The organism is Micromonospora sp. CPCC 205546, assembly GCF_036902715.1.
GTDB lineage: Bacteria > Actinomycetota > Actinomycetes > Mycobacteriales > Micromonosporaceae > Micromonospora.
The window spans coordinates 115,344-173,014 of the sequence record NZ_JBAKHL010000007.1 but is presented as its reverse complement, the minus strand read 5'-3'; the positions used below and the strand labels follow the sequence as shown (position 1 = coordinate 173,014).

Genomic DNA, 57,671 nt, shown 5'->3' with positions numbered 1-57,671 from the left:
CGCCAGCACGGGCCGATGATGCTGCGCCGGGTCCGCTGGGACCGGCTGTTCTCCCCCGAGGCGTACGAGGGGTGGGGTTGGAACGGCAGCAACTGGGGTTGGGGCCGCCCGTGCACACCGATCCTGACCGGCCGCTTCGGCGAGCCCTCGGTGCGACGGCTGGCCGACGGCACGTGGGTGATGTCGTACCTCAACTGCGCCACCGGGTGCATCGTCACGCGCACGGCGGACGGGCCGGACCGGGTCTGGACGGCCGAGCGGATCCAGGTCACCTCCTGGCAGGAGCCGGGCCTCTACGGCGGCTTCATCCACCCGTGGTCCAGCCGGCGGGCCAACGACCTGCACCTCATGGTCTCGAAGTGGACCAGGACGCCCGACAACCGCAGCACCGCCTACCACGTCAGCCAGTTCGTCGGGTCGGCGTAGGGAGCAGCCCACCCCACCCCCGCCGCACGGGCGGGCGGGCCCCCGGGCTCGTCCGGAATGATGCCGACAGCGTGTTGATACGATCCTGACATGCAGTCGACAAAATCGCGCCCGCGGTGGTGGGCATGTTCCTAGCGGTACGCGAGCTCCGGTTCGCCAAGGCCCGGTTCGGCCTGATGGGAGCGGTCGTCGCGCTCATCGCGGTGCTGGTGGTGCTGCTGTCCGGGCTCTCCACGGGCCTCGTGAACGACGGCGTCTCAGGGCTCCAGCGCATCCCGGCGACCTCCTTCGCCTTCGCCGACGGGGTGCAGCACGATTCGGCGTTCTCCCGCAGCGTCGTCGACGCCTCGGCGGTCGACTCGTGGAAGGCGCAGCCCGGGGTCGCCGACGCGGCACCCTTCGGCAACGCGCTGATCAACGCCCGCAGCGACTCGGGCGTGGAGATCGACCTGGCCCTGTTCGGCGTGCCCACCGACTCGTTCCTCTCCCCGCCCGTGGCCGAGGGCGCCCGGCTGGACGCCGCCGACGGCATCGTGGTGAGCCGGACCGCTGTCGAGGCCGGGCTACGGGTGGGCGACACGGTCACCGTCGACCGGATCGGCACCCGGCTCACGGTGGTGGGCGCCATGGCCGAGCAGCACACGTTCGGTCACGTCGACGTGGCCTACCTGCCGCTGCGGGTCTGGCAGGAGATCAAGGCCGGCGTCCGCCCCGGCGAACCCGTACCGGGCGGCACCTACGACGAGATCACCGCCGTGGCGGTGCGGGCCGCCGACGGCGCCGAGGTCGACCTGGCGGCCGGTGACCGTGCCGCCGGCACCGAGAGCCTGTCCCGCACCCAGTCGTACGGCGCCTCGCCCGGATACACCGCCGAGACGTCGACCCTGCAACTGATCGAGTGGTTCCTCTACGCCATCTCGGCGCTGGTGGTCGGCGCCTTCTTCACCGTGTGGACCATCCAACGCCGCGCGGAGATCGCCGTGCTGCGGGCCATGGGCGCTCCGACGGGATACCTGCTGCGCGACGGGCTGGCCCAGGCCTTCGCGTTGCTGCTGCTCGCCGTCGGCGCGGGCGTCGCGGTGGGCACCGCGGCCGGCAGCCTGGTCGGCAGCAACATCCCGTTCGCGCTCAGCGCGCCGGCGATCGCGGTGGCCGCCCTCCTCCTGCTCGTCCTCGGCCTGGTCGGAGCGGCCGTGGCCATCGTCCGGATCGCCGCGGTGGATCCGCTGACCGCACTGGGAGCGAACCGATGACCGACACCGGACTGGTCATGCGCGGCGTGAGCCTGCGCTTCGGCGACGGCGACGACACCGTACCGGCCCTGGACGGCGTCGACCTGACCGTCGCCCCCGGGCAGTTCGTCGCGGTCGTCGGCCCCTCGGGGGCCGGCAAGTCCAGCCTGCTCGCGGTGGCCGGCGGGCTGACCGTCCCGACCTCGGGTCAGGTCACCCTCGCCGGGCGGGACATGACCGTGCCGAGCGCGCGGGCGCGGGCGGCCCTGCGCCGGGAGTTCGTCGGCTTCGTGTTCCAGTCCAGCAACCTCATCCCCGCGCTGACCGCCGTGGACCAACTGCGGTTGCCGGCCCGCTTCGGCGGTCACGGCTCCCGGGCCCGCGAGGCGACGGCCCTGCTCGACGAGGTCGGGATGGCCCACAAGGCGAACCGCCGACCGCACCAGCTCTCGGGTGGCGAACGGCAACGTGTCGGCATCGCCCGTGCCCTGGTCAACCGGCCGCGACTACTCTTGGTGGACGAGCCGACCGCCGCCCTCGACCGTGCCCGCAGTCACGAGGTGGTGGAGCTGCTGGCCCGCGAGACCAAGGAGAACGACGTCGCCACCGTCATGGTCACCCACGACCACGACGTGCTGCGCCACTGCACAAAGGTGTACGAGATGATCGACGGGCGACTGATGCCCGTGCCGTGACGATGGGGGGTTCCGTGCCGAAGATCCAGGCGCCCACGGTGGCCGAGCACCGTGCCCGGCAGCGGCGGGCGATTCTGGCGGCGGCGCGGGAGATCCTCGCGGAGAGCGGGGCGCAGGCGCCGAGCCTGGCCGAGGTGGGCAAGCGGACGGGCCTGGCGCGCCCCAGCGTCTACCAGTACTTCAAGTCGCGGGAGGACCTGCTCAACGCCGTCATCGCCGACATGTTCCCGCAATGGTCTGCGTACGTCACCCAGCAGATGGACCGGGCCACCGGCCCGGGCGGGCGGGTGCTGGCCTACGTCGAGGCCAACCTGCACCTCGTCGCCCAGGGCGAGCACGCGGTCATGCGCGGCCTCGCCGGCAGCGTGTCGGGTGCCGTCCTCGCCGAGGAGAGCCGCGTTCTGCACGACCGGTTGCGTACGCCACTGGTGGCGGCCCTGGCCGAGCACGGCGCGAGTGACCCGGCCGCCGCGGCGGAACTGGTCCAGGCGGTGGTCTACGCGTCCTCACAGATGATCGAGAACGGCACCCCGGAAGCCGCCGTGCTCGCCCTCACCCGGGAGCTTCTGGGCCCCTACCTACGACAGCAGGGCTGAGCGTCACCGCTGTCCGGCGGCGGCCCGGCGGACCAGCCGGCGTGCCTCGTCGCGGGGGACGCCCGTGGCGCGCAGCAGGTCGTTGGCGATGGTCCGCAGCTGGGAGACGACGATGGTGCCGGAGAACCCCATGTCCTGCCGGCACGCCTCGCCGGCCTCCCGCACCGCCGCCAGCACCCGCTCCCGCGCGCCGACGGGCTCCCGGGCGGCCAGGAACTCGCGGTGCAGCATCCGGACCGCCTCGCCGTAGCGCTCGACGGCGGCGGGCAGGCCGGGCGGCACCGGCTCGTCGTCGCGCAGGGTGGTACCGATCCGGCGGACCAGGGTGCGGCTGTTGCGAAAGGCCCGTTCCATGTGCTCCACGCCGTGCCGGTAGGCCCCCAGCGCCCGGCGGCGGCGCCAGCGCAACGGCGAGAACCGGGCCACCTCGTTGGCGGCCTCGACGGCCTCGCTGAGCCGGTCGAGTTCCGGCTCGGCGGCGCGCATCCGGTCGAGCACCCGCTCGGCCGCGTGGGCGTCGCCGCGGGTCAACGCCTCCGCCGACGCGGTCATGTGGCGGGCGAAGAGGTCCAGCGCGGAGTCGGCCACGCGACGCACGGTCCGCAGCGGGTGCAGCGGGACGATGACGAGCACGACCAGCAGGCCGATCACTCCGCCGACCAGCGCGTTCATGGTCCGGGGCAGCTCCAGGTCGGGGTTGTTCGGGGTGAGGGTGGCCACCAGCACGCCCGTACCGCCGGCCTGGGTCATCAGGGCGCCGCCGCCGCGGACCAGCACCGCCACGGCGATCGCCAGGAAGACGATGACGCCGGTCTGCCACGGCCCGGTGCCCAGCAGGCCGATCAGCACGTCACCCACGGCGATGCCGAGCACCACCCCGGCGATCAGCTCGACGGTGCGGCGGGTGCGGTTGCCGATGGCCGCGGCGATCACACCGACCGCGGCGGCCGGGGCGAAGGTCGGATCCTGGTTGCCCAGCAGCTCGCGGGCCGTCACCCAGGCCAGGGCCGCGGCGAGGCCGGCCTGCACCGCGAGCAGGAGGTACGACTGCAACCGCCGGTAGGTCTCCCGGCCGGTGCGGCGCAGCCGGGAGTCCGACTCCGCCGCCTCTGCGTCCCCCGCGATCCGCATGGCCGGGGGTACCCGGCCCGCCGGGCGCCGAACGTCAGACGGGATGCGCCATGACGCCGGTCAGCGCGACGACACCGGGCAGCCGGGTGTCCTGGCGCAGGAACTGCACCACCACCGGCACCGGTGAGCGCAGCAGGCAGCCGTAGGGACGGTCGAGGCGGACCGCCTCCGGGTCGATGAGGTCGTTGATTCGCACGTGCCGGATCCGTCGCGCGCCGACCAGGATCCGGTACGGCCCGACGGGCTCGGCGTCGTCGTAGTAGACGTCCAGGCTCAGCTCGGTCTCCTCGTCCGTGGCGTTGAGCACGCAGAGCTGGTCGAAGCTCGTGAACTCCGGTTCGGGGCCGTGACCGGGGAACGGCACGTGCCCGCCCGGGACCACCCACGTGCGCGCACCGATCTGTGGCATCACGCCTCCTCGAGCAACCGCGCCAGGTCCGGGGTGAGGAACACCCCGTCCGGGTCCAGCCGGCGACGCAACGCCTGGAAGTCGTCCCAGCGGGGATAGAGCGGACGCAGCTCCCGGGCGGTCAACCAGTGCTTCTTGCCCCAGTGCGGCCGGCCGCCGTACTGCCGGAAGACCGCCTCCATGTCCCGGAAGTATTCCTCGTACGGCAGCGAGGTGTTCTGCAGGCAGGCGATGGTGGCGGTCGGGCGGCCGTAGGCGTTGCTGAGCCAGATGTCGTCGCCGGCGATGCTGCGCACCAGCACCCGCCAGCCGGCCACCCGGCGGTGCCGTTGCCTGATCCGCCGTCGCACCTCCGCGAAGCAGGCCGGGAAGGCCTCCACCGGCAGCATGTACTCGATCTCCTCGAAGCGCAGCTCCCGGTGGCGGGGGATGGCCCGGTGGGTGGGGGCGACGTGGACCTCGCGGGGGTCGTCCGCGGCGGCGGAGCCGGGCACCCGCGGCGCCTGCCACACCCGTTCGTCCGGTGTCTCGTCGACGCGGTTCATCACCCGGATCTGGGTCTGGTCGCTGCGGGGATACCAGTAGAAGTCCATGTTCCGGTTGGTGTGCTGCAACTCGGCCAGGTGGTCCAGGGTCCAGGCGACGGGCGCGCACCAGGAGCGGCGGTGCAGCTGGTAGCGCGGTTGCACGGCGAGCGTGACCCGGGTGAGGACGCCGAGGGCGCCCAGTGAGAGCCGGGCCGCCGGCAGGAGCTCCGGGTTGTGCTCCGCGCTGACGTCCAGCGTCTCGCCGGTCCCGGTGACCAGCCGGACGCCGGCCACCTGGGTGCAGAGGTTGCCGAAGCCGAGGCCGGTGCCGTGGGTGCCGGTGGCGGTCGCGCCGGCGATCGACTGGTAGTCCACGTCCCCGAGGTTGTCCATCGCCAGCCCCGCGTCGTACAGGCCCTCGCCCAGCGCCCTGAGCCTGGTGCCGGCGTGGACCGTGGCGAGCCCACCGTCGTCGGCGATCACCCCGGCGAGCCGGTCGAGGCTGGCGAGGATCCCGTCGGTACGCACCAGCGGGCTCGACGAGTGCCCGGAGCCCACCGGCCGCAGCGTCGTGCCGGTCGCGCGGGCCCGCCGCACCAGCGCCCGCACCTCGTCCTCGTCGGCGGGCTCGGCGTACTCGGCCGGGGTGAAGGACAGGCTGCCGGACCAGTTCACGAACCCTCGTCCCACGTCCCCTCCCCGCGACCGGTCAGGCGGCTTACCCGCCGGCGGCCGGGGTAGTCGTCAACGGGGCGCCGGCCCGGGCGCCGGGGCCGGCGACGGTGACGTCGAGGGTGTCGAGCAGGCCCAGCAGTCCGGCGAGGACGACGGCCTCGTCACGCTCCAGGACGATGCTGCGGGTGGCGTCGGGGTCGTCGCCGTCGGGGTAGACCAGCTCACGTCGGCCGCCGACGTGGTGGGTCACCACCCCGATGCGCAGTCCCGCTTCGGTGGTGAACGTGCGGCGGTACCCGATTCCGGGCAGGGGGGTCAGTTCGACGTCCATCACGGACTCCAGGTGGTGTGTCGGGGCCGGGACGATTCGGCCCCGGCACGTGGGGCGGCGCGGTGGCCGGCCGCACGGCCCGCGGTGCCGTGCGGCCGGGAACCGGTCAGGCGGTGAGCAGCAGGCGCAGGCCGGCGAGCGTGGCCAGGTGCGGATCGGCGGGCATCGTGACGATCCGACCGGTCAGCGCGGCCAGCCTGGCCCCGAGTTCCGGATGCACCGCGCCGCCGCCGGTGATCAGCAGCCGGCGTCGCCCCGGCCACACCGGCCGGGCGCCCAGGCGTCGTACCGCGGCGGCGATCAGCGGCACCTGGTCGAGGGCGTCGGACCCGTCGACGCGTTCGGCCGCCTCGACCGCGCGGTCGGAGATGTGGGCGATCTCGGTGCGGCCCCGTCCGATGTCGACGGCGACCACGTCGTCGCCGTCGAGGTCGGCCCGGCAGGCCAGGGCGGCGGCCAGTGGCTCCTCGACCGTGGCGACCCGCCCGCCGAACGCGTGGCGTACCGCCGTGACGAGGAGGTCCTTCTGCCGCAGCGTGGCGGTGGCCGGCACGCCGACCACGACCGGGGAGACGTCGTCGGCCGGCCGTCCGCTCGCCGCGGCCACCACCCGCAGGAGGTGTACGCAGGCGCAGAAGTCGGCCACCACGCCGTGACGTACCGGCCAGAGCAGCTTCGTGTCACCGCTGTCGCGCAGGTCGATGGCGGCCCGTCCGACGGCCTGGGCGCCGGCCGGCGTCCACGCGACGACGGCGGGCTCGGCGACGACCGTGCCGGACGTCGGCGTCCAGATGCGCACCGTGGAGGTGCCCAGGTCCAGGGCGACGGGATGCCGCAGGCCGAGGCGGGCGTACGCGCCGGGGGCCAGCACGGTCACCACCCCCTCGACGGGGTGCCGGTTGCGGCGTACGCCTCGGGTCGGGGTCCGTCGCCGGCGGACCGGGACAGGATGGATCGATCGTGATGCGGGGTCGGCATGGTGCTCCAAGCCACAGGCCCGCGTCGTGGGACGCGGGAAGGCGGACGGGCTTCAGACGGCGAACGTCAGCCCGGGCGGAGCACGGTCGGCCGACCACGCGGGCACGCAGCCGGGGACGGCCCGCCGCGCGCACCGGAACACGATGCACAGCCCGACGGACCGGGCCGCGGCGAGCACCATGAGCAGCACGGTCAGCATCAGCAGCGCCGGCAGCGACACCCGCCTGCCGGCGCGGCGGAGGCCGTGCCGATCCTGCATGCCACCACCATAGCCGGGCGCCCTGTCGATCGACCACGGCGTCGCGCGGCGGGCGGCCGCCGAGACGTGCGCGGCGGGTGGGAGCGCTGGGGGCGTGCGCGGCAGCCGCGCCGGCAGGCGGGTCCGTCGCCCCCGGCGGGCAGGGTCGATCGGCCCTGCCCGCCGGGCCGGGGCCGCGCCGAGGATGGATCGGACGCCACCGTGACCTGGAGATGATCAGCATGTGCAACTACTGCGGCTGCCGGGAGTTCCCCCTGATCGGCCGGCTCTCCGCCGAGCACGAGGCGATCGCGAACGCCGCCGGCCGGCTCCGGGACGCGGTGCGGGCCGGCGGCGCGGACGCGCCGGCGGCCCTCGACGCGCTGCTGGCCCTGCTGGGTCCGCACACCGCCACCGAGGAGGAGGGTCTCTTCGTCGAGCTGCGCGAGGAGGGCAGCCTGGCCGACGCCGTGGAGAAGCTCTGCGCCGAGCACGAGGACATCCACGGCGTGCTCGGTGCCGTCGACCGCACGACGCCCGACTGGCCGGCGGTGCTGGCCGCCCTGGAACGGCTCCACCGGCACATCGACAACGAGGAGCACGGGCTCTTCCCCGCCGCGGTGATCGCACTGCCCATCCCGGCCTGGGACCGGATCACCCCGGCTGCCGGTGCCGCCCGGTAGGGCACGCGGCTCGACGTCGATACGTCGCCCGTCGCCGGTCAGGCGGCGGACGATGCCGCCCGGCCTGGGCCGGGACCGGCCGCCGGAAGACCTGATGATCTCGGGACCTTCGGCCCGGTTGCCCGGCGTGGCGGTTGGTGACGATAGGCGCGGGGTTCCCGCCTCCGGTTGTGCTTCGGCACATTTACCGCAAATGTGGGACTCACGGTGATCTACCGGAGGGATGAGGTTATGTCACGAGCGACCGAGGGGGCCGGGCGGGCGCTGCTGGCCGTGGGCGGCCTGGTACGCCGGGCGGAGGTGTCCGCCGACGGCCGGACGCTGCACCAGATCGGCGGACGCGAGGCGGACGCCTTCTACCGGGACCGCTGGTCCTACGACAAGGTGGTGCGCTCCACGCACGGGGTCAACTGCACCGGCTCCTGCTCCTGGAAGGTGTACGTCAAGGACGGCATCATCACCTGGGAGCAGCAGCAGACCGACTACCCGAGCGTCGGACCCGACCGGCCGGAGTACGAGCCGCGCGGCTGTCCCCGCGGTGCCGCCTTCTCCTGGTACACCTACTCCCCCACCCGGGTGCGGTACCCGTACGCCCGGGGTGTGCTGGTCCAGATGTACCGCGAGGCCAAGGCCCGCCTGGGTGACCCGGTCGCCGCGTGGGCGGACATCCAGGCCGATCCGGAGCGCCGCCGCCGCTACCAGAAGGCGCGCGGCAAGGGCGGCCTGGTGCGGATCAGCTGGGACGAGGCGCAGGAGATCGTCGCCGCCGCCCACGTGCACACGATCGCCGAGCACGGCCCCGACCGGGTCGCCGGCTTCTCCCCGATCCCGGCGATGTCGATGGTATCGCACGCGGTCGGCGCCCGGTTCGTGTCGCTGATCGGCGGGTCGATGCTGTCCTTCTACGACTGGTACGCCGACCTGCCGGTGGCCTCGCCGCAGGTGTTCGGCGACCAGACCGACGTGCCCGAGTCCGGTGACTGGTGGGACGCCTCCTACTTCGTCATGTGGGGCTCCAACGTCCCGGTGACCCGCACGCCCGACGCGCACTGGATGGCCGAGGCGCGCTACCGGGGCCAGAAGGTCGTGGTGGTCAGCCCCGACTTCGCCGACAACGTCAAGTTCGCCGACGAGTGGATGCCCGCCCAGCCGGGCACCGACGGCGCCCTGGCGATGGCGATGGGGCACGTCGTGCTCAAGGAGTTCTTCGTCGACCGGCGCACCCCGCGCTTCGTCGACTACGTCCGCCGCTTCACCGACCTGCCGTTCCTGGTGACGCTGGAGCCGGGGGCCGACGGCGCGTACCGGCCGGGCAAGTTCCTCACCGCCGAGGACCTGGGCGAGAGCGGGAAGGAGGCGGCCTTCAAGACCGTGCTGTGGGACTCGGTCACCGACGCGCCCGCCGTGCCGCGCGGCAGCCTCGGGCACCGCTGGGGCGAGCAGGACGGCCAGTGGAACCTCGACCTGGGCGACCTCGAGCCGGCGCTGACCTGCCTCGGCGCCGGCGAGGCGGTCGAGGTGGAGCTGCCCCGCTTCGACACCGACACCCCGCAGGTGCTGCGCCGCGGCGTACCGACCCGGACGGTGGACGGCCAGCTGGTGACCAGCGTGTTCGACCTGCTGCTGGCCCAGTACGGGGTGGGCCGCGACGGGCTGCCCGGGCAGTGGCCGGCGGGCTACGACGACGTCGCCACGCCGTACACCCCGGCGTGGCAGGAGCCGATCACGGGGGTGCCGGCGGCGCAGGTGGCCCGGGTCGCGCGGGAGTTCGCCGACAACGCGGAGCGCTCCGGCGGCCGGTCGATGATCCTGCTGGGCGCCGGTACCAACCACTGGTTCCACTCCGACGCCACCTACCGGGCGATCCTGGCGCTGGTGACCCTCACCGGCTGTCAGGGGGTCAACGGCGGCGGCTGGGCGCACTACGTGGGGCAGGAGAAGTGCCGCCCGGCGACCGGCTGGGCTCAGCTGGCGTTCGGCCTGGACTGGGTCCGCCCGCCGCGGCAGATGATCGGCACGGCCTTCTGGTACGTGCACACCGACCAGTGGCGCTACGACACGTACTCCGCCGACGTGGTCTCCTCGCCGGTCGGCACGGGCGCCTTCGCCGGCAAGCACACCATGGACCTCCTGGCCCAGTCGGCGCGCTCGGGCTGGATGCCGTCGATGCCGACGTTCGACCGCAGCCCGCTCGACCTGGCCGACGAGGCCCTGTCCGCCCGCCCCGACGACCCGGGCGGCTGGGTGGCCGAGCAGCTCGGCGAGGGACGGTTGCGCTTCGCCTGCACCGACCCGGACGCGCCGGAGAACTGGCCGCGGGTGCTGACCGTCTGGCGGGCCAACCTGCTCGGCTCGTCGGCGAAGGGCAACGAGTACTTCCTGCGGCACCTGCTGGGCACCGACGCCAACCTGCGCGCCGACGAGGCCCCGCCGGAGCTGCGGCCGAAGGACGTGACGTGGCGGGAGGAGGCGCCGGAGGGCAAGCTCGACCTGCTGCTGTCGCTGGACTTCCGGATGACCTCCACGACGCTCTTCTCCGACGTCGTGCTGCCGGCCGCGACCTGGTACGAGAAGCACGACCTGAGCAGCACCGACATGCATCCGTTCGTGCACGCGTTCACCCCGGCGATCAACCCGCCGTGGCAGACCCGCACCGACTTCGACGCCTTCCACGGCATCGCCCGCGCCTTCTCGACGCTGGCGGAGCGGCACCTCGGCGTACGCAAGGATCTCGTCGCGGCGCCGCTGCTGCACGACACCCCCGACGCGATGGCGACCCCGCACGGCCGGGTGCGCGACTGGGCGGCCGAAGGCGAGACCCCGGTGCCCGGCCGGACGATGCCGAAGCTGCTGGTGGTGGAGCGCGACTACGGGGCGGTCGCCGACAAGCTGGCCGCGCTGGGCCCGCTGATGGACACCCTCGGCACCTCCGGCAAGGGCGTGGCGGTCGACGTCACGCCGGAGGTGGCGTACCTGCGGCGCAAGAACGGCGAGATACGCGGCGGGGTGGCCGACGGGCGGCCGTCGCTGGCGACGGACGTGCACGCCTGCGAGGCGATCCTCGCCCTCTCCGGCACCACCAACGGCCGCGTCGCCACCGCCGGCTTCCGGGACGTGGAGAAGCGCACGGGCGTACGCCTGGCGGACCTGGCCGCCGAGCACGAGGGCAAGCAGATCACCTTCGCCGACACCCAGTCCCGCCCGGTGCCGGTGATCACGAGCCCGGAGTGGTCGGGCAGCGAGCACGGCGGTCGCCGCTACTCGCCGTTCACCATCAACACCGAGCGGCTCAAGCCGTGGCACACGCTCACCGGCCGGCAGCACTTCTTCCTCGACCACGACTGGATGCACGAGGCCGGCGAGGCGCTGCCGATCTTCCGCCCGCCGCTGGACATGCACCGGCTCTTCGGCGAGCCGAGGCTCGGCCGCAACGGCGAGCTGGAGATCACGGTCCGGTACCTCACGCCGCACTCGAAGTGGTCGATCCACTCGGAGTACCAGGACAACCTGCTGATGCTGACGCTGTCGCGGGGCGGGCCGACGATGTGGATGAGCGAGGTCGACGCCGCGAAGATCGGCGTACGGGACAACGAGTGGATCGAGGCGGTCAACCGCAACGGCGTCGTGGTCTGCCGGGCGGTGGTCACCCACAAGATGCCCGAGGGGACGGTCTACATGTACCACGCCCAGGAGCGGGTGATCGACGTGCCGAAGGCCGAGGTCAACGGCCGGCGCGGCGGCATCCACAACTCGCTGACCCGGTTGCTGGTCAAACCGACCCACCTCATCGGCGGGTACGCCCAGTTGTCGTTCGCGTTCAACTATCTCGGGCCCACCGGCAACCAACGCGACGAGGTCACCGTGATCCGCCGCCGTTCGCAGGAGGTGCAGTACTGATGCGCGTGATGGCCCAGATGGCGATGGTGATGAACCTCGACAAGTGCATCGGCTGCCACACCTGCTCGGTGACGTGCAAGCAGGCGTGGACCAACCGGTCCGGGGTCGAGTACGTCTGGTTCAACAACGTGGAGACGCGGCCCGGTCAGGGTTATCCGCGCACCTACGAGGACCAGCAGCGGTGGCAGGGCGGCTGGGTGCGGACCCGCTCGGGGAAGCTGAAGCCCCGCTCCGGCGGCCGGTTGAAGAAGATGTTCGGCATCTTCGCCAACCCGAAGTTGCCGTCGATGCAGGACTACTACGAGCCGTGGACGTACGACTACGAGCACCTGCTGACCGCGCCGGCGGGCGACGACACGCCCGTCGCCCGGCCGAAGTCCCTGCTCACCGGCAAGGACACGAAGATCACCTGGAGCGCCAACTGGGACGACTCGCTCGCCGGCGGCAACGAGATCGCCGCCGGCGACCCGGTGCTGGCGAAGATCTCCGACCAGGTCAAGCAGGAGTTCGAGAAGACGTTCATGTTCTTCCTGCCGCGCATCTGCGAGCACTGCCTCAACCCGTCCTGCGCGGCGTCCTGCCCGTCGGGGGCGATCTACAAGCGGGCCGAGGACGGCATCGTGCTGGTCGACCAGGACCGGTGCCGTGGGTGGCGGATGTGCGTGACGGGCTGCCCGTACAAGAAGATCTACTTCAACCACCGCACCGGCAAGGCCGAGAAGTGCACGTTCTGCTTCCCGCGCATCGAGATCGGCCAGCCGACGATCTGCTCGGAGACCTGCGTGGGCCGGCTGCGCTACCTGGGGCTGATGCTCTACGACGCCGACCGGGTCACCGAGGCGGCGGCCGTCAAGGACGAGGACGACCTGTACGCCGCGCAGCGTTCGGTCTTCCTCGACCCGCACGACCCGGCCGTGGTCGAGGCCGCGCGGGCCGCCGGCATCCCCGACGACTGGATCGACGCCGCGCGGCGCTCGCCGATCTGGGACCTCATCATGAAGTACGAGGTGGCGCTGCCGCTGCACCCGGAGTACCGGACCATGCCGATGGTCTGGTACATCCCGCCGCTGTCGCCGGTCGCCGACGTGCTGCGCGACACCGGCCACGACGCGGAGGACGCGGGCAACCTCTTCGGCGCGATCGACGCGCTGCGCATCCCCGTGGAGTACCTCGCCGAGCTCTTCAGCGCCGGCGATCCCGCCCCGGTGCGCGACGTGCTGAACCGGCTCGCGGCCATGCGGTCGTACCAGCGCCGGATCAACCTCGGCGAGGAGCCCGACGAGTCCATCGCCGCCGCCGTGGGCATGACCGGCGAGGAGATGGACGAGATGTACCGGCTGCTGGCCATCGCCAAGTACGAGCAGCGCTACGTCATCCCGGCGGCGCACGCCGAGGACGCGCACCGGCTGGAGAAGGTCGCCACCGAGTGCAGCCTCGACTACGAGGGCGGCCCGGGCATGGGCGGCGGCGGCCCGTACGGACAGGGTCCCTTCGGGGAGTCGTCGGGCACGCCGGTGCCGGTGCAGGTGGAGACGTTCCACATGCTGCGCAACCGGCAGACCGCGGACGGTTTCACCGATCCCGGCGACGAGCCGCGCCGGGTGAACCTGCTCAACTGGGACGGCAAGGGCACCCCGAGAGGGCTCTTCCCGCCCCGCTCCGGCGACGGCGGGAAGGACGGGGACGAACGATGAGCGCACCCACCTGGCGGGCGGTGGCGGCGCGGGCCGCGTCGCTGCTGCTGCGCTATCCCGACGGGGAGGTCATGGCGGCGCTGCCGGTGCTGCGCGCCGCTCTCGACGAGTTGCCGACGGCGGTCGCCGGGCCGCTGCGCGAGGTCGTCGCGTACCGCGAGGGCACCGATCCCGGCCAGCTCCGGTCGACGTACGTCGAGCTGTTCGACTTCCGCCGCCGCTGCTGCCTGCACCTGACGTACTACACGTGCGGGGACACCCGCAAGCGGGGCGAGGCCCTCATCGGCTTCACCACCGCGTACAAGCGGGCGGGCCTGGAGGTGGTCGACGGAGAGTTGCCCGACTTCCTGCCCGCGGTGCTCGACCTGTCCGCCTTCGACGACGGCGGGTGGGCTCTGCTGCGGGAGAACCGGGTCGGCCTCGACCTGCTGGTGGAGGCGCTGGGGCGGGAGCGGTCGGCGTACCGGCAGGCGGTCGTGGCCGTCCGGGAGATGCTGCCGCCCGCCGGGCCGGCGGATCTCGCCGCGGCCGCCCGGCTGGCCCGCACCGGCCCGCCGGTGGAGCAGGTCGGCCTGGAGCCGTTCGGGCTCGTCGACACCACCGCCCTGGGCGGTCGCCGGTGAGCGCGAGGAACGCGAGGAACGCAGCGCAGCGGAGTACCGCAGTCGCGAACGGAGGACGAGAGCGATGAACACGTTGCTGTGGGTGGTGTACCCGTACCTGTCCCTGGTGGTCCTGGTGGGCGGGCTGATCTGGCGCCACCGGTACGACAAGTTCGGCTGGACCACCCGCTCCTCGCAGCTCTACGAGAGCACGATCCTGCGGTGGGGCAGCCCGCTGTTCCACTTCGGGGTGCTCATGGTCCTGATCGGGCACGTGGGCGGCCTGCTGGTCCCCGAGGCGTGGACGGAGGCGGTCGGGATCACCGAGCACGGCTACCACCTGATGGCCGTGTTCATCGGCACGGTGGCCGGCTTCTGCACCCTGATCGGCCTGGGCATCCTCATCGCCCGTCGGCGCCTCACCGGCCCGGTCTTCGCCGCCACCACCCGCAACGACAAGGCCATGTACGTGGTGCTCGCCGGTGTGATCGTGCTCGGCCTCTGGGCCACCGTGCGCGCCAACGTGTCGGGGCCCGGCTACAACTACCGGGAGACGATCTCCCCGTGGTTCCGGTCGCTGTTCTACCTCAGCCCGGACCCGGAGATCATGGCCGGCGTGCCGGTGGCCTTCCAGATCCACATCCTGGCGGCGTTCGCCCTCTTCGCGTTCTGGCCGTTCACCCGGCTGGTGCACGCGTTCAGCGCGCCGGTCGGCTACGCCACCCGCCCGTACGTCGTGTACCGCAGCCGGGACGACCGGCCCGGACTGCGGCCCGGCCGTCCCGGCTGGGAGGGCCCGCCGAAGCTGCCTCCCTCGCGTGAGGGCCGCAGCCGCTCGGGCCGCTGACGGCCACCCCAGGACGATTCGACGGAGAGCAGTCATGAGCATCGCCCGCGACGGAGAGTCGACGCAGCCCGCCCAGGCAGCGGGGACGGCCCCACCCGGCACTGCCGGCGTACCGGCGGCCGGCAGGTCCGGCGCCACGACCCAGCTCGTCCTGGCCACCCTCGGCTTCCTGGTGAACTTCTGGGGCTGGGCGCTGCTGGGGCCGCTGGGCCCGGGGATCAAGGAGCGCCTCGATCTCAGCTTCGCCGCGCAGTCCCTGCTGGTGGCCGTACCGGTGGTGGTCGGGTCGCTGGGCCGCATCCCGGTCGGCGCCCTCACCGACCGCTACGGCGCCCGGGTCGTCTTCCCGCTGGTCACGCTCGCCACGATCGTGCCGGTGCTGACCCTGAGCGTGGTCTCCTCCTACCCGGCGCTGATCGTGACCGGCTTCTTCCTCGGCATCGGGGGCACCGCCTTCGCCGTCGGCGTGCCGCTGGTCTCCGGCTGGTATCCGCCCGCGCGGCGCGGCTTCGCGATCGGCGTGTTCGGCGTCGGCATGGGCGGCACGGCGATCGCCAACTTCACCACCGTCCGGCTCGCCGACGCCTACGGCTCGCGGGCGCCGTTCCTGCTGGTGGCCGCGATCCTCGCCGGTTACGCGGTGCTGTCGTTCCTGCTGCTGCGCGACGCACCGAACCGCGTCCGGCCGGCCGGGTCGGCGTGGGCACGTCTCGCCAAGGTGGGCCGGCTGACCGTGACCTGGCAGCTGTGTTTCCTGTACGCGGTCGGCTTCGGCGGGTTCGTGGCCTTCAGCGTGTACCTGCCCGCGTACCTGAGCACGGCGTACGGCCTGGACGCCGCCGACGGCGCGTTGCGTACCGCCGGGTTCGTGGTCCTCGCCGTCCTCGCCCGCCCGCTGGGCGGCTGGCTCTCCGACCGGCTGCATCCGGTGCCCGTGCTGGTGTGGTGCTTCGCCGGGGTGGCCGCCTTCGCGGTGGTGCAGGCGTTCGAGCCCGCCCTGCTGCCCGTGGCGACCATCGCGCTGCTCGGGATGGCGGTGCTGCTCGGCGCGTCCAGCGGGGCCGTCTTCGCCCTCGTCGGCAGGGTCGCCCCCGCCGACCAGGTGGGCGCGGTCACGGGGCTGGTCGGCGCCGCCGGTGGGCTCGGCGGGTTCGTCCCGCCGCTGGTGATGGGCTGGGTCTACGGGGTGCAGGGGTCGTACGCGATCGGTCTGATGCTGCTCTCCGACGTCGCGCTGGCGGCGGCGGTGTTCACGGCGGTGAAGATGGGCGGCCTGGCCAGGCGCGACGCCTGAGCACCGGGCGAGCACGCCCGACAACTCCCCCGATCGTTACGGAAGCAAGCCGAAAAATCCGGTCGACGGACACTCGCACTGATCCCACAGAGATCAGTACGGGTGTCCGTCGTTCCGTTGCAAGGCTGGCTGACCTGGTCTCTGGTCCCATACCGCCGAGACAGGAGGCTCCTTGGCTATCGTTAGTTTTCCGGAAATTCTTGCTCGTGGATGCGTGGCGCTGCCATACTCCACATCCATCAGGGTCGATGACAACGGGACCGTGGCCCTGCGGCGCGGCCCGCCGCGCGGCCCTCATCCGGCACACCCCCACCACACCGGTCCGCCCCTGACGGAGCGGAACGGCCCCCGGAAGGAGCAGGAATGATCGAGAGGTGCCACCGGGACACCCGGCCGAGATCGCGCTCGCGCACACGCGCGGCCCTCGCCGTCGCCGCCGTGGGACTACTCGCGGCGACCGGCGCCACGGTCCTGCCCGGCGCGGCGAACGCCGGGACCACCCTGGGCGCGTCGGCGGCGGAGCGCGGCCGCTACTTCGGCGCCGCCGTCGCCGCCAACAAGCTCAGCGACAACACCTACGTCACGATCCTCAACCGCGAGTTCAACTCGGTGACGCCCGAGAACGAGATGAAGATCGACGCCACCGAGCCGCAGCAGGGGCAGTTCACCTTCGCCAACGCCGACCGGATCGTCAGCCACGCCCGCAGCCGGGGCATGAGCGTACGGGGCCACACCCTGGCCTGGCACTCGCAGCAGCCCGGCTGGATGCAGAACATGAGCGGCAGCGCGCTGCGCCAGGCGATGCTCCACCACGTCACGCAGGTGGCCACCCACTTCCGCGGTCAGGTGGTGGCCTGGGACGTGGTGAACGAGGCGTTCGCCGACGGCGGCAGCGGCGCCCGGCGCGACTCGAACCTCCAGCGCACCGGCAACGACTGGATCGAGGCGGCGTTCCGGGCCGCCCGGGCCGCCGACCCCGGCGCGAAGCTCTGCTACAACGACTACAACACCGACGACTGGTCGCACGCCAAGACCCAGGCCGTCTACGCGATGGTCCGCGACTTCAAGCAGCGCGGCGTGCCGATCGACTGCGTGGGCCTCCAGTCGCACTTCAACAGCGGCTCGCCCTACCCGGGCAACTACCGCACCACGCTGTCCAGCTTCGCGGCGCTCGGCGTCGACGTGCAGATCACCGAGCTGGACATCGCCGGGGCCTCGCCCACCACGTACCGCAACGTGGTCAACGACTGCCTCGCGGTCCCCCGGTGCACCGGCATCACGGTCTGGGGCATCCGGGACAGCGACTCCTGGCGGGCCTCCGACACACCGCTGCTGTTCGACAACAACGGCAACCGCAAGCCCGCGTACGACGCGGTCCTCGCCGCCCTCAACAACGGCACTCCCCCGCCGACCACGCCGCCGCCGACGACCGGCCCGACCACCCCGCCGCCGGGCGGCGGAAGCTGCACCGCCACCCTGCGCGACGGCACCCGGTGGGGCGACCGGTTCAACAGCGACGTCACGGTCAGCGGCGCCACCAACTGGACCGTGGTCGTCGCGGTGACGCCCCCGCAGAAGGTCTCCGCCACCTGGAACGGCACCCCGAGCTGGGACGGCAGCGGAAACGTCATGACCATGCGCTCCAACGGCAGCGGCAACGTCTTCGGGTTCACCACGATGGCCAACGGCACCTGGACACGCCCCGAGGTGCGCTCCTGCACCGCCTCCTGAACGTCGGTGACCGGACGGCCCCGGGACGGCACCCAGCGCGCCGCCCCGGGCCCACCGTGCCGGCGGCCCGGGCGGGGACGCCACCGCACCCGCCGCCCGGCCCGGGGCGGCCTGGCGCGGACCGAAAATCGCTGACTAAAGTCAGGCTTCATGGATGCAGAGCTCATCTCCGCCGTACGGCGGTTCAACCGGACGGTGACCCAGCGGGTGGGCGCGCTCGACGACGAGTACATGGCGCGGGCCCGCCCCCTCGCGCAGGCCCGCCTGCTCTGGGAGATCGGCCCCGGCGGCGCCGAGGTCGCGGCGCTGCGGTCCCGGCTCGGGCTGGACTCGGGACACCTCAGCCGCCTCCTGCGCGCGCTGGAGGGCGACGGGCTCGTCGCCGTCGGGCCGCCCGAGCAGGCCGGCGGCGACGGGCGGGTGCGGGTCGCCGCGCTCACCGAGGCCGGCCGCGCCGAGTGGACCGCGCTCGACGAGCGCTCCGACGAGTTCGCCCGGTCGATCCTCGCCCCGCTGACCGGGCGGCACCGCGAGCGGCTCGTCGCGGCCATGGCCGAGGTGGAGCGGCTGCTCGTCGCGTCGATGGTGCTCATCGGGCCCTGCCCGCCCGGCGACCCCCGGGCCCGCGCGTGCGTGCGGGCCTACGCCCGGGAGGTGGCGCGACGTTTCGACGGCGGCTTCGACCCGGCCCGCAGCAACCCGGTCCGCGACGAGGACCTCGTCGCACCGGCGGGGGTGTTCCTGCTGGCCACGCTCAACGCCGAGCCGGTCGGCTGCGGCGCGGTGAAGCTGCACCGCGGCGCGCCCGCCGAGATCAAGCGGGTCTGGGTGGCCGACTCCGTACGCGGGCTCGGGCTCGGGCGCCGGATGCTCGGCGAGCTGGAACGGTACGCCGCCGAGCGGGGCTGGAGCGCCGTGCGACTGGACACCAACCGCAACCTGACGGAGGCGATCGCGATGTACCGGGCGACCGGCTACCGGGAGATCGAGGCGTACAACGCCGAGCCCTACGCCCACCACTGGTTCGAGAAGCGCCTGACACCGTGACGGCGCGAGCGGCGGCGCGGCCGGCACGCGACCGGCGCTTGCGAGACCCGCCACCGCAATAGATACTTGTCGATGCCCTTGAGCCGGACGTGATCGGGCAGCCGGGCAGCCCTCGATCGAACCCCGCCCTGTCCGCCGTTCCGGAAAGGAACAGCCCATGAGAGCCAGACTCCGACTGCTGGGCGCCGCCCTGGCAGCCGCCACGCTGACCGCGCTGGCGGCGGTGGCGGTCGCCCCGCCGGCGTCCGCCGCGGCCCTGACCGAGGTGACGAACTTCGGCCCCAACCCGAGCAATCTGCGCATGTACCTGTACGTGCCGGACTACGTCGCGCCCCGGCCCGGGCTGCTGGTCGCGGTGCACTACTGCACCGGCACCGGCCCCGCGATGTACGCCAACACCCGGTACGCGGCCCTGGCCGACCGGTACGGCTACATCGTCGTCTACCCGTCGGTGACCCGCAGCAGCCAGTGCTTCGACGTCTCATCCCCGCAGGCGCTGCGCCGCGACGGCGGCAGCGACCCGGTGGGCATCAGGTCGATGGTCGAGCACGTCCGGCAGCGCTACGCCGTCGACCCCGACCGGATCTTCGCCACCGGCATCTCGTCCGGCGCGATGATGACCAACGTCCTGCTCGGCCTCTATCCCGACGTCTTCAGCGCCGGGGCCGCCTTCTCCGGGGTCCCCTTCGGCTGCTTCGCCACCACGAACGGCTCGGAGTGGAACAGCGAGTGCGCCAACGGCCAGGTCATCCGGACTCCGCAGCAGTGGGGCGACCTGGTCCGCAACGCCTACCCGGGATACACCGGGCGCCGGCCGCGGATGCAGACGTGGCACGGGACGAACGACGAGGTGCTGCGCTACCCGAACTTCGGCGAGCAGATCAAGCAGTGGACCGACGTGCACGGGCTGAGCCAGACGCCGACGTACACCGACAGCCCGCAGGCCGGCTACACCCGCACCCGCTACGGCGCCAGCGGCGATCGGGCGCCGGTCGAGGCGATCAGCATGCAGGGCGTGTCGCACAACCTGCCGGTCGACGCGGCGCAGGCGATCCGCTTCTTCGGACTCGACACCACCGCGCCCCCCACCACCCCGCCCCCCACGACGCCGCCGCCGACCACCCCGCCGCCCGGCACTCCCCCGCCCAGCACTCCCCCGCCCCTGCCGGGCGGCTGCCGGGTGGGCTACACCGTCAACGCCTGGAACGCCAGACTGACGGCCTCGGTCACCGTCACCAACACCGGCACCGCGACGGTGAACGGCTGGTCGCTGGCCTTCACCCTGCCCGCCGGCCAGAGCATCACCAGCGGCTGGAACGCCACGTACGCCCCGGCCAGCGGCGCGGTCACCGCCCGCAACGTCTCCTACAACGCCACCCTCGCGCCCGGCGCGTCGGTCAGCGTGGGCTTCCAGGCCACCCACACCGGCGACACGGGGCGGCCCTCCTCGTTCACCCTCAACGGCGCCACCTGCACCGTCGCCTGAACCGGCCGGGGCGGCGGCGACCCCGGCGCCGCCCCGGCGACCCGCCAGCTCCCGGGCGCTCCCGGTGCCGGACGCACCGGGATCGGGCCCACCCGCGTACGGGCGCACCGCCCCCCACAACCGACTGCCGGTTGCTACCGTCCCGGGATGCGGTGGACGATGGCCCGGCGCGGCCTCGCCGTGCTGGCCGGCTGGTACGCGTTCGCCGTGCTCACGCCGGTCGCGGCGGCGACGTGGATCCTCGGTCCGGAGTTCCTGGGCCTGGGCTCGCACGCGCCCGGCCCGGCGAGGCTGTGCACGGAGAAGACCCTGGCCTGCTACGACGGTCCGGGCGTGTGGGACCTGCTCCGGCTCTGCGCACTGCCCCTCACGGGCAGTCTCGTCATCTCGCTGCTGGTGCACCGGCTCCTCGTCGACCGGGTCGCCTCGGCTGTCGCCACGGGCACCCTGGCGGCGTTCAGCGGCTGGCTGGGGTGCGCGCTGCTGACCTGCGCCCTGCTCCACCGCTGACCCGGGCGCGTCAGGTTCGACAGGTCGCCTCCGCGAACTCCTCGAGGCCCCCGGACAGGGCCGAGACAGCGGGGTGCGGGGGTCAGCTGAGCGTGGAGCCGGTCAGCGTCGGGTTGCGGGCGCCGAGGAAGAAGATGCCGGGATAGCCGCGCGTCTCGAAGCCGTCGCTCGGGTTGCGGCGCAGGGTGGAGTTCTCGATCCGCATGGTGCCGGTGCGGTCGTTGCTGACGAAGAAGACGGCACCGCCGCCCTCGTTCGCCTTGTTGCCTTCGATGACGGTGCCGGCGATGCGGACGGTGAACCCGTCGCCGTCGCAGTAGATGGCCCCGCCGCTGCCGCCACCCGGCGTGCCGGCCCTGGCCGGGTTGGCCCCGGTGCCGACTGCCCGGTTGTCGCTCAGGAGACTGTTCAGCACCACCCAGCTGACTCCGATGCTGCTCAGCGCGCCGCCGTTGGCACAGACGCCGCCGTCGAACGTGCTGCCCACGACGTACACCGGCTTGTTCCCGTACTGGCTGAGCACCCGGACGGCCGCGCCGCCCAGGTCGGGACCGGTCCGGTCGCAGCGGTTGCGGACGAAGCGTGAGTTGACCACCTTGAACCGGCCGCCCCGCACGAAGATCGCCCCACCACCACCGCCCTCGGCCCGCTCGCCGGTGGAGTTGCCGTCGGCGAAGGTCAGGTTCTGCACGGTGAGCTGCGGGTGGTCCTGGTTCTGGCAGTGCGAGGTGGTCCAACCCTGCGCGCCGTCGCAGGTGTTCATGTAGAGGATCCGCCGCCTCCCCTGGCCGCTGAGGGTGACCTTGCCCCCGCCGTCCAGCACCACCCTCGGCCCGTTGGCGTTGCGGACCTTGGCGGTGGCCGTCATCCTGATCGTCACCGGGTCCGGCCCGCAGTCGAAGGTGATCACGCCGCCGGCCGCGACCGCCTTCACCACCGCGGCCGAGGTGCAGCTGGCGGCGGTGCCACTGCCGATCGTCCGGGTCGGCTTCGACGTGTCGACGGCCCGCGCCTCGGCCGGCACGTCCGCACCGCCTCCCGGGTTGCCGGCCCTCAGCGCCCCGGCCTTCGCCGAGGGCCTGGGGCTCGCACCCGCGGCGGGCCCACCGAGGCCGGAACGGGCCGCCGGGGCGCCTGTGGGGCTGGTCGCCGCGACCCCGCCGGACGGCGCCGGGGCGACCACGGGGGCCGGCGGGGTGCCGCCATCGGGGGCGGATCTCCCGCAGGCGGGCAGGCCCGTCCCGGCGACGGTCAGGGCGAGCAGGGCGACAAGTGGCTTCACACGCACGCGGTGATGCTAGGGCGTGTGTCGAAGTCCGTCACGACTCGTCCGCCAGGACGCGGTCAGCGCCGACCAGAGGCTCGACGCGTGTCCACTCGGAACGGACCGTGCTCCCGTGGGTCACGTACCGGTGCGGCTGTCAGGGCTCAGACGACGTCGAAGATGTCGAGGACCGTCCGGCGCGGGCTGTGCGGTGGGATGAGCAACGACGACAGTGGGCCGAGGACGAGACCGGCGACTCCCGCCACAGCCCCGATCACGACAGGTGCGCTCTCGTTCCGATCCACGGCGGCGACCGCCGAGGCCAGGCCCCAGGCGGCGAGGTATCCGCATGGCGTGGTCAACAACGCCGGCCAGAGACGACCGCTGCCCGCGACCACCGTCATGATGAACACCACGCCGATGGCGCCGATGCCGGCGGTGACCGGATACAGGTCGTGCTGGACACCGCCGACGATCGCGGCACAGATAGCCAGAGCGGCCGGCACGATGAGCACGAAGGTCATCAGGACGACCAGGAAGTTCCCGAGGCGGGTCCGCATGGTTTCAGGAGACTAGTGCCAGGGCGCACAGGTGCCGCCGCGGGGACGGTCACGGTTCAGGGGCGGGATCGCCTCGGTGGCTCCGGTCCGCGGGTGGCGGCGACGGACCCCTGCCCGCCCGGACCCCGCCAGCGTCTGGTCAGCAGGCCGTGTCGCGGGGCGAGCAGCCAGGCCACGAGGAAGACGGCGGTGGCGACCAGGACGACGGTGCCGCCGACCGGTGTGTCGTAGCTCCAGGACAGGTAGAGCCCCACGGTCGCCGAACCTCCACCGATCACCGGCGCGAGCAGCATCATCACGCCGAGCCGGTCGGTGAGCAGGCGGGCGGCCGCGGCGGGGGTGATCAGCAGGGCCAGGACGAGGATGTTGCCGATGGTCTGCAGCGAGATCACCACGGCCAGGGTCACCAGGACGTAGAGCACGATGTCGAGCCAGAAGACGGGCAGCCCCGTCGCGCGGGACATCTCCCGGTCCAGGCACACGGCGACGAACTCCTTGTGCAGCGCCAGCACCAGCCCGAGGATGACCAGGCCGGTGCCCCCGACCAGGTAGAGGTCCCGGTCCGGGATGCCGGTGATCGAGCCGAACAGGAACTGTTGCAGCGATCCGGCGTAGCCGGGCGCCTGCGAGATGATCACGATGCCGAGGGCGAACGCGGCGACCAGGAAGACGCCGATCAGCGAGTCCTCCTTGACGCGCCGGTTCTGCGCGAAGATCGCGATCAGCAGGGCGGTGGCGACGCCGGCGACGGCGCCGCCGAGCACCAGACTGCCCTGCAGGACGAAGGCGACCGCGACGCCCGGGAAGACCGCGTGGGCCACGGCGTCGCCGATGAAGGCCATGCCCCGCAGGACCACGTAGCAGCCGACGACACCGCAGACGATGCTGGACATGACCGCGATCGCCAGCGCCTTGGGAAGGAACGCGAGGTCGGGGTTGAGCAGGTCGGTGACGAAATCGGTGATCGACATCAGGCGGCCCTCACGAGCTTCAGCAGCGGGGACGTGGCGCTCACCCCGAACGTCCTGGTCCACACCTCGACGTCCTGCAGCTCCGCCGGCGGCCCGTCGGCGACGATCCGGCCGTTGAGCAGCACCAGGCGGGTGCAGGAGTCGACCGCGGCGACCAGGTCGTGGGTCGTCATCAGGACCGCGCGGCCCTCCCGGGCCAGGCTGGTGAACAGCTCGCCCAGCAGTTCCTGGGTGGGCATGTCCAGTCCGGTGAACGGCTCGTCGAGCAGCAGGATGCTCGGCGCGAGCGCGAGGGCCCGCGCGACCAGGACGCGTTGGCGTTGCCCACCGGACAGCTCCCCGGCCGGCCGGCGACGCAACCCGGTGAGCTGGACCCGCTCCAGCGCGTCGCCGACCGCCCGCCAGTCGGCCACGCCGGGACGGCGCAGCAGGCCGAGCCGGCCGGTGCGGCCGCTCATCACGGCCTGTTCGACGGAGATCGGGAAGTCCCAGCTGAACTCGTGGCGCTGGGGCACGTAGCCGATTCCCGAGCCGCCGGGGCGCGAGGCTCTGCCCTGCACCAGCACGCGACCACCGCGGGTGCGGATCAGCGCCAGGATGGCGCGCAGCAGGGTGGTCTTCCCGGCGCCGTTGGGACCGAGCAGGCCCACCAGCTCGCCCCGGTCCAGGTGCAGCCGGATGTCGCGCAGCACCGGCCGGCCGCCGAGGTCCACGTCGAGGTGGTCCACTTCGAGCATCCTCACGGTCGCCCCTCCGACGGTGACGTGGCGCGTTCGCGTTCGGCCCGCCGTTTCGCGCCGCGCCCGCGCAGCAGCAGCACGAGCAGACCGACGGTGAGCAGGACCGCCGCACCCGCCAGCGCCGTGAGCAGCGGCGTCCGGGGTCCGTCGGCCGGCCCGCCGGCGTCGGTCCGGTCCTCGCCGGAGGCCGGCGAGGCTGGCGCGGGGATGTCGGCCGTGGCGGCGAACGCCTCGGCGGCGCTCGTCCGGTCCCCCACCGCGAAGCGCAGCGTGCGCGTCGCCGACACGGTCTCGCCGTCGACCAGGTCGGCCGACACCTGTACGGCGACCAGGTAGACGCCGGGTTCGGTGAAGACCCAGTTGGCGTGGGTGTGGGTGTTCACCTCCGCCCAGAACGACTTGGCCTTCGACCCGGTGGAGCGCCACAGCGCCTGTGGTGGCGCGAGGTTCCCCGACTGCAGGTACGACGTCAGGGTTCCCGGGCCGCGTACGCCGAGCAGGGTCAGCGTGACGCCCCGGTCGATGGTCCGCATCACCCGGGGGTCCTGGGTGTTCCAGCCGAGCCAGACGACGTCCCGGTTCTGCGTCTGCGGCACCACGTACACCCGCTTGCCCGCCCGCACGCCGAGGAACGCGTACGCCGGGTCGTCCGGGACGCTCTGCAGCGCGGCGTCGGACACCCGCAGCAGGGTCGCGTCGGGGTCGCGCCACACCGGTTGCGCCCGCGTGCCGTCGTGGATGAGCAGGGCCCACCGGTCGTCGACGTAGCGGGGGCCGATGTCGACGTGCCCGGCGGCGAGTTCCGCCCGTTCGGTGGCGAGGGGCTGGTCGACCGCTATCGACTGGTCGAGACCGGGCGTCGGTTCCTCGGCCCGCGCGGGGGTCTGTGCCGTGGCCAGCACGATCAGTGTGGCGAGCACGCACCGCCCGATGGTGGTCGTCCTGCGGGTGTGGCGTCGCGCCCGTACTGCCGTCACTGGTTCCTCCCGTGCTCGGCCCCGGTGAGGCAGTCGCGCAGCGACTCGGCGTTGAACCGCATCATGTCCAGGTAGGTGGTGACGTCGTGGTCGAAGGTGTCGCCGTAGATCGGGCACACCCGGATGCCCTCCTCCCGGGCCACCTCGGTCAGGGTGCTGGCGCGGGCCGCCAGGTTCGGTTCCAGGAACACGGCGGGTATCTCCAGGTTGCGGATCGTCTCGGTGAGCCGGCGGCGGTCGGCGAGGCTCGGCTCGGTGGCGGGGTTGGGGGTGACGAAGCCGGAGATCCGGATTCCGTACGCCTGCCCGAGGTAGCCGAACGCGTCGTGGGTGCTGACGAGGTGGCGGCGGGCCGGTGGGATCTGCGCGAGGGTCTGCCGCACGTAGGTGTCGAGTTTCTCCAGTTCGCCCAGGTAGGTCGAGGCGTTCGCGCGGTAGGTGGTGGCGCCTCGGGGGTCGGCTGCGATGAGGGTGTCGCGGATGAGCTCCACGTAGGACATCGCGTTGCGGACGTTCTGCCACAGGTGCGGGTCGATCTCGCCGTGCACGTGCTTGCCGAGGACGGCCTGCGGGAGCTGGTGGACGTGGGTGCCCGGCCGTCCGAGGAACCGGAACCGCCGGTCGGCGGGCACCTCCCGCAGTGCCTTGTTCGGCACCTCGACGACCGTGCGCGCGGGGTCGTGGACCCGCTGGTCCGCCTCACCGCCGCCCTGCGGGTCGGCGAACAGGTAGAGCCGCCCGGCGTCGAGGTCGACGGTGAGGTCGGCGTGCCCGGAGTTCAGCACGGTCGCGCCCGCCATGCCCGGCACCGTGTGCGGGTCCACGCCGACGGCGAAGGTGAACACCTGCTCGCCGACGGGGACCGGTGCGGTGTCCGGGGTGACGGCCAGCCGCGCCCGCATGGTCAGCCGGTAGATCCCCGGTCTGGTGAACGCCCAGCTCATGTGCGTGTGCGCGTCCGGGGGCAGGGTGGCCGTGTCGTCCCGGAAGCCGTCGGCGGGGTCGAACCCGTCGGTAGAGTCGACATGGAAGACCGGGTTGCCGAACGACTCGGTCAGGTACGCGAGCACACTGCCCGGTCCGTTCGCGGCGGTGGCGCTGAGCAGCACGTCGGAGGCGCGGTTCGCGCCCTGCGCCGCGCCGGTGCCGCGTACCCGCATGCCCAGCCAGATCGTGTCCAGCGACACGTCCTCGACCAGCGGGATGATCTCCGCCGCGTACTTCACCGCCCCCTCGGCCAGCGAGATGTTCGGTACGCCGTCGCGCAGGTTCGCGTCGAGCGACTTGATGACGGCCTGCTCCTCCAGGAGCAGGTAGTTGCTGAAGGCGACGTCGGCGTAGACGACGTCGCGGACGTCGCGCAACGACGGCTCGTAGCTGTGCGGGTCCGCCCCGTCGGGCACGAGCGAGCTGACGGCCACCCGGTCGCCACCGACGCGGCCCACCAGGTCCCGCAGGATTCCGGTGGTCGTGACGACCTGGAGCCGCTCGTCGTGCGCGCTCAGGGCCACCTCCGGGCGGCACCCGGTGACCAGGAACGCCATCAGCAGCGGCAGGGCCGACCGGCGCAGCCGTGCTCCGATCCGGTGCGCGCGCGTACGCCGCTCCCGCGCTGCCGCCGTCACGCGGTCTGCCCGGCGTCGGCGGGGCCGCCACGGCGGTGGCGGGTCAGCAGCACCAGCAGGACCCCGACGGCCACGAGCACGGCGCCACCCGCCCCGGCCGTCAGCACCCAGCCGGCCCCGGTACGCGGCAGGGGTCCGCCGCCGGGCCCGGCCGTACCGGCGTCACCGTCGCCCGCACCGTCGGCGCCGCCACCGGTCCCGGGGCCGAAACCGCCGGTCGGGTCGGTGCTGTCGCCGACGGCGATGGTGAGCGTCTTCGTGTCGGTGACCGCCCGGCCGGCGGTGGTGGTGCCGCTCATCTGCACCGCGAGGCGGTACAGGCCGGGCTTGTCGAACGCCCAGTTGCCGTGCGCGTGGGTGTTGAGCGGGATGTCCAGCTTCTGCGGGAACGCCTTGGCGGAGTCGAACAGCACGTCGGCCTTGCCGAACGAGCCGGTGAGGAAGAGGGCGAAGCGGCCGGGTCCGTCGACTCCCTTCAGGGTCCAGGTGACGTCGCCCTCGACGCCGGACACGACGGACTGGTGCTGGGTGTTCCAGCCCGGCCAGACGACGCCCGCCTGCTGCGACTGCGGCAGCAGCCACACGGTGTCGCCCTGCCTGCCGAGGAAGTCGGCGCCGGCGGGCACCGTCATCTTCGCCCGGTCCTTGACGTGCAGCACCACGTCGGCGGTCTCCCGCCAGGCCGGAGGGCTGCTCCGGTCGTCCTTGATCCGGATCGTCCAGGCGTCTCCGCTCAGTTGCGGGCCCATGTCGACGTGCCCGTCGGCGATCACCTGCCGGGCGCCGTTCGCCGCCCTCGCCGCCGCCCGCGCGCCCGCGGCTGCGGGCTTCGGCGCGCTGGCCGACGTCGGCGCGCTGGCCGGCTCCGGGGCGGGGGGCGTGGGCGCGGGTGCCGCGAGTGCCCGAGGTGCCGGCTGTCCGCCGAGCGGCGCCGCCTGCTTCGGCGCTGGCGACTCGACCGGCCTGATCGCGGGGACGCGCACCCGGTAGGTCGCCTCCGTACGCACCGTCCTGCCCGACGGCAGTCCGGCCGAGGCGGTCAGGGTGAGCCGGTAGTCGCCGGCCGCGTCGAAGGCCCAGACCGCGCCGCCGGTACGCGTGCCCACCGGCAGGTGCACCGACCGTCGCAGGGCCGGACCGCTGCCGAGGATCGGCGCGGTGCCCGGACCGGAGAGCGTGTAGGCGGTGAAGGCGCCCGGTCCCTCGACCGCGCGCAGGGTGAGGGTGACCGTGTCGCCGGTGACGGCGCCGGTGCGTACCCCCGTGGTGTCCAGGGCCGGGAACCCGGTGTCGCCGGCGGCGAGCGACCACACGGCCTTCCCCGGCGGCCCGAGGAAGGCGAGGGCCTCGCCGGGCGGTACCCGACCGGCGAGGCCACCGTCCGGGCCGAGCACCACCTCTGCCGGGTCGTGCCCTGCCGCGTCGCGGGCGGCCTGCGCGGCGTCGCGGAAGCGCAGCGACATCGCGTCGCCGTCGAGGGCCACGGAGACCAGGTCCGCGCCGGCCACGGTGACGGCGCCCGGTTCCGCCGCCGCGGGGGTCGCCCCCGCGGCCAGCACCAGTACGGCCAGGGCAAGGCCGGCGGCGCCGGCGCGCGTGCTTCGCAGTCTCATCGGTCGTTCTCCAGGCGGCGCGGTGTCACGTTCTCGTCCTTTCCCGTACGGTCGGTGTCCGGTCGTTCGTCGTCGTGGCCCTGTCCGGAACGGTCCGCGTCCGGCGTCGGGCGGTCGGGCGTCATCCGGCCGCCGGGCCGTGGCGCCGCATCGGTACCGGGGTCGTCCTGCCCGTCCGGCCCGTTCCCGGCCGCCCGGCCGGCCTGTGCCCGGCCCTCCTCGCGGGCCGCGGCCACCGCCCGCACGATCTGCCGCGCCCGCCGCCGACGGGTGGCGACCAGCGCCCAGCCGGCGAGGACGAGCAGGGCCGCCAGTGCCGACTGCGACCAGGGCACCGCCCAGACGGAGGCCCGTGCCGCGTCGACGGCCGGCGGCGGGTCGAGGACCTGGTCGCCCACGGCTGCCGGTGTGACGGCGGCGGTCGCGGTCAGCCGGAACAGCGGTGCAACACCGGTCATGCGTACGGTGGTGGTGAGTTCGCCGCCGGGCAGGATCTCCGGCAGGGCGGCCGCGTCCACGGACCGTCGCCCGAGGCCGAACGGGCCGGTCGCGCGGAGGGTGGGCCGCCCGACGAGCCGCACGTTTCCGGTGTTGCGGACGGTCAGGGTGACGGTGAGCGTGCCCCCGGCGAAGGGGTGGGGCGAGCCGGTGTGCCGCACCCGAAGGTCCTCGACGGTCAGCGCCGGTCGCAGCTCACCGGTCACCCGCAGGTGGATCCGCGCGCCGACGCGGTGGTCGACCGCGACCTGGTTGCCCTGCGCGTCGGGCGTGGTGGCGGCGAGCGAGGCGACGATCCCCCCGGCGTGGTCGCCGGGTGTGGCGTCGCGCGGCACGGCGAGCGTGAACGGGACGTCGAGGCGGGACGTCGCCGGGATGGTCAGGGTGCGGCGGGTGAGGCGGACCCAGGAGCCGACGTCGGTGGGCTGTCGAGCGCCGGCCAGCAGGTCGAACCCGCCCTGCGCGGTGGTGAACGCGTCACTGGCGTAGAGGCTCAGGGTGAGCGGGCGTGGTGAGTGGTTGGTCACGGCGACGTGGTCGGTCAGGGTGGCGCCGGGGTCGAGCTTGTAGGTGAACGCCGGGCGACCGTTCGGGCCGTTCGCGCTCGACGGGGCCACCCCCCAGGTCACGGCGGAGGGAGCCGGTGGCGCGGAGGCGGGCGGCGCCGCGCCGAGCAGGGCGATGCCGGTGGCGATGGCGGCGAGCAGGCGCATGGTGGGGACGGTGTCCGTTTCCTGTGGGTGCGAGTGGAGGTGCGGGGTGGGCGGGCGCGGCTACGGCCCCCGCCCACCCCGCGACCGGCCGGCGGCGCCGTTCAGCGCCGCGCCGCCGGCCGGGTCCGGGCGATCAGATCGCGGTGAGGGTGAGGGTCGCGGTGTAGGTTCCCGCGGCCGTCTCGGTGGGCAGGCTCAGTCGCAGGCCCGCGCCGAGTTGTGCGGTGCCCCGCCCGGCTCCGTCGGGCGCCGAGCCCAGCAGGGCGCTGTCGCCCAGACCGCCGCCGGCCCCGGCGACGTGCGGCGTCACCGTCGGACCGGCGAGCACGCCCTGACCGGACCCCTGGGCGAGGATTCGAGGGCTCCAGCCGAGGTGCCCGGCGCTGAAGGACGCCCCGTCCGCCGCGGTGAAGTCAGCCGGGAGCTGCCCGGACGCGCTCCACCCCGGCTGACCGGCGCGGGTGTCGGTCACCGTCACCGGTCGCAGCTCACCGTCGCTCTCCCACCGGTCGCCGCCGGCGGTGAGCTGCGCGGCCGGCAGCACCACGGCCCGGTCCTCGGGGTCGACGCTGATCACCAGCGCGCCCTGCGTCTCGTCGATCGACGCGGTGATGCTCTGGGAGGTGCCCGGGCCCTCCGGCGGTGACGTCACCCGGAGGGTGACCGGTTCGCTCGTCGCGGCGACGGTGTGGTCGTCGTCGTAGAGCTTGGCCACGTACTGGCAGGCGTCCAGCTCGCGCGTCGCGGTGAAGGAGTAGCTCACGCCCGCCTCGCCCGCGATGATGCTCCAGTCGGCCGCGCCGGGGCACTTGCTGAACCAGTGGTAGTGGTCCAGTTCGGTCTGCGGTGTCTGCACCGCGTTGAGCGTGACGGTGTCGTTGGGCTGGTAGCCGCCCGCCATGCCGCTGACCGACAGGCCGACCTCCGGTGCGCTGCCGGGCAGTTCGCCGACGACGAAGGAGTAGTCGACCGGCCCGGTGCTGACCGTGGTGCCGTTGGTCAGCGTCGCGTCGGCCTGGAACTTCAGGGTGTAGCTGCCCAGCGCGCCGAACGCCCGGTTCGAGTGCGCGTGGGTGTGCACCGGGACGTCGATCGCGTCGGGTAGCCCGTCGTCGCCGCGGAACTTGACGATCGGTCCGCCGAACGAGTCCTGGGTGAACAGCGTGACGTCGCCGGGCCCGCGCACGTCGAGAAGGCTCAGCCGCACCTTGTCGCCCTGGAACACCCCGGAGTCGAGGGCGGTGGTGTTCCAGCCGGGCCAGAGCAGATCCGGATCCTGGGTCAGTGGCAGCAGCCAGACCTGGCTGCCCGCCGTTCCGAGGAAGGCGAAGCGGGGGTCGTCCGGTACGGCCATGGCCGCGTCGGGCAGGACCTGGAACGTGACGTCCGCGGGATCGCGCGTCACCGAGGGACTGACCGTGTCGTCGTTGACCTTCAACGACAGCGCGCCGTCCTCGTAGCGCACGTCCAACGCGTCGGTGTGCCCCTTGGACAGCACCACCTTCTCGGCCGCGACGGCGGCGGTGGGAGCCAGCACCGTGCCGGCGACCACCACCGCCCCGACGGCCAGGGCCGCGAAACCGCGAGCCCTCAGAGTCGCAATCATTCCTCCCCTTTCCACACCGCGCGCCCCTGCGCGCGGTGGTGCATGTGGCCCGGGCCGAGGCGGCCCCGGGCTTCCCGCTCCGCGCGCCGGCCGACGGCGGTGCGGACGGTGGCTTCCGGGTCGCGGGCGGCGACCGCCGACGTCACCACGACGCCTTGCGCACCCCGGGCAGCTCGCCCCGCAGGGCCAGCTCGCGGAACCGGACCCGGGACAGCCCGAACCGGGACAGCACGCCACGTGGGCGGCCGTCGATCTGGTCGCGGGAGCGCAGTCGCACGGGGCTGGAGTCGCGGGGCAGGCGGCTGAGCCGTCGCGCCGCCCCAACGCGTACGTCCGGGTCGGTGTCCGGGTGGCTGACCGCCCGCTTCAGCTCCGTCCTCGTCCCGGCGTGCCGGGCGACGAGAACCTCGCGGCGCGCCTGCCGACGGCCGAGGCTCCTGCGGGCCATCAGCGCGCCTCGCGGAACTCGACGTGCCGGCGCACGACCGGGTCGTACTTGCGCAGCACCAGCCGGTCCGGGTCGTTGCGGCGGTTCTTGCGGGTCACGTACGTGTAGCCGGTGCCGGCGGTGCTGCGCAGCCGAACGATCGGGCGCACGTCGGTCTGCCGGGCCATCAGAGCTTCACTCCCCTGCCGCGCAGTTCGGCGACCACCCGCTCGACGCCCTTGCGGTCGACGGTCTTGAGGGCCTTGGCCGTCAGGGTCAGGCTGACCCACCGCCGTTGCGACGGCAGCCAGTAGCGGTGGTTCTGCAGGTTGGGGTTCCACCGGCGGCGGGTGCGCCGGTGGGAGTGGGACACGGCGTTGCCGAAACTCGGTCGCGCGCCGGTGACGTCACAACGTCTGGACACAGTGATCGCTCCTTGCTCAGGTCGTCACGGTAACGACAACGGTTTTCATTTCTACATCACCCGTTCGGGCAGACCCGCGCCGGGTCGCACGCGCCACCCCTGCGACGCCGGGGCTCGCGCCGACAGCCGCCGCCCGACTAGAATGACAATCGTTTTCAACAAAGTCGAGAGGATCATGATGTCGTCGTCCCCACACGCCCCCGTCCACGACGCGGCAACCGACGTCGGCACCCGCCCGTCGCTGACCGTGCTGTCCGGGTTCTGGCCGGCGGCGACCTTCGCCGCCGCCCGTGCGCTGCTCGCCGCCGACCCGTCGTTGCTGCTGGTGCGTCACGACCTCACCGGGATCCGGGACGGCGTCATCCGCCGGGTGGTCCGCACCGGCGCCGGCATCGTCGAGGACGAGCAGGTCGACCTGGCGCACGGCTGCGCCTCCTGCACGCTGCGCCAGGACGTGCTGCCCACCCTGCTCCGGCTCGCCCGGGACAATCCGGGTCACGACCTGGTGCTGATGCTGCCCGAGGTGGTGGAACCCGAGGCCGTCGCGGCCGCCTGCGCCCACCACCTCGTCGACGGCGCACCGATCACCGACCTCGTCCGCGTCGACTCGTACGTCACCGTCCTCGACGCCGAGCACCTGTTCGACGGCCTGGCCAGCACCGACGACCTCGCCACGCTCGGCATCCAGGCCGCCGAGGACGACCACCGGACGCTCGCCGACGTCGTGGCCCGGCAGATCGAGTACGCCGACACCCTGGTGCTCTGGGGGCGGTCCCGGGAGGGAGAGTTCGAGACCGGCAGGATCGCGGTCCTGCTGCGACGGATGGCGCCGTGGGCGGCGCACTTCCGGGTCGACGGCGAACTCGTCGACGCGGCCGCCCTCACCCGCCAGCTACGCCACACCCACCGGCACCGGCCGGAGACCCCCGGCGTCCTCGCGCGGGGTCTGCAGGGCTTCGCGCTGGGCACGCACGAACCAGAGGCCGACTGCGGCGTGGTCTCCGTCGTCTTCCGCGCCCGCCGCCCGTTCCACCCGCGGCGGCTGCACGACGTCCTGGAGGACGTCAATGCCGAGGTGGTCCGCTCCCGGGGCCACCTCTGGCTGGCCAGCCAGCCCGACGCGGTGGTGGCCTGGGAGTTCGCCGGCGGGGGTCTGGCGATGGGGTCCCTCGGACACTGGCTGGTCAGCCTGCCCGAGGACCGGTGGGAGCACGTCTGCGACCAGCGCCGGCTCGCCGCCGCCCTCGAGTGGGACCCCTACTACGGCGACCGGCACCAGCACCTGGTCTTCATCGGCCTCGACGTCGACCCCGTCGAACTGCACCGCACCCTCGCCGACTGCCTGCTCACCGACGCCGAACTCGCCGACGGCGAGGAGACCTGGCGGACGTACCACGACCCGTTCGCCGGTTGCTTCCCTCTCGGCACCGGGTAGCTGACCGCCGCGGCGGCGTGAGCGTACGCGCCGCTTCCGGGACGTCGGACGGCTCCGCCGCCGACCCCAGCCGTCCGGACGACGTCGGCTCTCCCGCGTGTCCGCCACGCCGTCCGGCATGATGTCGTCGTGTCGGACACGGGGACGGGGACGGGGACGGCCGCGACGGTGCGGCGGTACGGCTGGATCGGTCCACTGGCGGCCTGGCTCGGGGTGGCGTGGGTCGAACTCGCAGACCTGTCGAACGCCTCACTGCTGCTGTTCGTCATTCCCCCGTTCGAGCTCGCGGTGTGGCTCATCGCCCTGACGCTGACGGTGCGTGTGGCGTCCCGCTGCCCCGCACGCGCTGCGGCGACGCTCACCACCGCGGTGCTGCTCGCCGGGGCCTGCGTCTGGTTCACCAACTGGGGAGTGTTCCACCCCGCGTCGTACTGGGCCTCGCACCGCTGGGCGTTCGACGCGGTCGCCGACCGTGCCCAGGAGGGACGGGTGGGGACCTCCCGGGAGTACTACGGCCAGCGCCTCCCGGCGCACCTTCGGGACCTGTCCACCAATGGCCGGGCAGCGGTCGTCGGCCACCAGGACGGCAAGCCGGTGGTGTTCCTGCCCCAGTGGATCGGCATTCCGGACGACGCCGGCGGATACGTCCACCTCGACGCGCCGCCCCGGCCGGACCTGGTCGTCGACCTCTTCGGCGCGCCCGTCCGGGTTGCCGGCGGGCAGCACCTCGGCGACGGCTGGTGGTACGTCCTGCCGGGAGACTGACCACGAATCGAGCCCTTCGAGCCGTTGCGAGGTGCCCCCGAAATGCGATGGCCCTGTCGACGCGGCCGGTGCGATGATCGACACCTGGGTCGCTAGCTCAATTGGCAGAGCATTCGACTGAGTAGCGCGTCCGCCCTCCGCCTGCGCGGTCATGGAGGCGCTTCCTTCTCCTTGTTGGATCGAAGGGTTCGGGGTTCGAGTCCCCGGCGACCCACGTGTTCGAGAAGCTGATCATCCAGAAGACCCTGCGCGTGCCGGCCAGCGCCGGCACGGCCGGCGACGGCGCACCGGTGGCCCGGCAGTTGGACGCGGCGCTGCTCGATGTCGGGTTCTCGGCCTCGCGGGCGCTGCTGGAACACATCGGCGCCCTGGCGCCCGCACCGGCGATGGACCTCGCCGCCACGGTCGTCTCGGCGGTGCGCGAGCTGGTGGGCGACCATGTCCAGCACAACGCCTACTTCATCGGATTCCCGGACGAGGTGCCGGACACCGTCGAGTTCTGGACGGACCGCCTGCGGGCGGCCGTACCCACCGGGGGCGGCACGGCGACCGAGGCGCAGCTGCGCGACGCCGTCGCGTCCGGCGGGCTGAACCTGCTCGACCTGCCGGCCTACGGGGCCTACCAGCACACCTACGCCGAACTGCTGGCCGCGCACGACGACCTGATCACCGCGGCCGGCGACCGGGTGACCCTGCTGCGTCTCGGCGACGCCGCCGACGTGGAGGCAGCGCGGCTCTATCTGGCGCTGGCCGGCAGCGCGACGCCCCACGGCGAGGCGGACCTCGCGATCCTCGGCGAGCTCGCCGTCGCCTGCGTCGACGGCGCACAGCCCGCCGAGATTCCGGTACGGGAGAACCGTGCCGTGCTCAACGGGATCCGGCTCGTCCTCGGCCGGCCGCTGGTCGGCGTGGACACGACGACCGACGTGCTGCGCCTCGCCTGTCAGGTCTCCGGCGGGGACGCCTCGCTCGTGGCACCCACCCGGTTCCGTGCCTTCCGGCGGCCCGAGCGGCGGATGCTGCTGGCCGCGCTGAACGAGGTCGTCCGGGCGAGCCCGGACAAGCTCGGCGACGTCGTGCGCCACGCCGAGCGGTGGAAGCGGCTCGGGGAACGGCTGCACCCGCACGAGTACGACCGGTGGCCGCACGCGCAGGAGGTGTTCGCGGTCGCGCGTGGCGAGCGGCGGGTGCGCACCATCGCCGGCCGGGCGGAGGCGGCGATCCGCGCCGGAGCCGTCGGGCGGGCTGCCGCCGTGCTGTCGGCTGCGCCGGGCCTGCTCCTGCGGTCCGCCGACCGGCTGCTGCGGCTGGCGCCGGCGTCGGAGCGAACCGCTGTCGTCGAGGCGGTCACCGGTGCGCTCGGCTCGGCGTCGGGCCGGGTGCTCCTGTCGCTGCGCGAGCACGTCGACAACCGGCTGACGCCCGCGTCCGCCCGGATGTACGCGAGCCGCTCCCGCAACGCGTGGGTCGGGCCCGACGAGCGGCCACCGCTGCCGGCCGGGCTGGTGGCCGAGCTGTCGTCGCTGCTCGATGCCGAGATCACCGCCCGGCTGCCGGCGCTGCGACGACCGCTGATGGTCGACCCGGCGGTGCTCGACGTCGCGCTGCCGCTGTCCGGCAAGGCGACCGAGGGGGGTTTCGCGGTGCTGCCGAGGGGCTCCCGGGCGTCGGTCTCCGGTGAGCTGCTGCGCTTCTTCACGTACTGGCGTCAGCGCAGTCGTCGTACCGACTACGACCTGTCGGTGCTGCTGCTCGACGACCGGTTCCACAGTGCGGGCCAGGTGTCGTGGACGAACTACCGCCACGACGGCGTGGTGCACTCCGGCGACGTCACCGACGCGACGAACGGTGCGACCGAGTTCATCGACGTGCCGCTGACCGCCCGCGGGCACTATGTGGTTCCCCAGGTCAACATCTATTCGGGCGAGTCGTTCGACGAGGTCGCCGAGTCGATGTTCGGATACCAGACCCGCGCCCGGGACCAGCTCGGCGCGCCCTTCGACGCACGGACCGTGCGGGCGCGCTCGCACCTGCGGGGCCAGGGCCGGGTCGCGCTGCCGATGGTGTTCGCGAGGAACGAGCATGGCTGGCAGGCCGTGTGGCTGCACCTGTACCTGCGGGGCATGCCGTCGTTCAACCGGGTGGAGGGGAACACGTTCACCACGGCCGACCGGGTACGCGCGCTGATGCAGCGGCGTCACCTCACCGTGTCGTACCTCGTCGACCGCTGGCGCGCGGGGGGCGAGGTGACGATGTGGAACGGCCGGCTGCCGGACGAGCCGGTCACCTTCGTCGGCATCGACGCGCCCGAGGGCCTGCCGGACGGATCGGAGGCATATACACTTGACCGGCTCAGTGAGCTGATCCCTGAGTGAGCGGCGAGAGCCGAGGCCATGCGGGCGCTTCCTCCTATTCCGTTCGATTCGGGAACTCCGCGCAAGCGGAGATCTGGTATTCAGCACCCGTGCTCTCCTCGGCCCTCGCCCGCGGGGGTTCGCCAACCGGCACGTCGTCGGCTCCGTGCGACGACACCGCACCCACCGTCTGATCGGTCGGCGGTAGCCGCAGCAGACCAGCGCGGCCTTCTGCGGCTCGGGAAGCCGCCACGCCCGGCCCGGCGGCACCCACCACCCGCCCTTGTGCCAGTCCAGCCGTAGCGCGTCGAACGCGGGAGGCACCGGAACGTCGTCGGCGGGCACGGGCGTCACGCGGCTGGTCGGTCCACTGTGGACGTGGGCTATGCTCTCCGGCGGGCCTGGCGGCTCGAGCGGCACGTGCGGCGGAAACAGCGACCGGCAACGGTGCCCGACGTCGGATGCGACCGGGTGACCTGCGGTGACCCGCGCACCCGGGCCGCTTGAGCGGGTGCTCCCGCCGTCGCCGCTGCCTGCGCCCCTCGCTGCCACATCGACGAAGGACCGACATGTACGACGCGATCGTCATCGGCGCCCGCTGTGCAGGCGCGTCCACCGCCCTGCTGCTCGCCCGGCGTGGACACCGGGTGCTGGTGGTGGACCGCTCCTCGTTTCCCAGCGACGTCATCTCGACGCACTTCCTCTGGCCGCACGGGATGTCCTACCTGAACCGGTGGGGACTGCTGGAACAGGTCCTGGCGGTCACTCCGGCGCACACCACGGTCGAAGTGGTCAACGACGGCATCTCGTTGACCGGCTCGGTGCCGGTCGAACTGCTGCGCGAGTACTTCCGGGACCTGCACGGCGACGACTCGGGCGTGGTGCAGAGCTGTGCGTCCGTGCGGCGCCGGGTGCTCGACGAGATCCTCGTGGGCGCGGCGGCCAGGGCCGGCGCCGAGGTACGCACCGGCTTCACCGTCCGTGAGCTGATCGTCGAGGACGGGCAGGTCGTCGGCGTCCGGGGCCGTGCGGTCGACGGAGAGCTGGTCGAGGAACGGGCCCGGATCGTGGTCGGGGCCGATGGCCGGAACTCCTTCGTCGCCCGCGCCCTCGCGTTGCCGAAGTACGACGAGCGGCCCCGCTGCACGTTCGCCTACTGGAGCTACTGGTCCGGCTTCGACCTCGGCCCGCCACAGCTGCACCGGCGCGGCCGGCTGGCCTGTGCGGTGGTGCCCACCAACTTCAACCAGAACATGGTCCTGGTGTGGGGCCCGAGTGAGTGGTCGCGGGAGTTCCGCCACGACGTCCCCGGCAACTACCAGAAGGCGCTGGACTTCGTCAGTCCGGAGCTGGGCGACGTGGTGCGCACCAAGGGAACCCGGGAGGAGCGCATCTACGGCACCCTGGACCAGTCGGCCTTCCTCCGGCCGCTGCACGGGCCCGGCTGGGTGCTCGTCGGTGACGCCGAGTCGGCCAAGGACCAGTGCACCGCGATCGGCATGACCCACGCCTTCCGCGACGCCGAGCTGGTCAGCGTCGCGCTCGACCGGTGGCTGCGCGGTGACACGTCGGTCGACGAGGCCATGACCGCCTACGGGGACCGCCGGCGCAGCCAGAACGCCGCCGCCTACCACGACTACGTCTGCACGCTCGCCGAGATGCGCCCGTACCGGCACGACGAGTTGCAACTGTTCGTCGCGTTGCGGGGCAACCAGCAGGAGACCGACCGGTTCATCGCCACGCACGCCGACGTCGCGCCGGTGTCGGAGTTCTTCCAGGCATCCAACCTCTTCCTGCTCAACGACGCCGCGAAGGAGTCCTCCGCCGACCACGCGGTCTTCGAGGACTTCGCGGAGACCTCCCGCAGCTACCAGCAGAACCTCTTCGCCTGATGAACCACCAGGGAGACGACACCGTGACCATCGAGCTGGACGAGCGTGAAGACGGCGAACTGATCGGCATCATCCTCAAGGCGGCACGCTGCGGGGACTTCGAGACCATGGCCCGTACCGCGGCCGAGGTCTCCGAGATGACCCGCAACTGGGCCACCCACATCCCGTGGGACGACCTCGCGTCGCTCGAGGGCGCCGACGACGAGCTGGCCCGGGTGGTCGTCGACCTCACCGAGATGTGGGAGCCGGCCCACCTGCGCAACCCCGTCGACCCCGACGAGGAGTACGCCCTGGACAAGAACGCGTACGACTTCTACCGGCCCGCCGGGCGCAACCTGCTGACCCGCACCGGGGACTTCTACGGCTGGGTGCAGGCCCGTCGCCGTACGGAGACGTGGCAGTACTCCCGGGTGCTGGAGGCGGCACCGGACAGCGTCGCCCAGATCACCAACGACCTGGGCCGGCGGGCCCGCGGCATCAACTTCAACTCGCAGGACTACCTGTCGTTCAACACCCACCCGGCGATCCGGGAGGCGGCGGCCAGGGCGATGCACGACTACGGGCCGCACAGCGCCGGCTCGCCGATGGTGCTCGGCAACACCCGCATCTCCGACGATCTGGAGGCGGCCCTCGGCGACCTGGTCGGCCTCGACCACGTGACGCTCTTCCCGACCGGCTGGGCGGCCGGGTTCGGCGCGGTCGTCGGTCTGGTCCGGCAGTCCGACCACGTCCTGATCGACCGGCTGGCCCACTCCTGCCTCCAGCAGGGGGCGCGGGCGGCCACCCGGAACGTGGTCCGCTACGAGCACCTCAACGTCGAGGCGGTACGCCGGCACCTGACCGAGATCCGGGCCACCGACACCCGCAACGGCATCCTGGTCGTCACCGACGGGCTCTTCTCGGTGGACGCGGACTGGCCGGACCTCGTCACCCTGCAACGCGTCTGCCGGGAACACGACGCCACGCTGCTGGTCGACGTGGCGCACGACCTGGGCGCGATGGGGCCCGGCGGCACGGGCGTGCTGGGCATGCAGGGCCTGCTCGGCAGCGTCGACATCGTGATGGGCGCCTTCTCCAAGACGTTCTGCTCCAACGGTGGCTTCGTGGCCTCCCACTCGCCCGCGTTGAAGCAGTACATCAAGATGTTCGGCGGCTCGCACTTCTTCTCGAACGCGCTGTCGCCGGTGCAGACCGCGGTGGTGCGGGAGGCCACCAGGATCATCCGCTCGGCCGAGGGGGACGCGCTGCGGGCCCGGCTGTTCACCGCGATCCACGCCCTGCGCGACGAGCTGACCGGCCGGGGTCTGACCTGCATGGGCGAGCCGTCGCCGATCGTGCCGCTCCTGATCGGCAACGAGAAGCTGGCGCGCACGGCGAACCGCCTGCTCTTCGACCGGGGGGTGCTGGCGTTCATGGTCGAGTTCCCGGTGACCCCGACCGGCTCGTCCCGGTTCCGGCTTCAGGTGCAGGCCGGGCACCGGCCCGAGGAGGCCCGCGAGGCGGCCCGCATCATCGAAGGCGCCATCGCCGACTCCCGGGCGTACCTCTCCAGCGCCTTCGGCAGCGCTCCCCGCTAGCGTTCGCTGGTCGCCGCCGGTCGCTGCCCGGGCTCAGGCCGCCTCCAACTCCCGCTTCAACCGGCGCAGGGTCTCACGCATGCCGTTGCGGTTGGCGGTCGGGCGGTCGCCCGCCACCTTCCCGGTGAAGATCCGGCCGAGCAGGTGGGCCGCCCCGTTGCGCCGGTCCTGCCAGTACTCGGTCACCTGCGTGCCACCGTCGGCCTCGCCGAACCGGTAGCCCCAGCGGGCCACCGGCTGACCGAAGGTCGTGACGTCGAAGGCGAACTCGCTGCCCGGCGTCGCGGTGACGACCCGGCAGGTGGTGAACCACAGCAACGGACCCCGACGGTTCCAGCCGACGAACCGTCGGGGCTGCCCGCCGTCGTCGCGCCGGGTGACCCAGACCGCGACGCACTCCGGGCTCCATCGGGCCATCCGCCGCACCTCGGCGACGGCCGCGTAGACCGTCTCCGCCGATGCCGCGACGGTGATCTGTTCGGCGATCTCCGGAGCGTGCCCGGCTGCCCGCGTCATGCCGCAACCACAGGTGTCATTCGTTCCTCCACGGGAGGTACTCGGGCAGGTCGCTGCTGACCCGCCCGGGGAAGGCGGGAGCGCGGCGCTGCCGGAAGGAGTCGAAGCCCTCCCTCGCGTCCGCGCTGGTCAGCGCCTCGGCGGAGAGCCGGGAGTCCAGCCGGTGCGCCGGGTACGGCGAGTCCAGCGCGCTGGTGCGGTACAGCATCTGCCGGATGACCGCCACGGACACCGGCGCGGTGGTGGCGATGATGGTCCGCGCGAGCTGGTAGGCCTTGTCGAGCAGGTGCTCCGGCTCGTGGACGCTGTGCACCAGCCCGGCCGAGAGCGCCTCGGCGGCGTCGAACGCGCGTCCGCTGATCATCCAGTCCAGCGCGCAGCCCATCCCGACCAGCCGCGGGAGGAACCAGGTGGACGCGCCCTCGGCGTAGATGCCGCGCCGGCTGAAGACGTACCCGAATCGCGCGTCGGTGGCGGCGAGCCGGTAGTCGGCCGGCAGGATGATGGTGGCGCCCGCGCCGACGGCCGCGCCCCGGATGGCGGCGATGACCGGCTTGTTCATCGCGAAGATCCGCATCGAGCACCGCCCCGCCGGCTCCGCCCACTCGGCCTCGGGGTCGTCGGGGGTGTCGAACTCCGTCACGGACGGGTCCAGCCCGGCGCAGAAGTGCTCCCCCGTGCCGGTCAGGACGACGACCCGGACGTCGTCGTCGCGGTCGGCACGGTCGAACGCGTGGGCGAGTTCGTCGGCCATCCGCAGGGTGTAGCCGTTGCGCTCCTCGGGACGGTTGAGCGAGACCGTGGCGATCCGGTCCGAAACGGAATAGATGATCTCGCGGTACGTGTCCACGCCCGGCACCATAGAGCAAGGTCAACGCCCTGGACAATGCTCAAGGGGTCGGCTGTTCGGTCACCGTCGCCTGTCCTGAGTAGACCATTGTCCGGTCGGTGCCGTTCGGGCAGACTTCCGCCGTGTCCTCCAGTGTCTTCGAGATCTACCGCCGCCATCTCGGCGAGGGGCTGGGCCGGGTCGCCGCCATGCTCCAGACACCACTGGAGGTCGGCGCCACCGGCGCCGTGGTGCACACCGCGGACGGTCGCCAGCTGCTGAACTGCGCCGGCTACGGCGTGTTCTTCGTCGGTGCCGGCAATCCGGTCGTGCTCGCGGCGGTGCGCGACCAGCTCGAACGGCAGGCGTTGTCCACCCGGGTGCTGCTCAACGAGCCCGCCGCGCGGGCCGCCGAGGCGTTGACCTCGGTGGCGCCGCCGGGCCTGGTCAAGGTGCACTTCTCCAACTCGGGCGCGGAGGCGGTGGAGACCGCGATCAAGATCGCCCGGGCGAACGGGCGACACCGGCTGGTCTCCATGCACAGCGGATACCACGGCAAGACGGTCGGCGCGCTGTCGCTCACCGCCCGGGCGCTCTACCAGGATCCGTTCCGCCCGCTGCTGCCCGAGGTCACCCACGTCCGGTTCGGCGACCTGGACGAACTGGCCGCCGTCGTCGACCGTGACGTCTGCGTGGTCGTCGAACCGGTGCAGAGCGAGGCCGGGGTGATCATCCCGGAGCCCGGCTATCTCAAGGCGGTCGAGGCGCTGTGCCGCGACCGGGGGGCGATGCTCGTCCTGGACGAGGTGATGACCGGCCTGGGACGGCTCGGGACCTGGTGGGCAGCCGACCTCGAGGGCGTACGGCCGGACGTCCTGCTCGTCGGCAAGGCGCTCAGCGGCGGGCTGGTGCCGGTCGCGGCGACCCTGGCGACCGCGGAGGCCTTCGCCCCGTTCGACAAGGACCCCTACCTGCACACGTCCACGTTCTCCGCGAATCCCCTCGCCATGGCCGCCGTCCGCGCGACGGTCGAGGTGATCAGGGACGAGAAGCTGGTGGACCGGGCGGCCGAGCTGGGCGCGCGGCTGCTCGCGGCGATCACCGGGGCGCTGCGGTCGATCGGGCACCTGGTGGCCGACGTACGCGGCGTCGGGCTGCTCATCGCAGTGGAGTTCCGCGACGCGATGCACGCCGCGGAGTTCCTGATGGACCTGCTCGACAACGACGTGGTCGTCAACCACTCGATGAACGCGCACCCGGTGCTGCGGCTGACCCCACCCGCCACCATGACCGCCGACGAGGAGACGCGACTGGTCGCCTCGTTCGAGCGGGCCTGCGCCGCCCTGGCCGCGCGGTTCCCCGTCACCGGAAGCGACTCCCCCGCATGACGCGACGTACCGTCCTGGTCACCGGGGCCAGCGGCGTCGTGGGCACCGCCGTCCTGGCCGAGCTCTCCGGCTACGACGTGCTCGCCGCCGCCTACCGCCGTCTGCCGGGCGGCACGAACCGGGTGGTCAGGCTGGACCTGCACGCCCCCTCGCTCGGGCTCGACCGCCGCGCCTACCGCGAGCTGTGCGCCGAGGTCGACGCGGTGGTCCACTCGGCCGCCATCGTCAACTTCTCCGCCGACCAGGCGGAGGTGAACCGGCTCAACATCGAGGGCCTCGGCCGGGTCGTCGAGTTCGCCGCCGAGGCGGACGCGCCCCTGGTCCACGTCAGCACCGCCTACGTGTCCCGCTACGGCCACGAGGGCGGCGGCGGCAGACTGGGCACCGAGAAGGCGGCCGCCCGGACCGACGAGTACGTCACGTCGAAGTACCTCGGCGAGAAGCTGGTCCGCGACAGCGGCATCGACGCGGTGATCGTCCGGCCGGCGATCGTCATCGGCGACTCCCGTAGCGGCGTCATCCGTCAGCACCAGGGCGTGCACCAGCTCGCCGAGTACCTGGTGACCGGCGAGCTGCCCTTCGTTCCGGCGCATCCCGGCACGTTCTTCGACCTCGTCCCCCAGGACATGGTCGCGCAGGCGATCCGCGCGGTGCTCGACGCCGACCTGCGCGAGGGCGAATACTGGCTGACCGCCGGACCCGCCGGCATCCCGGTGGAGCGTTACCTCGAACTGGTGACGCAGACCGCCCGCGAGTGCGGCCTGGACATCCCCGACGGCCGGATCGCCGACCCGTCCATCGTGGACCGGCTCGTCCGGCCGGCGTTCGCGGACGTCCTGCCGCCCGAGGACCTGGCGCGGCTGGACGGCGTGGTCGCCGTCTGCGGGCTGGTCATCATCCCCGAACTGCTGCCGACGTCGTTCGGCACGATACCCGGCGGACCGGACGCGATGACCCCGGCGCAGGCCGAGGACGCGTGGCGGGTCAGCCTGCGTCACCTGATCCGGGGGTTGCAGCAGTGATCCTCAACCCGAGCTGAGGAGGCCACCCGCGATGGAGTGCTCCGTCATCGTGCACGCTCTGCTGCCCACGGCAGAGGCCAAGGAGTCGTTCGACCGGCTGGCCGACTTCGCGGCGTACCCGGAGTTCACCGACACCGTACGGACGGTCGGGGTGACCCAGGTCAGCTCGAACCAGGTGGAGTCGAAGTGGGAGGTGAACTTCCGCCGGGGCATCCTCGTCTGGACCGAACGCGACGACATCGACCCGGTCAACCGCCGCATCGACTTCGAGCAGATCACGGGCGACTTCGCGACGTTCACCGGCTCGTGGCTGGTCGTCGAGGCCGACGAGGCGGTACGGGTCGAGTTCGAGAGCCGGTTCGACCTGGGCATCGCCTCCCTGGCGAGCCTGATCGACCCGGTGGCGTGCACCGCGATGCGCGACTCGATCCGCAACATCCTGCTCGGGCTGTTCGGCTCCGACATCGAGGTCACCGTGGTGGAGGCCGCCCCGGTCGGCTGAGCGGCGGCGGGCCGTCCTCCAGTCGCCCGGGGCGGCTGGAGGACGGCCCGCTCTCCTGCCGGCCGAGACGGCCTCCTAGTCGAGCAGGTCGAAGAAGTCGTCCTTCGCCGCGTCGACCTTGTCCGAGTCGGTCTCGACCAGCGACAGCAGCTGGTTCAGGGCGTCGGCGAGCCGCTTACGCGCCACGGCGTCCATCGTGAGGTTGGCCAGGCTGGACTCCAGCCGGGTCAGCCCCTCCAGCACCCCGAGCGCGGTGGATGCCTGCTCGGGTAGCAGCTCACCGCGCAGGTAGGCGACGAGTTCCCGTACGTTCGGGTAGTCCAGGACCAGGGTCGCCGGCAGGGTCAGCCCGGTCACGGTGGCGAGCCGGTTGCGCAGCTCGACCGCCGTCAGGGAGTCGAATCCGAGTTCGGGCAGGCTCCGGCTGCCGTCCAGGTCGGCGGCGGACGCGTGACCGAGAACCATGGCGGCCTCGGCGAGCACCAGCTCACGCAGCACCCGGTCCTGTTCGGCGGGAGCGAGCCCGGACAGCGTCCCGGCGAGGTCCGGGCCCCCGGCCCGGGTGCCGCCGGCCGCGCCGCCGGTCACCGGGTCGACCGACGCGCTCCCGGGTGACGCCTGGCCGGCGACGTTCGCGCCGGCCAGCCGGTCCGTGCCCATCAGGTCGTGCAGCACCGGCGGCACCGACCGCCGGTCGTGCCCGTCGAGCAGGGCGCTGTCCACGTCGACGAGGACCGGCGTCGCGACCGCCGAGTCGAGCGCGCGCTCCAGCAGGGCCAGCCCGCGCCCCGGCGGCAACGGCGTCAGCCCGATCCCGCGCATGCGACGCAGGCCGGCGGCGCTGACCTGCTCGGCCATCCCGTCGGGCAGCTCCCACAAGCCCCACGCCAGCGACTGCCCCGGCAGCCCCTGCGCGCGCCGCCGCGCGGCGAGGGCGTCGAGGTAGGCGTTGGCGGCGGCGTACCCCGACTGCCCGGGCGAGCCGAGCAGGCCTGCGGCGGAGGAGAAGAGCACGAACGCGGCCAGGTCGCACTCCCGGGTCTGCTCGTGCAGCTGCCGTGCGCCGTCCGCCTTCGACCGCAGCACCGCGGCCACCCGCTGCGGGGTCTGCGACTCGACCACCCCGTCGTCCAGCACACCCGCCAGGTGCAGCACGGCGGTGAGCGGATGCGCGGCGGGGACGGACCCCAGCAAGTCGGTCAGGGCCGCCGGGTCGGCGACGTCGCAGGCCACGACGCGTACCGACTCCGCGCCGAGCGCGGACAGCTCGGCGCCCAGGTCGGCCGCGCCGGGGGCGTCGGCTCCACGCCGGGACGCGAGCACCAGGTGCCGCACCCCGCGCCGCTCGACGAGGTGCCGCGCCACGAGGCGGCCGACGGCGCCGGTCGCGCCGGTGACGAGGACGGTGCCCTGCGGGGCCCACGGTCGTGCTCCGGCACGGGTGACGGCCGCGGCGTCAGTGGGCGCCTCGACCTGCGGGGCGTGGCCGTCGGCGGCCGACGGGTGCAGCCGAGGCACCAGCAGCCCGCCGGCGCGCACGGCGACCTGCGGTTCTCCCGCGGCGCCCGCCGCGACGAGCGCCCGCCGCGACGCCGGTTCGTCGTCCAGGTCGATCAACGCGAACCGGCCGGGGTGCTCGGACTGCGCCGAGCGCAGCAGTCCCCACGCCGCCGCGTGCGCCAGGTCGCGGGGCGGGTCGCCCACGGCCAGCCGGGTCACCACCGCCAGCCGGGCGGCGCCGTACCGCGCGTCGGCCAGCCAGCGGTGCGCCAGGTCGAGCGCGGCGGCGACGGTGGGGTGCGGGTCGTCCCCGCCCGGCGGCAGTTCGGTGAAGACGAGATCGGGAACCGGCTCGCCGTCCGTCAGCCCGTCGAGCCAGACCGGGTCGGACGGGCCGGCCGGCGCCACCACCGGCTGGTCGGCGCCGAGCGCGGTCGCCGGTACCCAGCGCAGCTCGTACCCGTCGCCGGGCCCGGGGGGCCTGAGCGCGAGCCGGTCGGCGGCGATCGGCCGCAGCGCGACGTGCCGGACCGAGGCGACCGGCGCACCGCTCGCATCGGCGAGGACGACGTCGACACCGTCGCCGTCGCGGGTCAGCCGGACCCGCAGCGCCGTGACGCCACGGGCGTGCACCTGCAGGCCCGCCCAGGAGAACGGCAGCGCGATCCCGTCGTCCGCGCCGGCGTCGGCGAGCAGGCCGAGGGCGTGCAGCGAAGCGTCGAGCAGCGCCGGGTGCAGCAGGAAGCCGTCGGTCGCGCCGGCGCCGTCGGCGGGCAGCGTCACGTCGGCGAAGATCTCGTCGCCCCGCCGCCACGCCCGGGCGACGCCCTGGAACACCGGGCCGTAGTCGTAGCCAGCGGCGCGCAGGCGGTCGTAGAAGCCGTCCGTGTCCAACGGCGTCGCGCCCGGCGGCGGCCACAGCTTCAACCCGGTGGCGTCACTGGTCCGTACCGGGGCGACGGTCCCCGTCGCGTGCGGCGTCCACGCTCCGCCGGGTGGGCGCGCGTGGATCGCCAGCGCACGGGTCGGGTCGCCGTCGGTCCCGGCGACGACCACCCGGGTCTGCACGGCGCCGGCCTCGGGGAGCACCAGCGGCGCCTGCAGCAGGAGTTCCACCACCTCGGGGCAGCCGGCCTTCGCACCCGCGCGCGCCGCCAGTTCCGCCAGCAGCGCGCCCGGTACGACGACCACCCCGCCCACGCGGTGGTGGGCGAGCCACGGCTGGGCGGCGATCGACAGTTCGTCGGTCGACACCGCCGCGGCGTCCGGCGTCTCGACCGGTTCCCCGGGCAGCGGCCGGGCCGTCGGGGTCAGCCAGTACCGCCGGTGCTGGAACGGATAGGTGGGCAGTTCCGCGGGCGGGACGTCCCCGCCGACCAGGGCGGACCAGTCGACGTGCACGCCGCCGGTGAACAGGCGAGCCACCGCGCCCCGGGCGGAGTCCCGTTCGTCGCGCCCGTCGCGCAGCATCGGCACCGCGATCGTCGTGTCGCCCGTGTCGGCGTCCAGGTCGCCGACGCAGTCGAGGACCATGGCGGACAGCACGCCGCCGGGCCCCACCTCCAGGAACCGGGTGACCCCCTGCTCGCGTAGCCGGCGTACGCTCTGCGCGAACCGCACCGGCTGCCGCGCGTGCCGACTCCAGTGCCCCGGTGCGACCAGGTCCACCGGCAGTCCGGTCTCGTTGGAGACCAGCGGAATCTCCGGCGCCCGGTGGGTGAGGTCCGCCTCCAGCTTGGCGAGGTCCGCGAGCATCGGCTCCATCAACGGTGAGTGGAAGGCGTGGCTGACCCGTAGCAGGGTGGCCTTGCGGCCTCGCGCGACGAACGCGTCGGCGACGGTGCGCACCGCGTCCCGCGGGCCGGCGACGACGACCGATGTCGGGCCGTTGACGGCGGCGAGTCCGACCTGCGCCGCGGGGTCGGCGATCAGCGGCTCGACCTCCTGCGCGGTGGCCTGGATCGCCGCCATCGCGCCGCCGGCGGGCAGCGCCTGCATCAGCCGTCCGCGTGCGACGACGAGGCTGGCGGCGTCGTCCAGCGACAGCGCCCCGGCCACGTGGGCGGCGGTGATCTCCCCGATCGAATGGCCGAGGACGAAGTCCGGCCGGACGCCCCAGTGCCGCAGCAGCCGGTACAGCGCCACCTCCACGGCGAACAGCGCCGGCTGGGTGTACCCCGTCTGGTCCAGCAGGTCCGGGTCGCCGTCGATGACCGCGCGGATGGGGCGGTCCAGGTGCCGGTCCAGTGCGGCGCAGACCTCGTCCAGGGCGGCGGCGAAGCGCGGTTCGGCCGCGGCGAGCGCCCGCCCCATCCCGGGCCGCTGCGATCCCTGCCCGGGGAAGACCAGGGCCAGCCTGCCCTCGCTCGCCGTTCCGGTGACCACCGCCGGGGTGTCCTGCCCGGTGGCGAGCGCCGCGAGGGCCGCGCGGTCGAGGACGACGGCCCGCTGTTCGAACGCCGTACGCCGGGCTGCCGCGACCGCCGCCGCGCGGGCCGGCACGTCGGGGTGGGCGTCGAGGAAGGCGTCGAGGCGGCGGGCATGTTCGCGCAGCGCGGGGACGGTCCGCGCGGAGAGCACCAGCGGCGCCGGCGCGGCCGCGCCGTCGGTCGCGACGGCCGGCTCGTCGCGCGGCGCCTCCTCGACGATGACGTGTGCGTTGGTGCCGCTGATCCCGAACGACGACACCGCCGCGCGGCGTGGCCGGGCGCCGGCCGGCCAGGGCTGCTCGTCGGTGAGCAGCCGCAGCGGGCCGGCGGACCAGTCCACGTACGGGGTGGGTTCGTCGACGTGCAGCGTGCGGGGCAGCCGCTCGTGCCGCAGCGCCGCCACCATCTTGATGACGCCGGCCACGCCGGCCGCCGCCTGGGCGTGTCCGATGTTCGACTTGACCGACCCGAGCCACAGCGGACGCTGCCGGCCGCTGCCGTACGCGGCGATCAGCGCCTGGGCCTCGATCGGGTCGCCCAGCCGGGTGCCGGTGCCGTGTGCCTCCACCGCGTCCACGTCGGAGGCGTCGAGTCCCGCATCGGCGAGGGCGTCGGCGATGAGGCGTTGCTGGGACGGGCCGTTGGGCGCGGTGAGGCCGTTGGACGCCCCGTCGGAGTTGACCGCGCTGCCCCGCAGGACCGCCAGGACGCGTCGGCCGTGGCGGCGGGCGTCGGCGAGCCGTTCGAGGACCAGCACACCGGCGCCCTCGGCCCACCCGGTGCCGTCGGCGGACGCGGCGAACGACCGGCACCGCCCGTCCGGGGAGAGGCCGCGCTGGCGGCTGAACTCGGTGAACACCAACGGCGTCCCGATCACGGTGACTCCGCCGGCCAGGGCGAGGTCGCACTCACCGCTGCGCAGCGAACGGGCCGCCAGGTGCAGCGCGACCAGCGACGACGAGCAGGCGGTGTCGACCGACAGCGAGGGCCCTTCCAGGCCCAACGCGTACGACACGCGGCCGGAGACGATGCTGGACGCGTTGCCGGGCATCAGGAAGCCGGCGACCTCCGGCGCGATGGCGCCGAGGCGCGGGGCGTAGTCGCTGGCGATGACGCCGGTGTACACGCCGGTGCGGCTTCCACGCAGCGTGCGGGGGTCGACGCCGGCGCGTTCCAGCGCCTCCCAGGAGATCTCGAGCATCAGCCGCTGCTGGGGATCGGTGGCCAGTGCCTCGCGGGGCGACAGGCCGAAGAATCCGGCGTCGAAGTCGCCGGCGCCGTAGAGGAACCCCCCGTGGCGGGCGTAGGTGGAGCCGGGACGGTCGGGGTCGGGATGGAACACCTGCGGGTCCCAGCCCCGGTCGGTCGGGAACGGGCCGATGCCGTCGCGGCCGTCGGCCAGGAAGCTCCAGAAGTCCTCGGGGGTGTCGGCGCCGCCGGGGAAGCGGCAGGCCATCGCCACGATGGCGATCGGCTCCGGCTCACCCGGAGGCCTGCCGTCCGGCGCGCCGGCTGCCGGCGTGCCGGCGCGGTGCTCCGCTCCCGGGTCCGCGTCCGGGCCGTCGACCTGCGCGGCCAGGTACGCGGCCAGGGCCTGCGGGTTGGGGTAGTCGAAGGCGAGGGTGCCGGACAGTTGGAGCCCACTCGCCTCGGACAGCCGGTCGGCCAGTTCGAGCGCGGTCAGCGAGTCGAAGCCCAGGTCGGCGAAGGCGCCGTCCGGAGTGACCTCACCGCGCGGCCGGCCCAGTGCCTCGGCCACCTGGGTGCGCACGACATCCAACCACCACTGCGTCCTGGAGTCACCCATTCAGGCGGCCGCCTTCCAGTATCATCATCGTCAGCGCCGCGGTGACCCACCGGGCAGCGGTCATCCTTTATCGGCCATGGCGGCGGGCACAATCGCCCGTACGGACTCCACAAAGGATCTATGGTCTTTGTCGACCGGCCTGTCTAGGCTGGCCCGCATGATTCTGGCGAGCCTGAGATGAGCCGTTTCGTCGACACCGTCGTCGACACCGCCGGGCGGTCGCCGGGCGGCATGGTCACCGGCGCCCCCGCGAACCCGGTGCGGCGCGGCTGGGGGCAGTTGCACGAGGCGGCCCGGCGCACGGCGGCGGCGCTGGTCGCGGGCGGGCTGGCCCCCCGCGAGGCCGTCGCGGTCCTGGCCGGCGACCCGGGAGAGGTCGCGCGGGTCATCCAGGGGACGTGGCTGGCCGGCGGCAGCGTGACGATGCTGCACCAGCCGACCCCGCGGACCGACCTGTCCGTCTGGCGCGACGACACGCTGCGTGTCCTGCGCATGATCGACGCGCGTCTGGTGCTGGTGGGCGCCCCGTTCGAGGCGATGGCCGGCGTGCTGCGCGAGCAGGGCATCCCCCACCGGATGATCGGCGACCTGGACAGCGACCGGGAGTTCACCGTCGTGCCCGCCGCCGAGGACGACGCGGCGCTGCTGCAGTTGACCAGCGGCTCGACCGCCGAGCCGAAGGCGGTGCGGATCACCCACCGCAACATCCACGCCAACCTCGTCGACACCGCGGCGCACCTCGAGTGCGGCGACGACGACGTGCTGGTCAGCTGGCTGCCGCTGTTCCACGACATGGGCATGGTCGGCTGCCTGCTGCTGCCCATGTTCACCGGCATCGACCTGGTCGTGGTCACGCCCGCGGAGTTCCTCGCCCGGCCGATGGTGTGGGCGGAACTGATGAGCCGCTACGGCGGCACGATCACGGCCGCGCCGAACTTCGCGTACGCGATCCTGACCCGGCAGCTCGCCCGCGCCGACGCCGGTTCGCTCGACCTGTCCCGGTTGAAGGCCATGTGCAACGGCGCGGAGCCGATCGACCCGTCGACGGTGGAGGCGTTCGTGGCGGCCGGCGCCCGGTTCGGCCTGCGGCCCGAGGCGGTGAACTGCTGCTACGGCGCGGCGGAGAGCGCCCTGGTCATCTCGCTGTCGGCACTGGCGGATCCGATGCTCCTCGACACCGTCGACGCCCTGGAGCTGGAGAAGAACCGGCGTGCGGTACCGGCGGGCGACGACCACCCCACCGGCGTACGCCGGCTGCCCATGCTCGGCGCCGCCCACCCGAGCGTCGCCGTGCGGGTCGTCGACGACTCCGGCGCCGAGCTGGGCGACCGCGAGGTCGGCCGGTTGCAGCTGCGCGGCGACTCGGTGACCCGCGGCTACCTCACGGAGGACGGTCCGGTCCCCGCCCTGGACGACGACGGCTGGTTGGACATCGGCGACGAGGGCTACCTGGTCGACGGTCAGCTCGTGGTCTGCGGCCGCCGCAAGGACGTCATCATCATGGGCGGGCGCAACATCTACCCCACCGACATCGAACGCGCGGCCGCCGGCGTCGACGGCGTCCGGGACGGCAACGTCGCGGCGGTACGGCTCATGGCCGGCGACGTGGCGGCGCGGGAGTCCTTCGCGGTGCTGGTCGAGTCCCGTCTGGCCGGTGACCCGGGCGCCGAGAAGACGTTGTCCGACGCGATCGCCAACCGGGTCCTGGCCGACGTCGACGCCCGTCCGGCGCAGATCGTGGTACTCCCGCCGGGCAGCCTTCCGAAGACACCGTCGGGCAAGCTGCGTCGCGCGGCGGCCCACTCCCTCATCCCTCGTTGACCGTCGCCTCCGGAGGCAATCCGTGCGTTCCCTCGATCAGGCCCGCGCCCTCTGCGAGTCGTACCTGCCGGGCCTGCTCGACGGGTTGGTGAAGATCCCGTTCGCGCAACGGGAGGCCTCCGGCGGCGCCACGCTGCCGGTGTTCCGGGCCAGCGGCGGCCCGGGCCTGGTGATCCCGAAGGACTACGGCGGGCTCGGCGCGTCCCCGCTGGACGCGGTACGGGTCACCCGCGCGATCGGCGCCCACGCGCCGTCGCTGGCGGTCGCGACCACGATGCACCACTTCTCCGTGGCGACGCTGTTCACCTTCGCCGAGAGCATCAAGAACTCGGGCATGGAGTGGGCCCTGCTGGAGGCGATCACCAGCCGCAACCTGCTGGTCTCCTCGGGCTTCGCCGAGGGCCGCCCGGCCCAGGGGATCCTCTCCCCCGCGATGACGGCGACGCCGGTGGACGGCGGCTACCGGATCAACGGGTCGAAGAAGCCGTGCAGCCTGAGCCACTCGATGGACCTGCTGACGGCCAGTGTGGCGGTGCCGGCACCGGGCGGCGGCCAGCAGACGGCCTTCCTGCTCATGCCGGCCACGCTGCGCGGCATCACCCGGCACCCGTTCTGGGGCAGCAGCGTGCTCGCCGGCGCGGAGAGCGACGAGGTCCGGCTGACCGACGTGTTCATCGAGGAGGAACTGGTCATCCCGACCGAGAACGGTCCGGACGGGATGCTCGACGACCTGCAGACCGTCGGGTTCATCTGGTTCGAGCTGCTCATCACCGCGTCGTACCTGGGCATGGCCAGCGCGCTCGTCGCACGCGCGTTGGCCGAGCGGCGCGGCGCGGTCACCGACCGCGCCGCCCTGGGCACCCGGCTGGAGACGGCGACGCAGCTGCTGGAGGGCGCGGCCCGCGCCATGCAGGCCGGCGACACGGACAACGACGCGCTGGCCCGTGTCCTGATGGCCCGCTACGGTGCGCAGGACGCCATCGCCGACGCGGCCCGGCAGGCGGTCGAGATGCTCGGGGGCATGTCGTTCATCCGCTCCCCCGAGGTGGCCTACCTGGTCGCGGCCTGCCAGTGCGTCGCGTTCCATCCGCCGTCGCGGGCCAGCGTCGCGTCGCCGTTGGTCGACTACCTCGACGGCAGCCGCCCGTTCGTGATGAACGACGGCCCGGCACCGGCCGCGCAGCCGGCGGCAGCGCCACAGCCGGCGGCAGCGCCACAGCCGGCGGCAGCGCCACAGCCGACAGTCGCGCCGCAGGCACCGGTGCCGCCGCAGCCGGCAGTCGCGCCACAGGCGACAGTCTCGTCGCAGGCGTCGAGCGCGCCGGCGCAGCCGTCCGTGGTCGCGCCGTCGGCTGCCCCCGCGCCCGGCCGCGCGATGGAGCCGGTCCCGTCCCCCACCCCGTCCCCGGCTCGAGCCGCCGACGGGGCACCGGTCGCCGTGCCCGGGCCGCGTCCACAGCCGACGATCACCTACAGTCCCCAGCCCGCCGCCCCCCGCACCGGCGAGCGGTCGGGGATGACGGCGGACGACGCCGCCGACTGGGACCAGGCGTCCTCCCTGTTCGACGGCGCGGAGGGCATCCGGCTGACCGCACGCGACTGCGACCTGCGGTACTGGTTCGCCAACGTCCCGCAGCGCACGCTGCGCGGCAACATCCTCGGCTACTCGCCGGAGCTGGTGACCCCGCAGTTCCTGCACGAGCCGGGCCCGCTGCGCGACGCGCTGGTCCAGGAGGTCGCGTTCCGCGCGCTGGCCGAGGAGCGGGCGGCCCGCGCGATCGGCTACATCGTGGCGTGCGCACCGGACTCCACGACCGCCGAGTTCTACGCCACCCAGCTCATGGACGAGACCCGGCACGCGATGATCTTCCGGAACCACCTGCGGAACCTCGGCATCGACGAGCGGGACGTCGCCGCCGTCATCGCCCGCGAGACCGCGCACGACAGGGCGGCCATCCTCGATCCGTTGGAGGACTACGGTATGCCGATCGTGCGCGATCGCCAGGACTTCCTCGGCGGCGTGGTGCTGCTGACGATCCTGGTCGAGGGCTTCCTCGCCCCGTCGTTCGAACTCAGCGAACGCAAGTGGCGGCCGATCGACCCGCGGATGGCGGACATGGAGAAGGGCGCCGCCATCGACGAGGTGCGCCACCTGGCCGTCGGCACGTCGATCATCCGCGAGCACCTGCAACGGCACCCCGACGACAAGGAGCGCCTCGTCGAGCTCATCCGCGAGGGCATGCGACTGTGGGAGCAGTTGCCGGTCTCCGACCAGCTCACCCGTTGGGAGAACTGGTTCCAGGAGGGCATCGCCCCGCACCTGGACGCCATCGGCGACTACGAGGTGTGGGACGGGCGGCGGCTGGTCGACACCACGCCGGAGGAACGCCTCGAGAAGGCTGTCGAGATCACGAGCATCGTGCACTCCACCCGCCTCACCGACATGGGCCTCGGTCGGGCGTTGATCTACTGAGGCTCCGTCCGTGGCCTGGGGCCGCCCCCGGGCCACGGACGCGCCCCCGACGGCGGGTGCCCGCGGCGGGACCTCCCCGCCGCTCTACACGGCCGTACGCTCCGCGTCCAGGTGGCCGCTCTCCCCCCGGATCCCCCACCTGCTGTAGAGCGGCCGCAGTGGCCCGGGCACCCACCAGTTGAGCCGGCCGAGCAGCCGCATCGTGGCCGGCATCAACAGCGCCCGGACGATGGTGGCGTCGACGACGACGGCAAGGGCCAGCCCGATCCCGATGATCTTCACGACCAGGACGCTCGCGGTCGCGAACGACCCGATCACCACCACCAGCAGCAGAGCCGCGCTGGTGATGATCCGGCCGGACCGCTGCAACCCGACCGCGACCGCCTCGGTGTTGTCACCGCTGAGGTCGTAGTGCTCACGGATGCGCGAGAGCAGGAACACCTCGTAGTCCATCGACAGTCCGAACGCGACGGCGAAGATCAGGATGGGTTGCACCACGTCGATGTTGCCGGTGGAGGTGAACCGCAGCAGCCCGGAGAGGTTGCCGTCCTGGAAGACCCACACCACCGCGCCGAACGCCGCGGTCAGGCTCAGCACGTTCATCAGGATCGCCTTCACCGGCAGCACCAGCGAGCCGAAGGACAGGAACAGCAGCACGAACGTGGTGGCCACGACGAGCAGCGCCATCCACGGCAGCCGCTGCGAGAGCATGTCCATCAGGTCGGCGAACCCGGCGGCGTCGCCACCGACCAGCACCGTGGCGGACGGCGGCGGCGCGACGCCGCGCACCGCGTCGACCAGCTCCCGGCCCTGCTCGGAGATCGGTTCCGCGTCGAAGCGGACGGTGACCCGGGCGGTGTCGCCGGCCTGACCGGTGACGTCCGCCTGCCGCACGCCGGGCAGCGCGGCCACCCGCTGCACGTACGCGGTGACCTCCTCCCGGCCGGGCGAGGCGGTCGCCGGGCCGTCCAGCGTGACGATGGCTTCGATCGGCCGGGTGACGCTGTCCGGGAACGACCGTTCGATGACGTCCTGGACCTGCCGGCTCTCCGCCGAGGCGGGCAGCACGCGGGTGTCCAGCCAGCCGTAGGAGATCCGCAGGAACGGCAGACCGAGAACCAGCAGCACGGCGATGACCGCGCCCCCGACCAGTACGGGTCGGCGCATCACCGTCCGCGCGATGCGCGCCCACGCGCCGGAGTTCGGGTCGGCGTCGACCGGCTTACGGCGCCGCTCCCGCAGCCGCAGCCCGAAGACGGCCAGCATCGCCGCCATCACGGTCATCGCGAAGAACCCCGCCAGCAGCACCGCGGCGACCCCACCGACGGCGATGGACCGGAGGAACACCTGTGGGAAGACGGCCAGGCTGGCCAGCGCGAGCGCGACGGTCACCGCGGAGACGACGATGGTCCGGCCCGCGGTGACCATGGTCCGCCGCAACGCCTCCGCGACGGGATGGCCCGCGCCGAGTTCCTCCCGGAACCGGCTGACCATGAACAGGCTGTAGTCCACGGCCAGCCCGAGACCGAGCAGCGTGACCACGTTGACCGCGAAGATGGAGACGTCGGTGAACTGCGCCAGCAGCCGCAGGCCGGCCATCGAGCCCACGATCGCCAGCACCCCGACCACGACCGGCAGCAGCGCCGCCAGCAGGTTACGGAAGATGAGCACCAGCAGCAGGAACAGGATCGGCAACGCCAGCGCCTCGGCGCGGGTCAGGTCCGCCTTGCTCTGGGTGTTGACGTCGTCGATCAGCGCCAGCGGCCCTCCGACGGTGACGTCGAGGTCCGGGCTGGTCAGGCTGTCCTTGACGGCCAGGTAGTTGGTGAGCCGGTCGTTCTCGGTGGCCCCGGCGATCTGCACCGCCGCGAACGTCTCGTGCCGGTCGGTGCTGACCAGGGCGGGAAGCTTGGCCCGCCAGTAGTCGGTCACGCCCTCGACCCGCTCCGCCGGCAGGCCGTCCAGCACGCGCCGGGCGGCCTCGGCGTACGCGGGGTCCTCCACCGTCCAGCGATCGCTGCCGAACAGCACGACGACGTCCGCGTCGTTGCGTCCGAGCGCCTCCCGTTCGACCTCGTCGGCGCGGGAACTCTCACTGGACGCGTACGTGAATCCCCCGACGGCCAGGTCGTCGAAGGCGCCGGCTCCCCAGCCGCCCGCGGCGACCAGGAACACCGCGGCGGCGGCGATCACCCACCAGCGCGCCCTGTGCGCGAGCCGGCCGAGGAGATCCAACATCGCAGTTACCCTTCGCTCGACCGGGGTGGTGCGGAGACGACGCGGCGCCGGCACAGTGACCGGCGCCGCGTCGGGGATCAGAGGATGACGACGGTCAGTTCCAGCGCCCGATGCCGATCGCCTGGGCACCGGAGAGCAGCTTCTCCCGGAGCGCGACCCGGCGGATCTTCCACGTGCCGGTTCGCGGGAACTCGTCCCACTTTATCTGGATCGGCGGGGCCATCGGGCTCAGGTCGGCGACCGCCCGCTCCCAGTCGGCCTTGTCCAGCGGAACGTCGTCCATGGTGCTGACCACGGGCACCGGCAGGTCACCGGCGACCGGAAGGACGACGACCTCGGTGGTGTACTCGATCCGGTCGAGGATGAGGTCCTCGAACTCGATCGCGCTGCCGCCGGGGATCCGGTCGATCTCCCGGTCCACGATCCGGACGGCACCCCACTTGTTGATGATCGCGAGGTCGCCGGTGTTCCACCACCTGCCGTTGCACTTCAGGTCGTGCCGGTCCTGCTCGCCCACGTACGCGAGGCACCGTCCCGGCTGGTCGATCTCGATCAGACCGACCTGGCCGCGCGGGACCTCCTTGCCGGTCTCCGGGTCCACCGCCCGCATCTTGGCGTGGAACGGCAGGGGCCAGCCGATCAGCTGCGTCGGCGGCGGTCGGTGCCCCCTGCGGCG

The 57,671-nt window shown here is 73.1% G+C and carries 46 protein-coding genes, 1 tRNA gene and 1 pseudogene (2 of these 48 cut by a window edge); 25 read left to right on the top strand and 23 right to left on the bottom strand.

The features are described from left to right. From V6U77_RS06540 to V6U77_RS06525, 4 genes are all read left to right on the top strand, one after another. Positions 1 to 426, top strand: the 3' end of a protein-coding gene (locus V6U77_RS06540; protein ID WP_334605306.1) for a DUF4185 domain-containing protein. It extends 690 nt beyond the left edge of the window; 426 of the gene's 1,116 nt are visible here — the last part of the coding sequence; the start codon falls outside the window, past its left edge; its stop codon occupies positions 424 to 426. A 125-nt stretch (positions 427 to 551) separates the two neighbouring features. Next, entirely contained in the window at positions 552 to 1,679 is a 1,128-nt protein-coding gene (locus V6U77_RS06535; protein ID WP_334605305.1) for an ABC transporter permease, read from the top strand. After that, positions 1,676 to 2,353 (top strand): ABC transporter ATP-binding protein, encoded by a 678-nt coding sequence (locus V6U77_RS06530; RefSeq protein WP_334605283.1) that lies wholly within the window; start codon positions 1,676 to 1,678, stop codon positions 2,351 to 2,353. The genes V6U77_RS06535 and V6U77_RS06530 overlap by 4 nt, the downstream gene beginning before the upstream one ends. A 14-nt stretch (positions 2,354 to 2,367) precedes the next feature. Next, positions 2,368 to 2,949, top strand: coding sequence for a TetR/AcrR family transcriptional regulator (locus V6U77_RS06525; RefSeq protein WP_334605282.1), 582 nt, complete (start codon positions 2,368 to 2,370; stop codon positions 2,947 to 2,949). 3 nt (positions 2,950 to 2,952) lie between these two features. Here the strand turns inward: V6U77_RS06525 and V6U77_RS06520 are convergent, their stop codons facing one another. The 6 genes from V6U77_RS06520 to V6U77_RS06495 form a co-directional block, all read right to left on the bottom strand. Beyond that, the gene (locus V6U77_RS06520; protein WP_334605281.1) at positions 2,953 to 4,080 is read right to left on the bottom strand and encodes an FUSC family protein; all 1,128 of its coding nucleotides are present in this window, start codon (positions 4,078 to 4,080) and stop codon (positions 2,953 to 2,955) included. 34 nt (positions 4,081 to 4,114) lie between these two features. Next, complete coding sequence (locus V6U77_RS06515) at positions 4,115 to 4,489, bottom strand: sensory rhodopsin transducer (protein ID WP_334605280.1); 375 nt, start codon at positions 4,487 to 4,489, stop codon at positions 4,115 to 4,117. Then, positions 4,489 to 5,706: a D-arabinono-1,4-lactone oxidase gene (locus V6U77_RS06510; protein WP_334605279.1), complete on the bottom strand. Its 1,218-nt coding sequence runs from the start codon at positions 5,704 to 5,706 to the stop codon at positions 4,489 to 4,491. The genes V6U77_RS06515 and V6U77_RS06510 overlap by 1 nt, the downstream gene beginning before the upstream one ends. A gap of 28 nt (positions 5,707 to 5,734) precedes the next feature. Next, positions 5,735 to 6,022 (bottom strand): potassium transporter TrkA, encoded by a 288-nt coding sequence (locus V6U77_RS06505; RefSeq protein ID WP_334605278.1) that lies wholly within the window; start codon positions 6,020 to 6,022, stop codon positions 5,735 to 5,737. 106 nt (positions 6,023 to 6,128) lie between these two features. Continuing rightward, positions 6,129 to 6,899 carry a rod shape-determining protein gene (locus tag V6U77_RS06500; RefSeq protein ID WP_334605277.1) on the bottom strand — a complete coding sequence of 257 codons (771 nt, stop codon included), beginning with the start codon at positions 6,897 to 6,899 and terminating at the stop codon, positions 6,129 to 6,131. Between the two features lie 153 nt (positions 6,900 to 7,052). Further along, positions 7,053 to 7,259 carry a hypothetical protein gene (locus V6U77_RS06495; RefSeq protein WP_334605276.1) on the bottom strand — a complete coding sequence of 69 codons (207 nt, stop codon included), beginning with the start codon at positions 7,257 to 7,259 and terminating at the stop codon, positions 7,053 to 7,055. 221 nt (positions 7,260 to 7,480) lie between these two features. On the opposite strand from V6U77_RS06495, the gene V6U77_RS06490 reads away from it, so the two are divergent. The 10 genes from V6U77_RS06490 to V6U77_RS06445 all read left to right on the top strand — a co-directional run bounded on the left by V6U77_RS06490 (position 7,481) and on the right by V6U77_RS06445 (position 21,029). Next, positions 7,481 to 7,921, top strand: a complete 441-nt coding sequence (locus tag V6U77_RS06490; protein ID WP_334605304.1) for a hemerythrin domain-containing protein — start codon at positions 7,481 to 7,483, stop codon at positions 7,919 to 7,921. Positions 7,922 to 8,152: 231 nt separating this feature from the next. After that, entirely contained in the window at positions 8,153 to 11,818 is a 3,666-nt protein-coding gene (locus tag V6U77_RS06485) for a nitrate reductase subunit alpha (protein ID WP_334605275.1), read from the top strand. Next, entirely contained in the window at positions 11,818 to 13,512 is a 1,695-nt protein-coding gene (gene narH / locus V6U77_RS06480; protein ID WP_334605274.1) for a nitrate reductase subunit beta, read from the top strand. Before V6U77_RS06485 ends, narH begins: the two co-directional genes overlap by 1 nt. Further along, positions 13,509 to 14,135: a nitrate reductase molybdenum cofactor assembly chaperone gene (gene narJ / locus V6U77_RS06475; protein ID WP_334605273.1), complete on the top strand. Its 627-nt coding sequence runs from the start codon at positions 13,509 to 13,511 to the stop codon at positions 14,133 to 14,135. The genes narH and narJ overlap by 4 nt, the downstream gene beginning before the upstream one ends. A 64-nt stretch (positions 14,136 to 14,199) precedes the next feature. Next, the gene (gene narI, locus V6U77_RS06470) at positions 14,200 to 14,961 is read left to right on the top strand and encodes a respiratory nitrate reductase subunit gamma (protein WP_334605272.1); all 762 of its coding nucleotides are present in this window, start codon (positions 14,200 to 14,202) and stop codon (positions 14,959 to 14,961) included. Between the two features lie 34 nt (positions 14,962 to 14,995). After that, positions 14,996 to 16,255 carry an MFS transporter gene (locus V6U77_RS06465; RefSeq protein ID WP_334605271.1) on the top strand — a complete coding sequence of 420 codons (1,260 nt, stop codon included), beginning with the start codon at positions 14,996 to 14,998 and terminating at the stop codon, positions 16,253 to 16,255. 363 nt (positions 16,256 to 16,618) lie between these two features. Next, positions 16,619 to 17,986 carry an endo-1,4-beta-xylanase gene (locus V6U77_RS06460; RefSeq protein WP_334605270.1) on the top strand — a complete coding sequence of 456 codons (1,368 nt, stop codon included), beginning with the start codon at positions 16,619 to 16,621 and terminating at the stop codon, positions 17,984 to 17,986. Positions 17,987 to 18,136: 150 nt separating this feature from the next. Next, on the top strand, positions 18,137 to 19,033 hold the full coding sequence (locus V6U77_RS06455; RefSeq protein ID WP_334605269.1) for a bifunctional helix-turn-helix transcriptional regulator/GNAT family N-acetyltransferase: 897 nt from the start codon (positions 18,137 to 18,139) through the stop codon (positions 19,031 to 19,033). Positions 19,034 to 19,190: 157 nt separating this feature from the next. Then, positions 19,191 to 20,519, top strand: coding sequence for an extracellular catalytic domain type 1 short-chain-length polyhydroxyalkanoate depolymerase (locus V6U77_RS06450; protein ID WP_334605268.1), 1,329 nt, complete (start codon positions 19,191 to 19,193; stop codon positions 20,517 to 20,519). A gap of 147 nt (positions 20,520 to 20,666) precedes the next feature. Further along, complete coding sequence (locus tag V6U77_RS06445) at positions 20,667 to 21,029, top strand: hypothetical protein (protein WP_334605267.1); 363 nt, start codon at positions 20,667 to 20,669, stop codon at positions 21,027 to 21,029. 82 nt (positions 21,030 to 21,111) lie between these two features. Here the strand turns inward: V6U77_RS06445 and V6U77_RS06440 are convergent, their stop codons facing one another. The 12 genes from V6U77_RS06440 to rpmB all read right to left on the bottom strand — a co-directional run bounded on the left by V6U77_RS06440 (position 21,112) and on the right by rpmB (position 32,447). Further along, entirely contained in the window at positions 21,112 to 22,317 is a 1,206-nt protein-coding gene (locus V6U77_RS06440; protein ID WP_334605266.1) for a hypothetical protein, read from the bottom strand. A 140-nt stretch (positions 22,318 to 22,457) separates the two neighbouring features. After that, the gene (locus V6U77_RS06435; protein WP_334605265.1) at positions 22,458 to 22,853 is read right to left on the bottom strand and encodes a hypothetical protein; all 396 of its coding nucleotides are present in this window, start codon (positions 22,851 to 22,853) and stop codon (positions 22,458 to 22,460) included. Positions 22,854 to 22,909: 56 nt separating this feature from the next. Further along, positions 22,910 to 23,824, bottom strand: a complete 915-nt coding sequence (locus V6U77_RS06430; RefSeq protein ID WP_334605264.1) for an anchored repeat-type ABC transporter permease subunit — start codon at positions 23,822 to 23,824, stop codon at positions 22,910 to 22,912. After that, complete coding sequence (locus tag V6U77_RS06425; RefSeq protein WP_334605263.1) at positions 23,824 to 24,567, bottom strand: anchored repeat-type ABC transporter ATP-binding subunit; 744 nt, start codon at positions 24,565 to 24,567, stop codon at positions 23,824 to 23,826. The genes V6U77_RS06430 and V6U77_RS06425 overlap by 1 nt, the downstream gene beginning before the upstream one ends. Continuing rightward, on the bottom strand, positions 24,564 to 25,541 hold the full coding sequence (locus V6U77_RS06420) for a choice-of-anchor M domain-containing protein (RefSeq protein WP_442934381.1): 978 nt from the start codon (positions 25,539 to 25,541) through the stop codon (positions 24,564 to 24,566). The genes V6U77_RS06425 and V6U77_RS06420 overlap by 4 nt, the downstream gene beginning before the upstream one ends. Then, a complete protein-coding gene (locus V6U77_RS06415; protein ID WP_334605303.1) occupies positions 25,538 to 27,085 on the bottom strand; it encodes an anchored repeat ABC transporter, substrate-binding protein in 1,548 nt (515 codons plus the stop codon). The genes V6U77_RS06420 and V6U77_RS06415 overlap by 4 nt, the downstream gene beginning before the upstream one ends. Positions 27,086 to 27,162: 77 nt before the next feature. After that, the gene (locus V6U77_RS06410) at positions 27,163 to 28,779 is read right to left on the bottom strand and encodes a TIGR03773 family transporter-associated surface protein (protein WP_334605261.1); all 1,617 of its coding nucleotides are present in this window, start codon (positions 28,777 to 28,779) and stop codon (positions 27,163 to 27,165) included. Next, positions 28,776 to 29,990 (bottom strand): WxL protein peptidoglycan domain-containing protein, encoded by a 1,215-nt coding sequence (locus V6U77_RS06405; RefSeq protein WP_334605260.1) that lies wholly within the window; start codon positions 29,988 to 29,990, stop codon positions 28,776 to 28,778. The genes V6U77_RS06410 and V6U77_RS06405 overlap by 4 nt, the downstream gene beginning before the upstream one ends. A gap of 133 nt (positions 29,991 to 30,123) precedes the next feature. Then, positions 30,124 to 31,596, bottom strand: coding sequence for a choice-of-anchor M domain-containing protein (locus V6U77_RS06400; protein WP_334605259.1), 1,473 nt, complete (start codon positions 31,594 to 31,596; stop codon positions 30,124 to 30,126). A gap of 142 nt (positions 31,597 to 31,738) precedes the next feature. After that, positions 31,739 to 32,044 carry a 30S ribosomal protein S14 gene (gene rpsN, locus V6U77_RS06395; RefSeq protein WP_334605258.1) on the bottom strand — a complete coding sequence of 102 codons (306 nt, stop codon included), beginning with the start codon at positions 32,042 to 32,044 and terminating at the stop codon, positions 31,739 to 31,741. Beyond that, the gene (rpmG, locus tag V6U77_RS06390; RefSeq protein ID WP_013287204.1) at positions 32,044 to 32,211 is read right to left on the bottom strand and encodes a 50S ribosomal protein L33; all 168 of its coding nucleotides are present in this window, start codon (positions 32,209 to 32,211) and stop codon (positions 32,044 to 32,046) included. Before rpmG ends, rpsN begins: the two co-directional genes overlap by 1 nt. Further along, positions 32,211 to 32,447, bottom strand: coding sequence for a 50S ribosomal protein L28 (gene rpmB, locus V6U77_RS06385; protein ID WP_334605257.1), 237 nt, complete (start codon positions 32,445 to 32,447; stop codon positions 32,211 to 32,213). The genes rpmG and rpmB overlap by 1 nt, the downstream gene beginning before the upstream one ends. 178 nt (positions 32,448 to 32,625) lie before the next feature. Between rpmB and V6U77_RS06380 the strand changes: the two genes are divergently transcribed. The 6 genes from V6U77_RS06380 (at position 32,626) to V6U77_RS06355 (ending at position 40,470) form a co-directional block, all read left to right on the top strand. After that, a complete protein-coding gene (locus V6U77_RS06380; RefSeq protein WP_334605256.1) occupies positions 32,626 to 33,882 on the top strand; it encodes a CobW family GTP-binding protein in 1,257 nt (418 codons plus the stop codon). 129 nt (positions 33,883 to 34,011) lie between these two features. Continuing rightward, positions 34,012 to 34,647: a hypothetical protein gene (locus V6U77_RS06375; protein ID WP_334605255.1), complete on the top strand. Its 636-nt coding sequence runs from the start codon at positions 34,012 to 34,014 to the stop codon at positions 34,645 to 34,647. A gap of 86 nt (positions 34,648 to 34,733) precedes the next feature. After that, a tRNA-OTHER gene (locus V6U77_RS06370) sits at positions 34,734 to 34,861 on the top strand. 1 nt (position 34,862) lies between these two features. Then, the gene (locus tag V6U77_RS06365; RefSeq protein WP_334605254.1) at positions 34,863 to 37,022 is read left to right on the top strand and encodes a hypothetical protein; all 2,160 of its coding nucleotides are present in this window, start codon (positions 34,863 to 34,865) and stop codon (positions 37,020 to 37,022) included. 548 nt (positions 37,023 to 37,570) lie between these two features. Beyond that, the gene (locus V6U77_RS06360) at positions 37,571 to 38,893 is read left to right on the top strand and encodes an NAD(P)/FAD-dependent oxidoreductase (RefSeq protein WP_334605253.1); all 1,323 of its coding nucleotides are present in this window, start codon (positions 37,571 to 37,573) and stop codon (positions 38,891 to 38,893) included. Positions 38,894 to 38,916: 23 nt separating this feature from the next. Continuing rightward, on the top strand, positions 38,917 to 40,470 hold the full coding sequence (locus tag V6U77_RS06355) for an aminotransferase class I/II-fold pyridoxal phosphate-dependent enzyme (RefSeq protein ID WP_334605252.1): 1,554 nt from the start codon (positions 38,917 to 38,919) through the stop codon (positions 40,468 to 40,470). A gap of 33 nt (positions 40,471 to 40,503) precedes the next feature. Here V6U77_RS06355 and V6U77_RS06350 read toward each other — a convergent pair whose 3' ends face one another. Beyond that, positions 40,504 to 40,986: an SRPBCC family protein gene (locus V6U77_RS06350; RefSeq protein ID WP_334605251.1), complete on the bottom strand. Its 483-nt coding sequence runs from the start codon at positions 40,984 to 40,986 to the stop codon at positions 40,504 to 40,506. 16 nt (positions 40,987 to 41,002) lie between these two features. Further along, positions 41,003 to 41,836, bottom strand: a complete 834-nt coding sequence (locus V6U77_RS06345) for an enoyl-CoA hydratase-related protein (RefSeq protein ID WP_334605250.1) — start codon at positions 41,834 to 41,836, stop codon at positions 41,003 to 41,005. 122 nt (positions 41,837 to 41,958) lie between these two features. On the opposite strand from V6U77_RS06345, the gene V6U77_RS06340 reads away from it, so the two are divergent. Genes V6U77_RS06340 through V6U77_RS06330 form a run of 3 tightly spaced genes read left to right on the top strand, consistent with a single transcriptional unit; the run spans position 41,959 to position 44,727 of the window. After that, complete coding sequence (locus V6U77_RS06340) at positions 41,959 to 43,203, top strand: aspartate aminotransferase family protein (protein WP_334605249.1); 1,245 nt, start codon at positions 41,959 to 41,961, stop codon at positions 43,201 to 43,203. Further along, complete coding sequence (locus tag V6U77_RS06335) at positions 43,200 to 44,225, top strand: SDR family oxidoreductase (RefSeq protein WP_334605248.1); 1,026 nt, start codon at positions 43,200 to 43,202, stop codon at positions 44,223 to 44,225. The genes V6U77_RS06340 and V6U77_RS06335 overlap by 4 nt, the downstream gene beginning before the upstream one ends. 31 nt (positions 44,226 to 44,256) lie before the next feature. Beyond that, a complete protein-coding gene (locus V6U77_RS06330; RefSeq protein WP_334605247.1) occupies positions 44,257 to 44,727 on the top strand; it encodes a type II toxin-antitoxin system RatA family toxin in 471 nt (156 codons plus the stop codon). A 75-nt stretch (positions 44,728 to 44,802) separates the two neighbouring features. On the opposite strand, the pseudogene V6U77_RS06325 reads toward V6U77_RS06330, so the two are convergent. Next, a pseudogene (locus V6U77_RS06325) lies at positions 44,803 to 50,427 on the bottom strand (SDR family NAD(P)-dependent oxidoreductase); the annotation flags it as partial. A gap of 213 nt (positions 50,428 to 50,640) precedes the next feature. Here V6U77_RS06325 and V6U77_RS06320 point away from each other — a divergent pair. After that, complete coding sequence (locus V6U77_RS06320) at positions 50,641 to 52,284, top strand: fatty acyl-AMP ligase (RefSeq protein WP_334605245.1); 1,644 nt, start codon at positions 50,641 to 50,643, stop codon at positions 52,282 to 52,284. Positions 52,285 to 52,306: 22 nt separating this feature from the next. Continuing rightward, a complete protein-coding gene (locus V6U77_RS06315) occupies positions 52,307 to 54,757 on the top strand; it encodes a hypothetical protein (RefSeq protein ID WP_334605244.1) in 2,451 nt (816 codons plus the stop codon). A gap of 84 nt (positions 54,758 to 54,841) precedes the next feature. Here the strand turns inward: V6U77_RS06315 and V6U77_RS06310 are convergent, their stop codons facing one another. Both V6U77_RS06310 and V6U77_RS06305 read right to left on the bottom strand, forming a co-directional pair. Further along, on the bottom strand, positions 54,842 to 56,995 hold the full coding sequence (locus V6U77_RS06310; RefSeq protein ID WP_334605243.1) for an MMPL family transporter: 2,154 nt from the start codon (positions 56,993 to 56,995) through the stop codon (positions 54,842 to 54,844). A gap of 94 nt (positions 56,996 to 57,089) precedes the next feature. Continuing rightward, positions 57,090 to 57,671: the 3' portion of a class I adenylate-forming enzyme family protein gene (locus V6U77_RS06305; RefSeq protein ID WP_334605242.1), read on the bottom strand. It continues 1,143 nt past the right edge of the window; the window shows 582 of its 1,725 coding nt (coding positions 1,144-1,725); its start codon lies off the right edge, out of view; its stop codon occupies positions 57,090 to 57,092.

What these genes read in the sequence shown, in the direction of transcription:
- V6U77_RS06430 (WP_334605264.1), bottom strand. Translation starts at nt 23,824, where the DNA reads ATGTCGATCACCGATTTCGTCACCGACCTGCTCAACCCCGACCTCGCG.
- V6U77_RS06505 (WP_334605278.1), bottom strand. Translation starts at nt 6,022, where the DNA reads ATGGACGTCGAACTGACCCCCCTGCCCGGAATCGGGTACCGCCGCACG.
- V6U77_RS06435 (WP_334605265.1), bottom strand. Translation starts at nt 22,853, where the DNA reads ATGCGGACCCGCCTCGGGAACTTCCTGGTCGTCCTGATGACCTTCGTG.
- V6U77_RS06460 (WP_334605270.1), top strand. Translation starts at nt 16,619, where the DNA reads ATGATCGAGAGGTGCCACCGGGACACCCGGCCGAGATCGCGCTCGCGC.
- V6U77_RS06530 (WP_334605283.1), top strand. Translation starts at nt 1,676, where the DNA reads ATGACCGACACCGGACTGGTCATGCGCGGCGTGAGCCTGCGCTTCGGC.
- V6U77_RS06450 (WP_334605268.1), top strand. Translation starts at nt 19,191, where the DNA reads ATGAGAGCCAGACTCCGACTGCTGGGCGCCGCCCTGGCAGCCGCCACG.
- V6U77_RS06515 (WP_334605280.1), bottom strand. Translation starts at nt 4,489, where the DNA reads ATGCCACAGATCGGTGCGCGCACGTGGGTGGTCCCGGGCGGGCACGTG.
- rpsN (WP_334605258.1), bottom strand. Translation starts at nt 32,044, where the DNA reads ATGGCCCGCAGGAGCCTCGGCCGTCGGCAGGCGCGCCGCGAGGTTCTC.
- V6U77_RS06320 (WP_334605245.1), top strand. Translation starts at nt 50,641, where the DNA reads ATGAGCCGTTTCGTCGACACCGTCGTCGACACCGCCGGGCGGTCGCCG.
- V6U77_RS06380 (WP_334605256.1), top strand. Translation starts at nt 32,626, where the DNA reads ATGTCGTCGTCCCCACACGCCCCCGTCCACGACGCGGCAACCGACGTC.
- V6U77_RS06350 (WP_334605251.1), bottom strand. Translation starts at nt 40,986, where the DNA reads ATGACGCGGGCAGCCGGGCACGCTCCGGAGATCGCCGAACAGATCACC.
- rpmG (WP_013287204.1), bottom strand. Translation starts at nt 32,211, where the DNA reads ATGGCCCGGCAGACCGACGTGCGCCCGATCGTTCGGCTGCGCAGCACC.
- V6U77_RS06360 (WP_334605253.1), top strand. Translation starts at nt 37,571, where the DNA reads ATGTACGACGCGATCGTCATCGGCGCCCGCTGTGCAGGCGCGTCCACC.
- V6U77_RS06405 (WP_334605260.1), bottom strand. Translation starts at nt 29,990, where the DNA reads ATGCGCCTGCTCGCCGCCATCGCCACCGGCATCGCCCTGCTCGGCGCG.
- V6U77_RS06400 (WP_334605259.1), bottom strand. Translation starts at nt 31,596, where the DNA reads ATGATTGCGACTCTGAGGGCTCGCGGTTTCGCGGCCCTGGCCGTCGGG.
- V6U77_RS06455 (WP_334605269.1), top strand. Translation starts at nt 18,137, where the DNA reads ATGGATGCAGAGCTCATCTCCGCCGTACGGCGGTTCAACCGGACGGTG.
- narI (WP_334605272.1), top strand. Translation starts at nt 14,200, where the DNA reads ATGAACACGTTGCTGTGGGTGGTGTACCCGTACCTGTCCCTGGTGGTC.
- narJ (WP_334605273.1), top strand. Translation starts at nt 13,509, where the DNA reads ATGAGCGCACCCACCTGGCGGGCGGTGGCGGCGCGGGCCGCGTCGCTG.
- V6U77_RS06415 (WP_334605303.1), bottom strand. Translation starts at nt 27,085, where the DNA reads ATGGCGTTCCTGGTCACCGGGTGCCGCCCGGAGGTGGCCCTGAGCGCG.
- V6U77_RS06485 (WP_334605275.1), top strand. Translation starts at nt 8,153, where the DNA reads ATGTCACGAGCGACCGAGGGGGCCGGGCGGGCGCTGCTGGCCGTGGGC.
- V6U77_RS06445 (WP_334605267.1), top strand. Translation starts at nt 20,667, where the DNA reads ATGCGGTGGACGATGGCCCGGCGCGGCCTCGCCGTGCTGGCCGGCTGG.
- V6U77_RS06310 (WP_334605243.1), bottom strand. Translation starts at nt 56,995, where the DNA reads ATGTTGGATCTCCTCGGCCGGCTCGCGCACAGGGCGCGCTGGTGGGTG.
- V6U77_RS06465 (WP_334605271.1), top strand. Translation starts at nt 14,996, where the DNA reads ATGAGCATCGCCCGCGACGGAGAGTCGACGCAGCCCGCCCAGGCAGCG.
- V6U77_RS06335 (WP_334605248.1), top strand. Translation starts at nt 43,200, where the DNA reads ATGACGCGACGTACCGTCCTGGTCACCGGGGCCAGCGGCGTCGTGGGC.
- V6U77_RS06330 (WP_334605247.1), top strand. Translation starts at nt 44,257, where the DNA reads ATGGAGTGCTCCGTCATCGTGCACGCTCTGCTGCCCACGGCAGAGGCC.
- V6U77_RS06495 (WP_334605276.1), bottom strand. Translation starts at nt 7,259, where the DNA reads ATGCAGGATCGGCACGGCCTCCGCCGCGCCGGCAGGCGGGTGTCGCTG.
- narH (WP_334605274.1), top strand. Translation starts at nt 11,818, where the DNA reads ATGCGCGTGATGGCCCAGATGGCGATGGTGATGAACCTCGACAAGTGC.
- V6U77_RS06410 (WP_334605261.1), bottom strand. Translation starts at nt 28,779, where the DNA reads ATGAGACTGCGAAGCACGCGCGCCGGCGCCGCCGGCCTTGCCCTGGCC.
- V6U77_RS06535 (WP_334605305.1), top strand. Translation starts at nt 552, where the DNA reads ATGTTCCTAGCGGTACGCGAGCTCCGGTTCGCCAAGGCCCGGTTCGGC.
- V6U77_RS06520 (WP_334605281.1), bottom strand. Translation starts at nt 4,080, where the DNA reads ATGCGGATCGCGGGGGACGCAGAGGCGGCGGAGTCGGACTCCCGGCTG.
- V6U77_RS06490 (WP_334605304.1), top strand. Translation starts at nt 7,481, where the DNA reads ATGTGCAACTACTGCGGCTGCCGGGAGTTCCCCCTGATCGGCCGGCTC.